Source organism: Kitasatospora sp. NPDC051984 (assembly GCF_044593455.1).
Taxonomy (GTDB): Bacteria; Actinomycetota; Actinomycetes; order Streptomycetales; family Streptomycetaceae; genus Kitasatospora.
In genome coordinates, this window is the sequence record NZ_JBIUCB010000001.1 from 212,911 (window position 1) to 269,129 (window position 56,219).

50 protein-coding genes and 1 tRNA gene are annotated in these 56,219 nt (G+C 73.5%); 27 read left to right on the plus strand and 24 right to left on the minus strand.

Features of this window, described 5'->3' with window-relative positions:
* Positions 1–154 precede the first annotated feature (154 nt).
* Positions 155–877 (minus strand): GPP34 family phosphoprotein, encoded by a 723-nt coding sequence (locus ACIHEI_RS00985; RefSeq protein ID WP_380479496.1) that lies wholly within the window; start codon positions 875–877, stop codon positions 155–157.
* 302 nt (positions 878–1,179) lie between these two features.
* Between ACIHEI_RS00985 and ACIHEI_RS00990 the strand changes: the two genes are divergently transcribed.
* Positions 1,180–3,372 (plus strand): serine hydrolase, encoded by a 2,193-nt coding sequence (locus tag ACIHEI_RS00990; RefSeq protein WP_396605172.1) that lies wholly within the window; start codon positions 1,180–1,182, stop codon positions 3,370–3,372.
* Positions 3,373–3,455: 83 nt separating this feature from the next.
* Here ACIHEI_RS00990 and ACIHEI_RS00995 read toward each other — a convergent pair whose 3' ends face one another.
* Positions 3,456–4,223 carry a polyprenol monophosphomannose synthase gene (locus tag ACIHEI_RS00995; RefSeq protein WP_396605173.1) on the minus strand — a complete coding sequence of 256 codons (768 nt, stop codon included), beginning with the start codon at positions 4,221–4,223 and terminating at the stop codon, positions 3,456–3,458.
* A gap of 157 nt (positions 4,224–4,380) precedes the next feature.
* On the opposite strand from ACIHEI_RS00995, the gene ACIHEI_RS01000 reads away from it, so the two are divergent.
* Positions 4,381–4,453: transfer RNA gene (locus ACIHEI_RS01000), tRNA-Arg, on the plus strand.
* 69 nt (positions 4,454–4,522) lie between these two features.
* Here ACIHEI_RS01000 and ACIHEI_RS01005 read toward each other — a convergent pair.
* The 4 genes from ACIHEI_RS01005 to ACIHEI_RS01020 form a co-directional block, all read right to left on the minus strand.
* Positions 4,523–5,167, minus strand: a complete 645-nt coding sequence (locus ACIHEI_RS01005) for a hypothetical protein (protein WP_396605174.1) — start codon at positions 5,165–5,167, stop codon at positions 4,523–4,525.
* A 47-nt stretch (positions 5,168–5,214) separates the two neighbouring features.
* Entirely contained in the window at positions 5,215–5,379 is a 165-nt protein-coding gene (fxlA, locus tag ACIHEI_RS01010) for an FxLD family lanthipeptide (protein ID WP_387638363.1), read from the minus strand.
* A gap of 44 nt (positions 5,380–5,423) precedes the next feature.
* Complete coding sequence (gene fxlM / locus ACIHEI_RS01015; RefSeq protein ID WP_396605175.1) at positions 5,424–6,647, minus strand: methyltransferase, FxLD system; 1,224 nt, start codon at positions 6,645–6,647, stop codon at positions 5,424–5,426.
* 277 nt (positions 6,648–6,924) lie between these two features.
* Positions 6,925–7,404, minus strand: a complete 480-nt coding sequence (locus ACIHEI_RS01020; RefSeq protein ID WP_396605176.1) for an ATP-binding protein — start codon at positions 7,402–7,404, stop codon at positions 6,925–6,927.
* Between the two features lie 500 nt (positions 7,405–7,904).
* On the opposite strand from ACIHEI_RS01020, the gene ACIHEI_RS01025 reads away from it, so the two are divergent.
* From ACIHEI_RS01025 to ACIHEI_RS01045, 5 genes are all read left to right on the plus strand, one after another.
* Entirely contained in the window at positions 7,905–8,882 is a 978-nt protein-coding gene (locus tag ACIHEI_RS01025) for a hypothetical protein (protein ID WP_396605177.1), read from the plus strand.
* Positions 8,879–9,394, plus strand: a complete 516-nt coding sequence (locus ACIHEI_RS01030) for a GNAT family N-acetyltransferase (RefSeq protein ID WP_396605178.1) — start codon at positions 8,879–8,881, stop codon at positions 9,392–9,394. The genes ACIHEI_RS01025 and ACIHEI_RS01030 overlap by 4 nt, the downstream gene beginning before the upstream one ends.
* A gap of 429 nt (positions 9,395–9,823) precedes the next feature.
* Positions 9,824–10,753: a hypothetical protein gene (locus ACIHEI_RS01035; RefSeq protein ID WP_396605179.1), complete on the plus strand. Its 930-nt coding sequence runs from the start codon at positions 9,824–9,826 to the stop codon at positions 10,751–10,753.
* A gap of 264 nt (positions 10,754–11,017) precedes the next feature.
* Positions 11,018–11,554: an RNA polymerase sigma factor gene (locus tag ACIHEI_RS01040; protein ID WP_396605180.1), complete on the plus strand. Its 537-nt coding sequence runs from the start codon at positions 11,018–11,020 to the stop codon at positions 11,552–11,554.
* Positions 11,541–12,494: a CU044_5270 family protein gene (locus tag ACIHEI_RS01045; RefSeq protein ID WP_396605181.1), complete on the plus strand. Its 954-nt coding sequence runs from the start codon at positions 11,541–11,543 to the stop codon at positions 12,492–12,494. Before ACIHEI_RS01040 ends, ACIHEI_RS01045 begins: the two co-directional genes overlap by 14 nt.
* A gap of 59 nt (positions 12,495–12,553) precedes the next feature.
* Here ACIHEI_RS01045 and ACIHEI_RS01050 read toward each other — a convergent pair whose 3' ends face one another.
* Together ACIHEI_RS01050 and ACIHEI_RS01055 are read right to left on the minus strand one after the other, a co-directional pair.
* Positions 12,554–13,294 carry an isocitrate lyase/phosphoenolpyruvate mutase family protein gene (locus ACIHEI_RS01050; RefSeq protein ID WP_396605182.1) on the minus strand — a complete coding sequence of 247 codons (741 nt, stop codon included), beginning with the start codon at positions 13,292–13,294 and terminating at the stop codon, positions 12,554–12,556.
* A gap of 41 nt (positions 13,295–13,335) precedes the next feature.
* Positions 13,336–13,956 carry a DsbA family protein gene (locus tag ACIHEI_RS01055; RefSeq protein WP_396605485.1) on the minus strand — a complete coding sequence of 207 codons (621 nt, stop codon included), beginning with the start codon at positions 13,954–13,956 and terminating at the stop codon, positions 13,336–13,338.
* A gap of 338 nt (positions 13,957–14,294) precedes the next feature.
* Here ACIHEI_RS01055 and ACIHEI_RS01060 point away from each other — a divergent pair, with 338 nt between their 5' ends.
* A complete protein-coding gene (locus ACIHEI_RS01060) occupies positions 14,295–15,542 on the plus strand; it encodes an IS701 family transposase (protein ID WP_396605183.1) in 1,248 nt (415 codons plus the stop codon).
* Between the two features lie 7 nt (positions 15,543–15,549).
* On the opposite strand, the gene ACIHEI_RS01065 is transcribed toward ACIHEI_RS01060, so the two are convergent.
* Positions 15,550–17,466: a helix-turn-helix domain-containing protein gene (locus ACIHEI_RS01065; RefSeq protein ID WP_396605184.1), complete on the minus strand. Its 1,917-nt coding sequence runs from the start codon at positions 17,464–17,466 to the stop codon at positions 15,550–15,552.
* 283 nt (positions 17,467–17,749) lie between these two features.
* Between ACIHEI_RS01065 and ACIHEI_RS01070 the strand changes: the two genes are divergently transcribed.
* Both ACIHEI_RS01070 and pabB read left to right on the plus strand, forming a co-directional pair.
* Positions 17,750–18,496 carry a methyltransferase domain-containing protein gene (locus ACIHEI_RS01070; RefSeq protein WP_396605185.1) on the plus strand — a complete coding sequence of 249 codons (747 nt, stop codon included), beginning with the start codon at positions 17,750–17,752 and terminating at the stop codon, positions 18,494–18,496.
* A gap of 17 nt (positions 18,497–18,513) precedes the next feature.
* Positions 18,514–20,667, plus strand: a complete 2,154-nt coding sequence (gene pabB / locus ACIHEI_RS01075; RefSeq protein ID WP_396605186.1) for an aminodeoxychorismate synthase component I — start codon at positions 18,514–18,516, stop codon at positions 20,665–20,667.
* On the opposite strand, the gene ACIHEI_RS01080 is transcribed toward pabB, so the two are convergent.
* The 3 genes from ACIHEI_RS01080 to ACIHEI_RS01090 form a co-directional block, all read right to left on the minus strand.
* The gene (locus ACIHEI_RS01080; RefSeq protein ID WP_396605187.1) at positions 20,576–21,739 is read right to left on the minus strand and encodes a transaldolase family protein; all 1,164 of its coding nucleotides are present in this window, start codon (positions 21,737–21,739) and stop codon (positions 20,576–20,578) included. The genes pabB and ACIHEI_RS01080 overlap by 92 nt on opposite strands.
* Before the next feature lie 199 nt (positions 21,740–21,938).
* Positions 21,939–22,148, minus strand: a complete 210-nt coding sequence (locus tag ACIHEI_RS01085; RefSeq protein WP_387638326.1) for an acyl-CoA carboxylase epsilon subunit — start codon at positions 22,146–22,148, stop codon at positions 21,939–21,941.
* 3 nt (positions 22,149–22,151) lie between these two features.
* Complete coding sequence (locus tag ACIHEI_RS01090; protein WP_387865161.1) at positions 22,152–22,634, minus strand: ester cyclase; 483 nt, start codon at positions 22,632–22,634, stop codon at positions 22,152–22,154.
* Positions 22,635–22,791: 157 nt separating this feature from the next.
* Between ACIHEI_RS01090 and ACIHEI_RS01095 the strand changes: the two genes are divergently transcribed.
* From ACIHEI_RS01095 to ACIHEI_RS01125, 7 genes are all read left to right on the plus strand, one after another.
* Positions 22,792–23,814 carry a ketoacyl-ACP synthase III family protein gene (locus ACIHEI_RS01095; RefSeq protein WP_387865163.1) on the plus strand — a complete coding sequence of 341 codons (1,023 nt, stop codon included), beginning with the start codon at positions 22,792–22,794 and terminating at the stop codon, positions 23,812–23,814.
* 118 nt (positions 23,815–23,932) lie between these two features.
* Positions 23,933–24,415: a nuclear transport factor 2 family protein gene (locus ACIHEI_RS01100; protein WP_392952381.1), complete on the plus strand. Its 483-nt coding sequence runs from the start codon at positions 23,933–23,935 to the stop codon at positions 24,413–24,415.
* Complete coding sequence (locus ACIHEI_RS01105; RefSeq protein WP_396605188.1) at positions 24,412–24,858, plus strand: hypothetical protein; 447 nt, start codon at positions 24,412–24,414, stop codon at positions 24,856–24,858. The genes ACIHEI_RS01100 and ACIHEI_RS01105 overlap by 4 nt, the downstream gene beginning before the upstream one ends.
* Before the next feature lie 34 nt (positions 24,859–24,892).
* Positions 24,893–26,347: an MFS transporter gene (locus tag ACIHEI_RS01110; protein WP_396605189.1), complete on the plus strand. Its 1,455-nt coding sequence runs from the start codon at positions 24,893–24,895 to the stop codon at positions 26,345–26,347.
* Positions 26,348–26,534: 187 nt separating this feature from the next.
* The gene (locus tag ACIHEI_RS01115) at positions 26,535–27,572 is read left to right on the plus strand and encodes a ketoacyl-ACP synthase III family protein (protein ID WP_387638313.1); all 1,038 of its coding nucleotides are present in this window, start codon (positions 26,535–26,537) and stop codon (positions 27,570–27,572) included.
* 217 nt (positions 27,573–27,789) lie between these two features.
* On the plus strand, positions 27,790–28,437 hold the full coding sequence (locus tag ACIHEI_RS01120; RefSeq protein WP_387638310.1) for a UbiX family flavin prenyltransferase: 648 nt from the start codon (positions 27,790–27,792) through the stop codon (positions 28,435–28,437).
* Entirely contained in the window at positions 28,434–29,909 is a 1,476-nt protein-coding gene (locus ACIHEI_RS01125) for a UbiD family decarboxylase (protein ID WP_396605190.1), read from the plus strand. Before ACIHEI_RS01120 ends, ACIHEI_RS01125 begins: the two co-directional genes overlap by 4 nt.
* Before the next feature lie 61 nt (positions 29,910–29,970).
* Here ACIHEI_RS01125 and ACIHEI_RS01130 read toward each other — a convergent pair whose 3' ends face one another.
* The gene (locus tag ACIHEI_RS01130) at positions 29,971–30,417 is read right to left on the minus strand and encodes a nuclear transport factor 2 family protein (RefSeq protein WP_396605191.1); all 447 of its coding nucleotides are present in this window, start codon (positions 30,415–30,417) and stop codon (positions 29,971–29,973) included.
* Between the two features lie 128 nt (positions 30,418–30,545).
* Between ACIHEI_RS01130 and fabG the strand changes: the two genes are divergently transcribed.
* Positions 30,546–31,292, plus strand: coding sequence for a 3-oxoacyl-[acyl-carrier-protein] reductase (gene fabG / locus ACIHEI_RS01135; protein WP_392952364.1), 747 nt, complete (start codon positions 30,546–30,548; stop codon positions 31,290–31,292).
* The gene (locus ACIHEI_RS01140; protein WP_387638301.1) at positions 31,289–32,044 is read left to right on the plus strand and encodes a 4'-phosphopantetheinyl transferase family protein; all 756 of its coding nucleotides are present in this window, start codon (positions 31,289–31,291) and stop codon (positions 32,042–32,044) included. The genes fabG and ACIHEI_RS01140 overlap by 4 nt, the downstream gene beginning before the upstream one ends.
* Before the next feature lie 212 nt (positions 32,045–32,256).
* On the opposite strand, the gene ACIHEI_RS01145 is transcribed toward ACIHEI_RS01140, so the two are convergent.
* From ACIHEI_RS01145 to ACIHEI_RS01180, 8 genes are all read right to left on the minus strand, one after another.
* On the minus strand, positions 32,257–32,856 hold the full coding sequence (locus ACIHEI_RS01145) for an RNA polymerase sigma factor (protein ID WP_392952359.1): 600 nt from the start codon (positions 32,854–32,856) through the stop codon (positions 32,257–32,259).
* Between the two features lie 107 nt (positions 32,857–32,963).
* On the minus strand, positions 32,964–34,094 hold the full coding sequence (locus ACIHEI_RS01150; RefSeq protein ID WP_396605192.1) for a beta-ketoacyl synthase N-terminal-like domain-containing protein: 1,131 nt from the start codon (positions 34,092–34,094) through the stop codon (positions 32,964–32,966).
* Complete coding sequence (locus tag ACIHEI_RS01155; RefSeq protein ID WP_396605193.1) at positions 34,091–35,362, minus strand: beta-ketoacyl-[acyl-carrier-protein] synthase family protein; 1,272 nt, start codon at positions 35,360–35,362, stop codon at positions 34,091–34,093. Before ACIHEI_RS01155 ends, ACIHEI_RS01150 begins: the two co-directional genes overlap by 4 nt.
* Positions 35,355–35,630, minus strand: a complete 276-nt coding sequence (locus tag ACIHEI_RS01160; protein WP_387638291.1) for an acyl carrier protein — start codon at positions 35,628–35,630, stop codon at positions 35,355–35,357. The genes ACIHEI_RS01155 and ACIHEI_RS01160 overlap by 8 nt, the downstream gene beginning before the upstream one ends.
* A gap of 53 nt (positions 35,631–35,683) precedes the next feature.
* Complete coding sequence (locus tag ACIHEI_RS01165; RefSeq protein WP_396605194.1) at positions 35,684–36,982, minus strand: FAD-dependent oxidoreductase; 1,299 nt, start codon at positions 36,980–36,982, stop codon at positions 35,684–35,686.
* Positions 36,979–37,887, minus strand: a complete 909-nt coding sequence (locus ACIHEI_RS01170) for an alpha/beta fold hydrolase (RefSeq protein ID WP_392952349.1) — start codon at positions 37,885–37,887, stop codon at positions 36,979–36,981. The genes ACIHEI_RS01165 and ACIHEI_RS01170 overlap by 4 nt, the downstream gene beginning before the upstream one ends.
* 409 nt (positions 37,888–38,296) lie before the next feature.
* Positions 38,297–39,106, minus strand: a complete 810-nt coding sequence (locus ACIHEI_RS01175) for an ABC transporter permease (protein ID WP_387638284.1) — start codon at positions 39,104–39,106, stop codon at positions 38,297–38,299.
* Positions 39,103–40,092 carry an ABC transporter ATP-binding protein gene (locus ACIHEI_RS01180; RefSeq protein WP_396605195.1) on the minus strand — a complete coding sequence of 330 codons (990 nt, stop codon included), beginning with the start codon at positions 40,090–40,092 and terminating at the stop codon, positions 39,103–39,105. Before ACIHEI_RS01180 ends, ACIHEI_RS01175 begins: the two co-directional genes overlap by 4 nt.
* A 273-nt stretch (positions 40,093–40,365) precedes the next feature.
* On the opposite strand from ACIHEI_RS01180, the gene ACIHEI_RS01185 reads away from it, so the two are divergent.
* From ACIHEI_RS01185 to ACIHEI_RS01220, 8 genes are all read left to right on the plus strand, one after another.
* On the plus strand, positions 40,366–40,512 hold the full coding sequence (locus ACIHEI_RS01185) for a hypothetical protein (RefSeq protein ID WP_387638279.1): 147 nt from the start codon (positions 40,366–40,368) through the stop codon (positions 40,510–40,512).
* Between the two features lie 99 nt (positions 40,513–40,611).
* Complete coding sequence (locus ACIHEI_RS01190) at positions 40,612–41,850, plus strand: cytochrome P450 (protein ID WP_396605196.1); 1,239 nt, start codon at positions 40,612–40,614, stop codon at positions 41,848–41,850.
* Positions 41,847–42,644: an HlyD family efflux transporter periplasmic adaptor subunit gene (locus ACIHEI_RS01195; RefSeq protein ID WP_396605197.1), complete on the plus strand. Its 798-nt coding sequence runs from the start codon at positions 41,847–41,849 to the stop codon at positions 42,642–42,644. Before ACIHEI_RS01190 ends, ACIHEI_RS01195 begins: the two co-directional genes overlap by 4 nt.
* Complete coding sequence (locus ACIHEI_RS01200; protein ID WP_396605198.1) at positions 42,641–45,001, plus strand: ATP-binding cassette domain-containing protein; 2,361 nt, start codon at positions 42,641–42,643, stop codon at positions 44,999–45,001. The genes ACIHEI_RS01195 and ACIHEI_RS01200 overlap by 4 nt, the downstream gene beginning before the upstream one ends.
* Positions 44,998–47,247, plus strand: coding sequence for an ATP-binding cassette domain-containing protein (locus ACIHEI_RS01205; protein WP_396605199.1), 2,250 nt, complete (start codon positions 44,998–45,000; stop codon positions 47,245–47,247). The genes ACIHEI_RS01200 and ACIHEI_RS01205 overlap by 4 nt, the downstream gene beginning before the upstream one ends.
* Position 47,248: 1 nt before the next feature.
* Complete coding sequence (gene lanM, locus ACIHEI_RS01210; RefSeq protein WP_396605200.1) at positions 47,249–50,530, plus strand: type 2 lanthipeptide synthetase LanM; 3,282 nt, start codon at positions 47,249–47,251, stop codon at positions 50,528–50,530.
* 29 nt (positions 50,531–50,559) lie between these two features.
* Complete coding sequence (locus tag ACIHEI_RS01215) at positions 50,560–52,836, plus strand: TOMM precursor leader peptide-binding protein (RefSeq protein ID WP_396605201.1); 2,277 nt, start codon at positions 50,560–50,562, stop codon at positions 52,834–52,836.
* 53 nt (positions 52,837–52,889) lie between these two features.
* On the plus strand, positions 52,890–54,407 hold the full coding sequence (locus tag ACIHEI_RS01220; RefSeq protein ID WP_396605202.1) for a SagB family peptide dehydrogenase: 1,518 nt from the start codon (positions 52,890–52,892) through the stop codon (positions 54,405–54,407).
* A 75-nt stretch (positions 54,408–54,482) separates the two neighbouring features.
* On the opposite strand, the gene ACIHEI_RS01225 is transcribed toward ACIHEI_RS01220, so the two are convergent.
* The 3 genes from ACIHEI_RS01225 to ACIHEI_RS01235 all read right to left on the minus strand — a co-directional run bounded on the left by ACIHEI_RS01225 (position 54,483) and on the right by ACIHEI_RS01235 (position 56,036).
* The gene (locus ACIHEI_RS01225) at positions 54,483–55,178 is read right to left on the minus strand and encodes a LuxR C-terminal-related transcriptional regulator (RefSeq protein ID WP_396605203.1); all 696 of its coding nucleotides are present in this window, start codon (positions 55,176–55,178) and stop codon (positions 54,483–54,485) included.
* Positions 55,179–55,212: 34 nt separating this feature from the next.
* Entirely contained in the window at positions 55,213–55,473 is a 261-nt protein-coding gene (locus ACIHEI_RS01230) for a hypothetical protein (protein WP_396605204.1), read from the minus strand.
* Between the two features lie 236 nt (positions 55,474–55,709).
* Positions 55,710–56,036, minus strand: a complete 327-nt coding sequence (locus ACIHEI_RS01235; protein WP_392952325.1) for a hypothetical protein — start codon at positions 56,034–56,036, stop codon at positions 55,710–55,712.
* Between the last annotated feature and the right edge of the window lie 183 nt (positions 56,037–56,219).

Here is a 56,219-nt window from a genome sequence, read left to right on the forward strand (position 1 = left end):
CCGTCCGGGGGTGGCCGCCGCCCCCCCCCCCCCCGGCGCCCCCCCGCCCCGCCCCGCGCCGGCCCCCCCCCCCCCCCGGGGGGGGGGGGCCGGCGCCCCCCCCCCCCCCCCCCACCGCCCTCGAACCGCATCGAACGCTAACGGCGTACGCCGCTCATCGCGCGCCCACCCGGCTGGCCACACCCCGCCCCGCGGCGGCGGGCCGACCGGCCGGACCCCGCGAACCCGCGGGCGCCGACCTGCCCTGCTGGGCCGGCAGACCGTTCTGCACGTCCATCACCGCATGGGCCACCATTCCGCCCAGCGGGTCGTACCTGATCAGATCCCGCAGCCGGGAGCGTGAGGACCGCCCCTCGTTGCCCGGGTACAGGTGCTTGCCCAGACCCACCGCGTGCGCCAGCGCCGCCAGTGCCGCCGTCCGCGGGTCCGGCGGAACGCCGGTGCGGATCGCGGTGTCCAGCCGCTGCTTGATCGCCGCGTTGGTGCAGTCGTCCGACGCCTGGTAACGGGTCGTCGGCAGCACACCGCACACCTGACCCGGCACCGCCGTCACCATGCCGCACCGCTCCAGGTGCGCCAGGTACGTCTGCCTCAGGCCCAGACGCGGCCCGCCGATCCAGTGCGCGGCGCGCACCGGACTGCCACGCCTGCGCAACAGTTCCAACGCATGGTCCAACGTCGGGTCACCGGTCGGCCGTGGCACCACCACGGCGATCCGGTCCCCGTCCGGGACTATCCTTCCGGCCAGGGACAGCTCGACAAGCTGCGCCCCGGCAAGTCCGAGGTCGAGGGTCTGCGGCTGCGCGGTGGTACCCGTGGCCGGGTCCAGTGCGAGCAGCAACAGCTCCTCGGGAATAGTTCTGCGGCTCCTGCCCATCCAAGCCTCCCCGCGTGGATGAATGACAGGGTGACGCCTCTCACACAGCCTTGTCGAGTACGCCTCCGAATCGTGACCTTGCTCGGGCAGGCTGGAACCACCGTTCGACGCCCCCGCGTCTGATCCGGCAGAGGGCTTCACCGGCAGGAAAAACCGCCGGTGGGGCGGGGTGCGGCAGGCCATCGCGGCCACGGTGCCGGAGACTGTACAGGTACCCGGGCGGGTCGAGAACCCGCCCGAAAAAAACCAGCTTGTGTGATCGGACCGGCAACCGCCGGGGCGGACGAGGAGGAGTGGGTTACGTGGGCGAGTCCCCGCAGAGCGAGCCGCGCGACGACAGGACGCGGCCGGCCGAGGCCGAGGAGCGAGCTCCTCGCGAGGGCGGCTCCACTGTGCACCTCCGCGCCCGCGAGACCGACGCCGCGAGCAAGTCCGAGCCCGGCACCGACCTCGACCTGCCCGAAGCCGGCGCCGCGCTCACCGTCGAGGCTCCGGCCGTACGACTCGGGCGGGTGACTGCTGCTGAGCCGAAGGAGGCGGAGGCGGGGGAGGAGAAGGAAGAGGAGACCGCTTCCGAGGAGGAGGGCGAGGCCGAGGCCGAAGTCGCTTCCGAGGACGAGGTTGAGGCCGAAGCTGATGACGCTTCCGAGGGCGAGGAGTCCGTTCCGGTCGGGCCCGAGCCGACGATGACGTTGCGTATGGCGAAGGTTGAGGAGCCGGAGGTTCCCGAGGAGGAGTCGGCTCCGGTCGGGTCCGAGCTCACCATGACGCTGCGCATGGAGAAGGCGGCGGAGCCGGAGACCGAGGACGAGGAGTCCGTTCCGGTCGGGCCCGAGCCGACGATGACGCTGCGTATGGCGAAGGTCGAGGAGCCGAAGGTCGAGGAGGAGGCTCCCGAGGAGGAGTCCGCTCCGGCCGGGCCCGAGCTCACCATGACGCTGCGCATCGGGAAGGCCGAGGAGCCGGAGGGCGACACTCCGGCGAAGCCCGACCCGACCATGAACCTGCGGGCGGAGAAGGACAGTCCCGAGCGGACCGTCATGCTGCGGCTGCCCAAGGACGAGACCGCCGCCCCCAAGCCGGCTCCGGCCCCGAAGCCCGCGCCCGCGCCGAAGCCCGCGCCCGCCCCGAAGGTCGCGCCCGTTGCCGCCCCCGCGCCGGTGCCGGTCGCGCCTGCGCCCGTCGCGCCCGTCGTGGTCGCCGAGCCCGTTCCGGCCGGGCCGGAGAGCACCGTCGAGGCGCTGGAGGTGCTGAAGGCACTGAGCGCCCGGCCGGTGAGCCCGTTGCGGCGGGCGATGAAGCGGGTGCTGATCTGGGGCGTCTTCCTGGCCGTGGTGCTGGGTGTGCTGTCGGCCGCGCAGCTGTTGCGTCCGCTGCCCGCGCCGAAGGCGAAGCTCGGGCTGGCGGACTCGTTCACGTTCCAGGGCGAGCAGCTGAACATCCCGTGGCCGACCACGGGGCAGGCCGCCGCCGAGGTGATCGGGGTGGGCGATCTCGGCGCGTCCGGCGAGGAGAAGGCGGTGCCGATCGCGTCCGTCACCAAGGTGATGAACGCGTACCTGATCCTGCAGGCGCACCCGTTGAAGAAGGGCCAGACCGGCCCGATGCTCACGGTCGACAAGCAGGCCGCGGCGGAGTCGACGAACGGCGACGAGTCGCGGGTGTCCCTGACCGAGGGTCAGCAGCTCAGCCAGTACGAGGCGCTGGAGATGCTGATGCTGCCGTCCGCGAACAACGTGGCGCGGCTGCTGGCTCGTTGGGACTCCGGCAGCGAGGAGGCGTTCGTCAAGAAGATGAACGACACCGCCAAGCAGCTCGGCATGACCAACACCACGTACGCCGACCCGGCCGGGTACAGCAACGACACCAAGTCGACCGCCAAGGACCAGCTGAAGCTGGCCGAGGTGGTGATCAAGGACGAGGTCTTCCGGCAGGTCATCGCCGAGCCCGACACCAAGTTCAACAACCAGCGGATCTACAACACCAACAAGCTGCTCGGGAAGAACGGCATGATCGGCGGCAAGACCGGTTCGTCCTCCCCCGCGCAGTCCTGCTTCATGTGGGCGGCGGTCAAGGAGGTCGGCGGCGTCAAGCGGACCCTGGTCGGCGTCACCCTCGGCCAGCCGGTGACCCCCGGGTACGACATCGTGACCGCGGCCCAGCCGGTCAGCCAGAAGATCAACGTGGCCGCGCAGTCCGTGCTGACCGGGCAGACCCTGGCCAAGCAGGGTGACGTGGTCGGTTACGTCGACGACGGCATCGGCGGCAAGGTCCCGGTGGTCGCCGCCAAGGACCTGACGGTGGCGGGCTGGTCCGGCATCACCGCGCACCTGACGCTCACCCCGATCGGCAAGATCGCCCACACCCTGTCGGCCGGCACCCAGGTCGGCACGCTGTCGGCGGGCGACGGCGCCGACCGGACCGAGATCCCGGTCACCCTCCAGAAGGACCTGGCCCCGCCGTCCATCACCTCCCGGCTGACGCGCCTCGGCTGAGCGCGCAAGGCCTCCGCAAAGGCCTCCGCGGGCCGGCGATACGTGCTGTCGCCGGCCCGCGGAGGCCTTTTTCGTGGGCGAGGTCAGTGCTTCCGGGTGAGCCGGGCCACCCGGTCGGAGACGCCCCAGGCGGTGACCCGCCAGAGGGCCTCCGCCACGATGCTGCGGCTCATCTTCGACGCGCCGTGCTCACGCTCCACGAAGGTGATCGGCACCTCGGCGACCTTGAACCCGGCCTTGACGGCCCGCCAGGCCAGGTCGACCTGGAAGCAGTAGCCCTGCGAGGCGACCTGGTCCATCCCGAGACCCAGCAGGGTCTCCTTGCGGAACGCCCGGTAGCCGCCGGTGACGTCGCGGATCGGCACGTTCAGCATCAACCGGGAGTACGTCGAGCCGCCCTTCGACAGCAGCAGCCGCGACTTCGGCCAGTTCACCACCGCACCGCCCGGCACCCAGCGCGAGCCCAGCACCAGGTCCGCGCTGTGCAGCGCGGTGAGAAGCCGCGGCAGCTCCTCCGGCTGGTGCGAACCGTCCGCGTCCATCTCGACCAGGACGTCGTACCCGTTCTCGATCCCCCACCGGAACCCGGCCAGGTAGGCCGCACCGAGGCCCTCCTTGCCCTGCCGGTGCAGCACCTGCACCTGCTCGTCGCCCGCCGCCAGCCCGTCCGCGAGCTTGCCCGTCCCGTCCGGGCTGTTGTCGTCGGCGACGAGCACGTGGGCCTCCGGCACGGCGGTCCGGACCCGGGAGACGATCCGTTCGACGTTCTCCGCCTCGTTGTAGGTCGGAATGATCACCAGGATCCGGCCGAGGCCACCGAACGGAGTCTGAGGCTCAGAAGAGGAGGTCACGGGTCGGCGCCTTCCGGGGGAGGTCGAATCTGACACAAGAACGAACAAATCCACCGTAAGCCCACACCGCGCACCCGTCCCCCGCCATCGGCAGCGGCGGCAAACGGCGGGCCATGGGGTGGGGGCGATCCGCTACGCTGTGGGGGACGCATGGCCCGCCTCAGTAGCTCAGGGGATAGAGCACGGCTCTCCTAAAGCCGGTGTCGCAGGTTCGATTCCTGTCTGGGGCACGAGCGTGACCGCAGGCCACAGGCCCTCCACCCCTCGGGGCGGGGGGCCTGCGACGTCCCGGTACACATTCAGTACACATGCCAGGGTGGGACTGTCCGCGACGGCGAGAGGGACTTGGCGGCGGCGTTGGTGATGACGGCGGCGGCCGGGGCGAGGGCAGCGGTGATCCGGTCGTCGGGGTCGGTCGTCAGGGTGTCCGGGCCGCCGACGCCGGAGTCGGCGGCGATGGCTGCCAGTTGGCGGCGCTGCTCGGCAGGGAGGCCGTCTGCGAGGCGGTGGCGTTCGAGGTCGCGGGCGCTGTAGCCCTCGGGTTCGGCGAGCGTCTGGGCGACGGCGGTGATGTAGACGCGGGCGGCGTGCGGGAGTTGGCCGGCGGCGGTGGCGAGGTCGGCGACCGTCAGGGCGAGCCGGGTGTCGAACACCGCGCTGCCCTCCCGCGGGGTGACGGCGGCGTGGGTACGGAGCAGGGCCTCGGTCTGCTCGGCGGCCGGGTCGCCGTCGAGCAGCGTGCACGCGGTGGTCAGAGCGGCGGCGACGGCGTGTTCCCATGGCTCTTCGGCGGCGGTGTCGCGGGCCAGAGCGCGGGCCAGTGCGGTGCGGCCTTCGAGGGCCATGGCGACGGCGGCGACTTGGCGGGCCTCGAAGAGGCGGTCGCCGAGGGCGGTGGACTGCTTGAGGTGGAGGTGGGCGTCGGCCCAGCGCCCGGCGCGCACCAGGGCGCCGCACGCCGGGCCCAGGTCACACGGGGAGAGGGGTGCGGTCAGACGTTGCCGCTGCCCGAGGCGCAGGCGCTGCCGCCGCAGGTGCTGCCGCAGTTGTCGTCGGTGTCGCGCAGCAGCGCGGCCACCGGGTCGGCGCCCTCGACGATGGTCACGTCGAGGTCGAAGTCGCCCGCGGCGACGGCGCCGGTGAGGGAAGTGGTCATGGTGCTTCCTCCGTGGAGTCGGTGGTGCAGGACCTGACCGCGGGTTACGGCCAGGAGATCGTGAGCCGGACGTGGGTCTTGTCGATGACCAGCCCGTCCGGGAGCCGGTCGTCGGGCGTGCCCGCCGGGTGGGCGGTGAAGATCGGGCCGTCGCCAGCGCGGTGCTCGCGTTCCCACCTCCGCACCTGGTCGGTGATCAGTCCAGCCAGGAATCCGGCCTCGGGGCCGAAGCCGTGCGCGCCGAACTCGTACGTCGCTGGTTCCTCGCTGATCTTGCGCAGCGCGAGGTAGGCAAGGCTGCCGCCGTCCACGATCACCGGGCATGCCATGCGGTTCGCCGGAGCGACCGTCCCGGTGTCCAGCTTCGGGTCGACGGACAGCAGGCCGAATCCGGGCAGCACGCTGGCCAGCCACAGGTACAGGGAGTCGAAGGGCTCCTGGTTTCCGACCGTCACCCGGGTCCACCACTCCGCGCGGCGCGTCTCCAGCACGCCTCCCAGACGGCTGGTGTCCGGGCGCTCCAACTCATCGAAGCGCAGTCCGATCTCCTTGGTGCCGCGCGGCAGCACCAGGAACTCGTCGTGCGCATCGGAGCCCTGCATCTTGACGAAGCCGCAGACCTCGGCGGACACGCTCACCAGCCGCTCGCCCTCCCGGCGGAAGGTGATCGAGCGGGTCAGCCCGCGCATCCGCAGCGGCACGGTGATCGTGCCGCCCTCGGCGAGAGCGCCGGTCCACGCCGGCGGCAGGTCCCACGCCCCGACCGTGACGATGATTCGGTCGAACGGGCCGCCCTCCACCGGCTCGGAGCCATCCGCCAGGACCACCCGCACCCGCTCGTACTCAGCCTCGGCGAGGTACTTCTCCGCGCGCTCGGTGACGAACGGGTCGATGTCGACCGTCACCACCTCGCCTTTCGGGCCGACGAGTTCGGCCAGCAGCGCCGCGTTGTAGCCGCCCGAGCCGATCTCCAGCGCTCGCATCCCCGGCTGCACGTCCGCCTGCTCCAGCATCTGCGCCTGGATCCGCGCGGCCGACACCGAACTGAGCGCGAGCCCGTACTCGTCCCGCTTGGTCACCAGCGCCCGCTCGGGCTCGTAGGCCTCCGCGATCGGCACCTCGGGCGCGAACAAGTGCCGGGGCACGGCCAGCAGGGCGTCCGCCACCCGGTCCGTACGGATCGTGCCGCCGGAGCGCAGCGCCTCAACCATGGCCGTGCGCAGCTGTTCGGGAGAGGACTGGCCGGTCGTTTCCGTCGTGGCGGTCATCGCAACTCCTAATTCGTCGGCCGCGGCGAGCGCGGCGCTTCTGTACCAGGGACGCCGGGCGTCCCTACTCCAGGCCGGTCCGCCGTCGGCGGGCGGCCCGCCAGATCGTGTGCCGTGTCAGACGGCCACGGTGGGTCGCAGTCGGCCCGGCAGGCGGGGCTCCGCCCCGGTGCTGGCCCCTGCCGAGAACACGTAGACCGTCTTGTCCACGAGCAGCGTCAACGCGAAGACCTCGACATGCTGAGTGCACGCTTCGCCAACGTCCACCAGCGTGCCGTCACGCCGCCACCCCGAACGGTCCCTGGGGGTGCACCTCGGCCCACACGACCTTGTCCCCTCCCGATCTCTCCACGCCCATGTCCGCCGACAGGCCCCGCACCAGAAGAAGGCCCCGGCCCCTCTCCTCGGACGGATGGAGGTCCGTCGGCGGCAGCAGGTCCGGTCGCCCGTCCAGCACCTCGATCCGGCAGCGGTCCTCGACCCGTCGCAGACGCACCAGCACGTCCTTGCCGGGCACCGATGCGTGCAGCACCACGTTGGTGACCAGCTCGGACACGATCACCACGAGGTCGTCCACCGCCGGGGTGGCAGCCGTCCAGCTGTGCTCCTCAAGAACCCCCCTCACCCAATGCCGAGCGAGCCCTGCGGACTGCAGCTCAGCCACGAACTCCCTCTGCGACACGGAGAAGCAGCTGTTCGCGGGAGTGCGCGGGAGACCACCGTCCTGGGCGGTGCTCTGTGGTTTGTCGGCGAGCATGGGGACTCTCCTTGAGGTGCCGGAACCGGTAGGCCATGCCTTCGCGCCGATCACCGGTGGCACTCCGTAGGCGTGGTACTTCCGCTGTCTGACAGTTAGTCAACTCCCATGCTGGATGGGAGGGGAGTGAAAAACAGCCACCCTCCCGTGTTGCCGAGAGGGAAATTTTGGCGCCCCCTTTACCCTTCGCCATGCGCGCAAAGTATCCGCCGCGCTACTTTGAGCGCATGGGGGACAACGCCGAACTACGCGCTCTCATGGCCGATCGAGGCATCACCCGGCCCGATCTCGCCCGCCTGGTCAACCAAGAGCTCGTGGCACTCGGATGCCCTGGCACCGTGACGGTCAGGACTGTGGCCAACTGGCTGTCCGGCAAGAGCCGGTGGCCTCAAGGCAGAATCCGAGTTGCTCTCACCCGTGCCCTCGACCGCACACCCGAGCAGCTCGGCTTCATCCCGCCCCTTGGCGCTGAAGCGCGCCAAGCACCATCGGAGGACCCCGTGCTCCGCCGCAACTTCCTCGCCGCCTCCGCCGCTCTCCCGATCGCGGCCTCCGCCCCTCCGCGCCTCGTCGGCCACTCCGACGTCGACCGGCTCCGCGTCAGCCTCGACACTCTGACCGCCCTGGACGATCACCGCGGAGGACACGGCTCCCTCGAATCGGCCTCACTGGCCGGTGCCGAGCAGGCTCTGCACCTGCAGCGAAGCGCCGTCGGCCAGTCGGTCCGCAAGCGCCTGTACGGACTCGCAGCGGAGTACACGGCAACCGCGGCCTTCTCCGCCATCGACTCCCGGTCCTTCGGCCACGCCGAGCAACTCCTTGATCGGACTCTGCGCCTGGCCGGGCTCGCCGGCGACCCCGTGACGACCTTCCGCGCCTTCAACCTCCTGGCCATGATCGGCTACCAGCGGAACAACCCGGCCAACTCCCTGGCCGCCGCACAGGCCGCACAGTCCACCCAGGCCACCCGCCGAGACCCGTTCCTCGCCTCCCTCGCGCACGCCCGATCCGCCATCGCGCTCTCCGCCGCCGGCGACCGGCAAGCCGCGGTCCGCGCCCTCGGCCACGCGAACGACTCCCTCCACCGGGCCGACGACCGCCCCCGCCCGTCATGGATCACCTTCTACGGGCCGGCCGAACTCGCCGCCCTGAGCGCCGTCGTCCACCAGCAACTCGGCGACAACCCCGAGTCCGAACGGTCCTCGCACCACGCCATCGCGGGCATCCCGCCCCAGTTCCGCCGCAACCGCAGCCTGGCCACCGCCCGGCTCGCCCTCGCACAGCTCGGGCAGGACGACCTCGACCAGGCGTGCACGACCGCCTCTCAGGTCTACGCCTTGATGGGCACCGACCCGCTTCCCCCGCGGCTGCGCAGCCTTCTCGGTGACTTCCACCGGGGGCTGATCACCCTGGCGCCGGACGCGGCGGTTACGCGAGAGTGGACCGACCGCGTACGCGCCCAGGGAGAGAAGCAGTGACGATAGCCCTCCGCCACTTCCGCGCCGGAGCACTGCCGGACGACCATCGGCAGACCCTCATCGCCGTTCACAGCGACGCCTACCAGGACCAGGCCGACGACCCATTCGTCCAGCGCTTCCCGTGGTTCGCCCAGCACTGGACCAACCTGCCCGGCTACAGCTGCGTGATGGCCTTCGACGGCGCCGAGCCCGTCGGCTTCTCCTACGGCGCCCCGACGGAACCCGGCCGCGAGTGGTGGCGTCAGCATCTGGTTCCGGAGCCTGCCGAGACATCGACGTTCGCTGTCTCCGAAGTCATGGTGCGCCCCGCTTGGCGGAAGCAGGGGATCGCGGAACAGACGCACGAAGCTCTGCTGACGAATCGCCCGGAGGCCCTGGCCGTGCTCTACGTCGATGTGACGCACCCCCGCGTACAGGCCATGTACGAGCAGTGGAAGTACGAGAAGGTCGGCGAGCACCGACCCTTCGAGGACGCCCCGCTCTATGCCGTCATGGTGCGTTCTCTGCGCTGACGGGCACCTCGTCAGCCGGTACATCCGGCCTCAGCCCGGAGTCTTTGCAGGTCAAGGCGGGTGCGGCCTGCATCGTTGCAGGTCAGGGCGCTGTCTTGGAAGATTTCTTAAAGCCGGTGTCGCAGGTCCGATTCCTGTCTGGGGCACAGCAGATCCACAGGTCGCAGGCCCTCCGCCCGTTTTGGGTGGGGGGCCTGTGGCGTTTTCCGGGGCTTGTGCGCGGATCGGTCCAAATGGGCCTCGAATACGGCCTGTTTGAGGCTCTTGTCGAGCGGAATGCGACTGTTTCAGGCGGGAGGGTGATCGGTTGCCGATCACGTCGATCCGCGGTTGCGCGCTGTGCTACGTTCCGTGCTCGAACCGACAAATAGGTGACCCCGGCGGTGCTACCAACACCCCGGGGTACGGCACCAGGAGCAACACCTCCCAATGCGAGTCCATCGTAGCGCGCACGCGCGCAACTTCACCGTGCTGCCCAACGACATGTTGCAGTTCCGGATGCTGTCCTACACGGCCAAGGGCCTCCTCGTGGACCTGCTGTCCCGGCCCGACGGCTGGCGCGAGGACAGCCGGCAGATGGCCGACACCAGCCCGCAGGGGCGCGGCGCGATCCGCAAAGCCCTGAAGGAGCTGACCGCCGCCGGCTTCTACCGGGTCGAGAAGATCCAGCTGCCCAACGGCACGATCATCAGCGAGGCCCACGTCTACGACACCCCGCAGCTCGCGTGGCAGCCGAGTGTCACCCGTCCGGAACCCGGTGAGGCGAATACCGGCGGCGCTGACACCCTTCTAAAGAACCGGGACCAAGAACCCACCCTCCCGGCCGCGGCGACAGCCGTCGAAGCGACAGCCGTGGAAGCGGCGGCCGAGCCGCCCGGGGAAACCCCGCTGGTGCCGGACGAACAGATCCGCGCGGCGGTCGCCATGCTGTACCGGGTCATCCGGCCCGAACCACGCCTGCGCCTCGGCGAATCCGAAGCTCGCGCCCTCGCCCCGCTGGTTGCCCAGTGGCTGGACCGCGGCGCCACGTACGCCGACCTCGCTTATGCCCTGCTGCCCGGACTCCCCGTCCCGCTGCACTCCCCAATCGGCGTGCTCCGCAATCGACTTGAACGCAAACTCCCCCCGCTCCAGCCCGCAGCCCCCTCAGTCGCCCGCCGCCCCGAGTGCACCAAGTGCAACGACCCCGTCCCCGAACCGGGCATCTGCCGCCCCTGCGCAGGCCTCGCCACCCGCCGCGCCCCGGCCGTCGGCGGTGGCGCGGGAGTCACCCGCGCAGGCGCCGCGCGGGTACGGGAGGCGGTGCGGGCGGCGAGGGACGCGTTGCAGCTCGGCGCGAACGGGGTGACCGTCGGCTGAGGCGGCGGGCAGGCCGCGCAGCCGTCGGACTGTCCCGCTTCCTCTCCTCGATGCGCTCTTGCCGCCCGTCCTGGCCGTGCAGGCGTACTTGGACGAGGCCCTGAAGTCAGGCGGGACCGGGAGTCACGGCTGAGCCGGCCCGGGTTCGGTTCGGTGGGGGCGGGTGACTGCTCGTCGGCGGAGAATTCTCCGGCCCTGGCGTAAGAACCGGCGCGGTGCCGGACACAGACAGGACGGAGGCCGAGGACAGGGGGAGCGGTGGGTGTGACCGAGGAGTTCGGCGCGCTGTTCAACGAGCACCATACGGCGGTGCTGCGCTACGTCCGGCGGCGGGCGGGTGTTGACAGCGCGGACGATCTGGCGGCCGAGGTGTTCGTCGTCGCGTGGCGGCGCTGGGCGGAGGTGCCGGCCGACCCGCTGCCGTGGCTGTACGGGGTTGCGCGGAACGTGGTGGCCAATCACCTTCGTGGGCGGGGCCGGGCCGAGCGGCTGGCCGCGCGGTGGAAGGCCGAGCCCCTGCCGCCCGCGCCCGACGTCGCCGAGGAGGTGGCCGCTCGGGACGGGGCGCATGCCGCGTGGGCGCGTCTGGGGGAGCGGGATCGCGAAGTGCTGGCGCTGATCGCCTGGGAGTGCCTCGGTGTCCGGCAGGCGGCCAGGTCTCTCGGCTGTAACCCGGCAACGTTCTCGGTGCAGTTGCTGCGGGCCCGGCGCCGGCTTCGCGCGGCACTCAATGAGTCCGTGTCACCCGACTTCGACTCCGCGAGGCCGACCGTCCTGGAGGTGAACCGTGCGAACGGTTGACAGCGTGAAAGCCCTGCTCGCCGACAGCGATCCTGCCGCCGACCTGGTGGGGAACCCAGCTCGACGGCAGCGGGACCTGGAGAAGATCGTCCTGGCCGACTGGACGGACGCCGCCGTGCCCCGGCCCGCCGTCCCGGTTCTGCGGCGCAAGCGGCTGCTCGTCCCGCTCGGGGCGCTGGCGGCGGGCGCCGCGGCCGCACTCGTCTTCGGGCTCTTGCCGGGCGGCACCGCCAGCACCGCCCATGCCGTCACTCCGCCGCTGCTGAGCTACCAGGCGCCGGCGACGACAACTCCCGCACCCCAGCTGCTCGAAGAGATCGCGCAGCGGACGGCAGCGCTGTCCGAGCCGGATGGCCCGGACGCCGTCCTGGAGTGGAAGGAGTGGAGCCTGGTCACCCGGATCGACGGCAACAGGGTGTCCTCCCGGGTGATGGCCGAGGACCGCAAGGTCGTGATTCATGCCGACGGTTCCGGCACCCTGACCCGAGCCTTCGAAGGGGAGAAAGGAAAGACCGAGCCCCACGAACGGGGGCTCTTTCCCGATCCCGTCCCGGCGGACCCGGATGCCCTGCGAGCCGTGCTCCGCCGGTCCACTCCCGGTGTCGACGACCCCGCCGGCGCGGCCGAGGCGCTCCGCGGACTACTCCGCGCTCAGGCGTTGAGCCCGGGGCAGCGTGCGGCGGTGCTCCGGCTGATCGCCGCACTGCCCGGCCTGCGCCACGACGGGACGGTGGTCGATCGGGCAGGCCGGCCGGGCGAGGCGGTCTCCGCGGAATCGGCCCGCAGCGGCCTGCCGTCGCGGTACACGTTCATCATCGACCCGGCCACCGGCAGGATCCTCGGCGACGAGGACATGCTGACCGAGTCGGCCGGCGCGCTGAATGTCCCGGTGCCGTCGGTGATCAGCTACACCTCCTACCTGGTCGCGTACCGGCGCTGACGCGGCTCCCACAGGCCACTGGCCCTCCGTCCCGAACGAGGCGGAGGGCCAGTGGGGGATCACTGCTGCGGGGCGAGGCGCTGGGCCAGGGTGGTGATGGTGGTGGCGGAGTGTTGTTGGAGGGAGCCGCCGTAGGTGACGCGGGAGGCGCCGAGGGTGCCGAGGTGGGTGGGGGTGGTGGTGTCGAGGTGGCAGAGGGCGTTGAGGGGAGCGGGGATGGCGGCGGCGAGGGCGGGGAGGGCGGATTCGGGGGCGAGGATGGGGTAGATGACGTCGGCGCCCGCGTCGATGTAGAGGGCGGCGCGGGCGGCGGCGGATTCGACCTCGTGGTCGCCGAACAGGAAGGTGTCGACCCGGGCGTTCAGGACCAGGCGGTCGCCGGCGGCGGAGCGGACCTCGGCGAGCCAACTGGCGTGCTGGGAGGGGTCCTTGAGTTGGCGGGTGGCGGCGGTGGAGTCCTCCAGGTTGCAGCCGATCACCCCGGCCTCCAGCAGGCGTTCGACGATCTCGGCGGGGGCGAGGCCGTAGCCGGCCTCGATGTCGGCGGTGACGGGGACGTCGACCGAGCGGGTGATCCGCTTGAGCGCGGCGAACATCTCGTCGGCGGGGGTGTCCTCGCCGTCCCGGTAGCCGAGTGCGGCGGCGACGGCCGAGCTGGAGGTGGCCAGCGCGGTGAAGCCGGCGTCCGCGAACGCCCGTGCGCTGATGGCGTCCCAGACGTTGGGGAGGACCAGCGGGTCCGCGGGCTCGGTGCGGGTGTGCAGGGCCAGGAACTCCCCGGCGGTCATGGTGGCGGTCATCGGGCGGTCTCCTTCTGCTGGTGGGTACGAAAGGCTGCGGGTCAGTCGAAGCTGAGCGATCCGGTGCGGGTGCGCTTCAGTTCGAAGAAGTCCGGGAAGTTGGCGAGGGCCCGGGCGCCGTCGAAGATGGCGGCGGCCTGCTCGCCGCGGGGGATCGAGTTCAGGACCGGCCCGAAGAAGGCCACCCCGTCGATGTGGATGGTGGGGGTGCCGACGTCCTCGCCGACCGGGTCCATGCCCTCGTGGTGGCTCTTGCGCAGGGCCTCGTCCCACCGGTCGGTCTCGGCGGCGGCGAGCAGTTCAATGGGCAGGCCGAGCTCGGCGAGGGCCTGGCCGGCGACGACCGCGAAGTCCTTGGTGCCCTGGTTGTGGATGCGGGTGCCCAGGGCCGTGTACAGGGGTGCGAGCACCTCCTCGCCGTGCTGTGCCGCGGCGGCGGTGCAGATCCGGGTGAGGGAGAGCGAGTTGTCCACCAACTCGCGGTACCAGTCCGGGAGTTCGCGGTTCTCGTTCAGCACGTACAGGCTCATCACGCGGAACCTGAGGTCCAGGTCGCGGAGCTGCTGGACCTCGAGGATCCAGCGGGAGGTGATCCAGGCGAAGGGGCAGGCCGGGTCGAAGTAGAAGTCGACCTTCGCGGTGGGGGTGGTGCTGGGCTTCAACGCGGTGCCTCCGGTCTCGGCTGCGGCGGAGGCTTGTCCTGCGCCGGCAGGCGGTGGGGTGCTCAACCAGCGAAGCGTATGCCGGGGGGAGTTGACTCATCATCACGTTTTGCGGGTGTCATCGGTGGTGCGGGCACGGTCGGATGGTGCGGATGGTGCCCGGGCCACCGGATGGGGAGTGCCGGAGGGGTGTTCCACCGGGTCGTGCGGCGGGTGGCGGTGGCCGGACCACCATCGGGTGCGGCAGGCCGGTGCGCCGGACACCTACGCGCAGGCGCTTCGGGTGCCTAGCGTTCGATGAGACACGTACCAGTCATCCGTCCGGTCGAGGGGGTTCCATGAGCGGTCTCGCCCTGCACGTGCGGGATGCCCTGAGCGGGGGCGACGCGCCGATTGCCGGCACCGTCGGCGCGCCGGCTGCCGGCACCGTCGGCCGGGCCCTGCTCGACGAGTTGGGCCCGGTCCTGTTCGCGTCCCTGCGCCGCAGCGACCAGCGGGACAAGGGTGCGCAGTACGTGCGCGGCCTGATCGACGCCCGCGGCCGCAAGACGATCCGCAACATCGCGGCGGTGGTCGGCGGCGCCGGGGCCGAGCAGAGCCTGCACCACTTCGTCGCGGGCTCCACCTGGGACTGGGTGCCCGTCCGGCAGGCGCTCGCCCAGTACCTGGCCCGGGTCGCGCCGCCGCAGGCGTACGTGGTGCGCCCGATGGTGGTCCCCCGGGCCGGGCAGCACCTGGTCGGAGTGGACCGGCGGTTCGTGCCCGCCCTCGGCCAGGTGTGCAACGTCCAGCAGGCGGTGGGGGTTTGGGCCGCATCCGGGGATCTGACCTGCCCGGTCAACTGGCGGCTGCACCTGCCGCAGGCCTGGTTGGACAACGAGCCCCGGCGCAGCCGGGCGCTGATCCCGGACGGGGTGGACGCCGAGACCCTCGGCGACTGCGCGCTGGAGGCGGTGCTCGGCCTGCCGGGCCGCTGGGGTCTGCCGGTGCGGCCGGTGGTGCTGGACGCCCGGGACGCGGACGGGCTGCGGACCGTCCGCCGGCTGCGGGCCGCCCGGATGCCGGTGCTGGCGAGAATCGACGGGGGCCTCCCGCTCGTCCCGGCCGAGGCCGCGGCGTCCGTTCCGGGAGCCGGGCGGGTGTCTGCGGATCGGCTGGTTACCGCCGTGCGGGAGAACTGGCGTCCGGTGGTGTGGTCGGGCCACAGCGGTGGGACGCGGGCCGTCCCGGTCTGGTCGCTGCGGGTCCGGGTGCCCGCCTGGGCCGGGCGGCTGGTGCTCGGGCCGCCCGGCGAGGACCTGCTGCTGCTGGCCTTCGGCGGGCCGGCGCGGGGCCGGCCGGTCGAGCTGTGGCTCACCGACCTGGTGGACCTGCCGCCGGCCGCGCTGTTCCGGCTGACCCGGCTGACGCACCGGGTGGAGCGGGACTTCGAGCGGATCTCCGACCGGGTCGGCATCCGCGACTTCGCGGGCCGCTCGTTCGACGGCTGGCACCGGCACATCACGCTGGCCTCGGCCGCGCACGCGGTCACCGCGCTGGCGGCAGGGGCCGTGGTGGGGCCCTGCCCGCGGCAACGGGCGGGGTGACGCGGTGTCAGGAACCGTTGTCCGGGGCCTCGTCGGCGGCGCGGTCGAGCAGCAGCCGGCGGATCCGGGAGAGCTTCAGGGCGAGCTGGATCTCGAACGCGCGGTCGGGCTTCTGCCAGTTCGGGCCGAGCAGTTCGGAGATCCGCTCCAGCCGCCGGGCCACCGTGTTGGTGTGCACGTGCAGCCGTTGCGCGGCGTAGGTCGGGCTGTTGCCGGTCTCGAAGTAGGCGTACAGCGTGCGGGCGAGCTCGGTGAAGCGCTGCTGGTCGTAGTCGAGGACCGGGCCGATGGTCGAGTCGATGAAGCCCTCGACGTCGTGGTTGTCGGCCAACAGGACGCCGAGGAAGCCGAGTTCGCGGGCCGAGGCGGCCTTGCCGACCGCGCCGAGCGAGGTCATCGCGTCCAGGCAGCGCAGGGCCTCCTGGTAGCCGTGGAACACCGAGGTCGGGTCGGTCACCGGGCCGGCCGCGCTGACCGTCACCGGATTGCCGAGCAGCGGGGCGAGTTCCTCCAGGACGGAGCGGGCGGCCGTCCCCGGGTCGGTGCCGGGCAGCAGCAGTACCGCGCGGCCGTTGTGCACCCGTTTCAGGCCGCTCATCCGGTGCGCGTACAGGTTGGCCCAGGTCGCGGCCTTGCCCTGGGCCTCGCACTCCGGCCGGGCGATCACCAGGACGTGCGGGGTGGACAGGTCGATGCCCAACCTCCGGGCGCGCAGGGCGAGTTGCTGCGGCGGCCGCTGCGGGCTGGCGAGAAGTTCGTCCAGCAGTTCGTCGCGGACGTGGCCTACGGCGGTCGCGGCCCGGCTGCTGTCCAGCAGCAGCGGCACGGCCACCGCCTGGGCAACCAGTCGGCAGATCTGCTCGGCGTACTCGCCGCGGTCGGACGACGGCCGGACCACCAGGGTGCCCAGGTTGGAGGCACCGGCGGTCACCGGTGCGGCCCACAGCCCGTCCGGCAGCCGGACCGGGTGGCGGGCCGCGTGGGTGTCCATCGCGGTGGCGGTCGCCGTGGTCTCGGACAGTTCCGGCAGCTCGCCGGTGAAGCTCAGCACGGTGCCGTCGGTCGCGTACAGCCGCAGTTCCAGGCCGAGTTGACGGCCGGCCTCGCGGATCAGGGCGTGCACGTCGCCGCCGGAGAGGGCCAGTTCCAGCAGCTCCTGGTGCACCTCGGTGATCCTGCGGGTCTGCTGGAGGCCGGCCTCGGTGCGCAGGCTCTGCAGCTCCAGGGCGGAGACGGCGGCGGTGGACTGGCCGAGCAGCCGGGCCTTCTCGATCGCGACGCCGCCCAGGTCGCCGAGCGAGGTCATCAGCGCGATCTCGTCGATGGTGAAGTAGCGGACGTTGCGGTCCGCCACGTACAGCACGCCGAACGGGGTGGTGCGGTGGCTCAACGGCACGCCCATGATGGCGTGCAGGCCCTCGGCGCGAACCACCTCGTCCAGCTCCGGGTGGTGCTCGATCCGCTCGTCGGCGAGGTAGTCGGGCGTCCAGAACGGCCCGGGGTTGGCGAGCACGTTGCTGCCCAGGCCGGAGTCGTCCGGCAGCCGCAGGCCGACGCTGAGCATCGAGGTGTGGCCGTCGGACGTCCGGACGTAGATGTAGCCCTCCTCGTCGTCCGGGAAGCTGATGTACGACATGTCGACGTTGAGCAGCAGCCGGGCCCGACGGGTGATCACCTTCAGCAGGCCGTCCAGGTCGTACGGCATCGCCAGGTCGCGGGCGGTGTCCACCAGGGCGGCCAGGCCGGCCTCGCGCTGCTGGCGGCGTCTCGACTGCGCGTGGATGCTCAGCCCGAGCTGTCTGAGACGGCGGATCGACTCCAGGTCCTGCGCCGACTCGCAGCCGCGGAACGCCTCTTCGACCAGGGTGTCGAGTTGGGCGATCGGCGCCTCGGCGGCGAGCAGTTCGAGAACGCTTAGGGCCACGGATTCCGCCGGCCGATGCGCCATGACAGTCCCTCCCCCGGACCCCCTGAAGCCGACCAGACTACGGTAAGGCCTCGGCCACGGACCGTATGCGGAACCGAACAACCCGTCAAGATTTGGTCAAGTCCTGTGGTCCGGCCACCGGTGCCCGGACCACCGTTCCCCGAGGCGCGGTGTGTTGCCTCCTCACCTTCCGGCGGAGCGCCGCCGTGCGTTTGGGTTGCCCCAACGGAACGCAGGCGGCGACAGCCGGTGAGCCAGGGGGGCTTTGATGCAGGACGTCATGGACTACAGACGGTCGCTGGAGCGCAGCAGTCTTTCCCGCAAGCGCCGGGAGGGCGCGTCGACCTTCACGATGCAGGGCCGCGAATGGGACTTACTGCCAGGGGTGTTCGCGCCGGCCGACTCCCCGTCCACCGCGACCGCCCTCGGCCTGCTCGGGCTGGCCGGGCCCGCGGCCGCCGCCCGCGGCTCGCTGCTGGAGATCGGCTGCGGGACCGGCCTGATCGCGGTGAGCGGCGCGGTGGCCGGCTGCGAGCGGGTGGTCGCCTCCGACATCAACCCGGCCGCGGTGGAGAACGCGCAGCTGAACGCGGGCCGGCACGGCGTCGCGCACAAGGTCCGCACCGTGCACAGCGACCTGTTCGACGGGCTGGACCCGGACGAGCGCTTCGACACCGTGTTCTGGAGCTCCAACTACGTGATGGCGCCTGAGAGTTACCGCTACCAGCACATGCACGAACGGGCCTACGTGGACGCCGGCTACGCCGCGCACCGCCGCTTCCTGGCCGAGGCGTGGCGGCGGACCACCCCGAACGGCTCGGTGCTGCTGCACTTCTCCACCCGCGGCGATCTGATGGCGCTGATGGGGATCGCGTACGAGTGCGGCCGGGCGCTGCGGATCCTGCGGACCGTCCCGGTGCAGGAGGGCGAGCACCTGGTGCAGCACATGCTGCTGGAGGTGGTCGAGCGGCGGCGGTCCGGCGGGCGGGCCGACGCGGTGCCCGCGCAGGCCGGCCGGCGCGGCTGAACGGGGGAGGGCATCCGATGCGAACGCTGCTGGTCGACAATCACGATTCCTTCACCTACAACCTCTTCCACTACCTCGCCGAGGTCAACGGCGAGGAGCCCGAGGTGGTCCTCAACGACGACCCCGGCTGGCGCCCCGGCCACCTGGCGGGCTTCGACCAGGTGGTTCTCTCGCCCGGGCCCGGCGACCCGCGCCGCGCCGCCGACTTCGGCATCTGCCGGGAGATCCTGCTCGGCGGCGACCTGCCCACGCTCGGGGTGTGCCTCGGCCACCAGGGCATGGCGGCGCTGCACGGCGGCCGGGTCTCCCGGGTCGAACCGGTCCACGGGCGGGTGTCCGCGGTGGAGCACGACGGCTCGGAGCTGTTCGCCGGACTGCCCTCGCCGTTCGACGTGGTGCGCTACCACTCGCTGGCGGTGGACCGGCTCGCACCCGGACTGGAGGCCACCGCGTGGACCGCGGACGGCGTGCTGATGGGCCTGCGGCACCGCGAACGGCCCTACTGGGGGCTCCAGTTCCACCCCGAGTCGATCGGCGGCCGGTACGGGCACCGGCTGCTGGAGAACTTCCGCGACCTCACCGAACGGCACCACCGGCAGGCCGGCCGGACGCTCCGGCCGGCGCGCCGCACACAGCCCGCCGAAGCCCCGGCCCCGGGAACGGCAGTGCGCCGGTACACGGTGCTCAGCCGGGCCCTGCCCACCGGCTGGGACGACGAGGTCGCCTACGACCGGCTGTTCCGCGCCGGGGTGAACCCGTTCTGGCTGGACAGCAGCCGGCCCGACGCGGAACTCGGACGGTTCTCGATCATGGGCGACTCCGCCGGGCCGCTCGGCCGGACCGTCACCGCCGACGCCTGGCGGCGCACCGTCCGCGTCACCGGCCCGGCCGGTGAGCGGACCACCGACGGCGCCCTGCTCGACTGGCTGGACCGCGACCTGCGCGGAACGAGCACCCAACTGCCCGACCTGCCCTGCGACTTCGCGCTCGGCTGGGTCGGCTGGCTCGGGTACGAGCTGAAGGCCGAGTGCGGCGGCGACCGCGCCCACCGATCCGAACTCCCGGACGCCGCGCTGGTGTTCGCCACCCGCGCGGCGGTGCTCGACCACGCCACCGGCACCACCCACCTGCTCGCACTCGCCGAAGAAGGCCAACAGGCCGACGCCACCGCCTGGTTGGACACCGCGGCCGGACAGCTGGCCGACGCGGCGGGAGCCCTGCCACGCCCGGCCGAACGGCCCGCGGCGCTCGGCCGGATCCGGGCCCGGCACGGCCACCGCCGCTACCTCGACCTGATCGGCGAGTGCCACCGCCAGATCGCCGCCGGCGAGACCTACGAGGTCTGCCTGACCAACATGCTGGAGACCGGCGGCACCCTGGACCCCTGGGAGGGCTACCGCCACCTGCGACGGGTCAGCCCGGCGCCGTTCGCCGCGCTGCTCCGCTTCGACGGGGTGTCCGTGCTCAGCAGCTCACCCGAACGCTTCCTGCGGATCGACCGGGAACGGCGCGCCGAGTCCCGGCCGATCAAGGGCACCCGGCCGCGCGGCGCCACCCCGGAGGAGGACCGGACGCTCGCCGAGGACCTGCGGACCAGCGAGAAGGACCGGGCCGAGAACCTGATGATCGTCGACCTGGTCCGCAACGACCTCGGCCGCTGCGCCGAGGTGGGCAGCGTCGAGGCGGACGAGGTGTTCCGGGTGGAGACCTACGCCCGGGCGCACCAGCTGGTCTCCACCGTCCGGGCCACCCTGCGCGCCGACCGCAGCGCGGTGGACTGCGTGCGCGCGGCCTTCCCGCCCGGCTCGATGACCGGCGCACCCAAACAGCGCACCATGCAGATCATCGACCGGCTGGAGGCCGGCCCGCGCGGGGTGTACTCCGGCGCGATCGGCTACTTCTCGCTGAACGGCGCGGCCGACCTGAGCGTGGTCATCCGCACCGCCGTGCTCACCGGGGGACGGGTCCGGTACGGCGTCGGCGGGGCGGTCATCGCCCTGTCGGACGCCGAGGCGGAGTGGCAGGAGACGGCGGTCAAGGCCGCGCCGCTGGTCGCGCTGACCGGCGCCGAGTTCCCGCTCACCGACCGTCCCGAGGTGCGCCGGCCTTCCCGCCCAGCCGGGCCTCCATCGCGGCATGCAGCCGCATCCAGGAGTCGACCAGTCCGGTGATGTTCTCCGACTCCAGCCGCCGCACCACCGCCCGGTACGGGATGCCGAGCCGGCCCAGCCGGTCGTGCACGGTCAGGGCCGCCTCGTGCTGGCCCATCAGGGTGTCGCCGCGCAGGCGCAGCGCCCGGGCCGCCTCGTCCAGCAGCGGCCGGGTCATCGCGTGCACGGTGCCCCAGGAGACCAGCCCCTCGACGTACCAGGAGCGGGCGGCGGCGGTGTCGGCGAGTTCGGCGGTGGACCAGAGCAGCCGCTGCGGGCGGGCGCCGTGGGCGCGCAGGGCCCGCCAGCGGGCGCTGCCCAGCTGCTCCTCGTACACCTGGTAGAGCAGCCGGGCGGTGGCGACGGCGCCGGTGCCGCGCAGTTCCAGTGCGGGGCCGGTGCCGATCGCGGTGAGCCGGCGGTCGATCTCCCGGTCCACCGGGCCGACCGGCAGCGACGCCACCGAGGCGATCCGGGACACCGTCCGGCCGGCGCGCAGCGCCCGCTCCAGGCCGCCGAACCAGGCGTCCACCACCTCCCGGTAGCGCTGGACCGAGAACACCCCGGTCGCGTGCACGCCGATGCCGAGGGCCACGCAGTCGCGCAGGGCGGTCAGGCCCTCCGGGGTGGCCGGGATCTTCACCAGCAGGTTGGGCCGGTCCACCGCGCGGACCAGTTCGATCGCCTCGGCAGTGGTGGCGGCGGGATTGTGGGCCATCCGCGGGTCCATGTCGGCGGAGACCAGGCCGTCGTAGCCCTGGGTGGCGCGGAACACCGGCAGCAGTTCGTCGGCTGCCATCCGCAGGTCCTGCACGGAGATCGCCCAGACCGCGCCCTCCACCGACACGCCGTGCTCGGCGAGCCGGGCCAACTGCTGGGCGTAGGACGGTTCGTCGGCCAGCCGGGCGGCCAGCAGGGCGGGATTGGAGGTGGCGCCGCGCAGTCCGGCGGGTTCGGTCAGCCGGGCCGGCCGGTCCGGTCCGAACAGGCCCCGGTGGAATCCGTCCAGCCAGGGTGAGACGCCTTCGGCGACCAGGGGGCGCAGGTCTCCGCGGTGCGTCGGGGCGACCGGGGCTTCCTTCACCTGGATCACTGCTCCTCGGTTCTGCGTCGATCCGAAACCGGCGCCGGGGCACGAGGATAGGCAGTCGATTCGTGCCCGGAAAACTCGTGGTCCGCGTCAATGTCAGGTCGAAGGGTCGTATGGGATCGGTCAATTGGGGCCGGGCCGCCGGAACCCCGCCGTCCGGTCGTGCGGGCTCCATGACGGCGGAGCCCGTACGACCGGTCGGTCACCGCCAGCTGACGGGGTTGCGGTAGGAGACCAGCCGCTCCGGGCGCAGCCAGCGCGCCCGGGGGCGGTGGCTGCCGTGGGCGAAGCGCGGGGCGGCCGGGGGACGGGCGGCCAGGGCGGCCAGGACGGCGGTCAGGACGGCGAGTTCCTCCGGCCCGGGGTTGCCGCGGACGATCCGGAAGGCCGGGTGGTCCGCCGCGGGCGTCACCGCTCAGCCTTTCCGCGGCGTCTCGGCGCCGAGCTGGGCGTACATGTCCAGCAGGTCGTCGGAGAGCCAGTACTCGGCGATCCGGCCCTGCGCGTCGAGGCGCACGATGTCCGCGCCGCGCAGCGTTATCCCGGTGCCGGGGGGTGCAGTGGCCGTGGCCGGGCGGCCGCCGGTCCAGACGCCGCGGTACTCCCAGCGGGCCATCAGGTAATCGCCGCAGGAGAACGGGCCGAGGGTGGTGCGGATCCGGGCGTCCTCCCGGAACGAACCGCGGAACAGCGCGATCCAGTTCACGAAGTCCTCCGGGGTGCGGATGCTCGCGGCGGGCGGCATGCCGACCTCGGGCAGGTGGAGCGTCAGCTCCGGCGCGAGGATCCGCCGGCCGATCTCCCGGTCGCCGTTCCACAGGTCCATCCAGCGCGACCAAAGGACGGCGCGGCTCGCCTCCGCCGGCTCGGAACGCGGGTCGAGTGCCAGGTCAGTCATCAGGGCCTCCCGTTCGGCGTCCGCCGGCCGGGCGGTCGGCGGTCGGTGAGGACAGAGCGGAACCGGGCGGCGGCGGATACAGCGGCGGGCCGTACCCGGCGCGGCCGGGCGGGGCTCTGTCAGGACGAGCCCACGCCGTCCGAGCCGAGGAGACCCGATGCGTTTCACCGAGCTGACCGTCCGCGCCGCGCGGACCTGGCTGCCGCCCCGCCGGAGCGCCGCCGACGCGGTGCTGGCCGGCGAGGTGGACGCCGCCGTCGCCGAGGCCTCCGGGGCGGTCGAAGTACCGGTGTCCGCGGACGCGTCCGGCCCCGAACTCGCCGTCCGGGCCGGTCAATCGGCCCTGGCGGCGGCCGGGCTGCCGGCCGGACGGCTGGACCTGCTGGTGCACGGCTGGATCTATCACCAGGGCCACGACTTCTGGTCCCCCGCGCACTACGTCGCCGACCGGCTGGGCGCCGGGCAGGCCGTCCCGTTCGGCGTCCAGCAGATGTGCCACGCCGGGGCGATGGCCCTGCACACCGCCGCCGGACTGCTGGAGGCCGACCCGGCGCTGAACACCGCACTGGTCACCACCGGGGACCGCTTCACCCGGCCCGGCTTCGACCGCTGGCGCAGCGACTACGACGCGGTCTTCGGGGACGCCGGCACCGCCGTCGTGCTCGGCCGCGGCGGCCCCGGACTGCGGCTGGTCGCCAGCCGGGTGGTCGCCGCCCCCGAACTCGAGTCGATGTACCGCGGCGAGGACGCGTTCTCGCCCGCCCCGCTCACCCACCGCGCCCCGATCGACGCCCGCCGCACCAAGAAGGAGTTCCTGGCCGCCGGCGGCATGGAACTGCTCCGCAAGGCCGCCCCGCCGAAGGTCCGCGAAGCCCTGACCGGCGCACTGGAGGACGCCGGACTCGCCGCCCGCGACCCGCGGATCCGCGCCGTGCTGCTCTCCCGGCTCGGCCCCAAGACCATCGACCTGCTCTACCGGCCGGTGATGACCGAACTGCTCGACGCCGAACTCGTCCACCTCGGCGCGCGCACCGGCCACCTCGGCGGCGGCGACGCCCTCGCCAACCTCGCCGACCTGGACCGGCTGGAGCTGCTGGCCCCCGGCGAGCTGGCGCTCTGCTTCGCCGGCGGCGGCGGCTTCACCTGGTCCTGCATGGTCGTCGAACGCCCCGCCCGCTGACCGTCCGGAACTTTCCCCGCGTCAGGTGTATCCGCGGCCCCGGCACCCCGCTCTGTCCTGGTGAGCCCGGGGGAGCAGCACCCCCGGCCACCGGACGGGCGACACAGGAGGACAAGCGATGTCCGTGCTGGACGAGGCGACGACGGGAACCGTCCCGCTGACGCCGCAAGAGGCCGAGCGGATCTGGAACGGCTGGCTGCGCATGTGGAACGAGGACCCGTCCCACGCGCGCACGATCATCGCCCCGACGTACCGGCTCCACCTGCCGACCGTCGGCGCGACCATCGACCCCGCGGACATCACCGACCCGGCCGCCATGGAGAACTGGGTCCGCGGCTTCGCCGGAAAGTTCGGCGAGCTGACCTACCGCACCGATGTCGGCCCGGTGGTCGACGGCGATCTGCTGGTCGTCCGCTGGTACGGCACCGCGATCTGCAAGGGCCTGACCGGCTGGCCCCGCGACGTCGCCGGCCGCCCGATCCGCTGGGTCGGCGTGGACATCCTGCGGGTCGCCGACGGCGTGATCACCGAGGCCTGGACGCAGGGCGCCGAGACCACCGAGGGCGCCGGGCCGGCTGTTCGGGAAAGCAGCGCCGCGTGAGCGCCGACACCCGCGAGAGCGGCATCGAACTGTTCCGGCAGTGGACCGGGATGTGGAACGGCGAGCTGACGATCGCCGACCGCATCCTCGCCCCCGCCCTGCGCGTCCGGTTCGGCAACGCGCTGCCCACCGTCGACAGCGACGCCTTCGGCACCCCCGAGGACATCAAGGGCTTCGTCAAGCTGTTCCGCGACTCCCACACCGACCTGCGCTACTTCGTCGAGGGCACCCCCGTGGTCGAACTGGCCTCCCCGGGCGGCCCCGGCACCCACCAGGTGGTCAGCCGCTGGTACAGCGCCTACCGCGGCCCGGGCGGCAAGCCCGTCGCCAACAGCGGCATCGACCAACTGGCCTTCCGCGACGGCCTGATCACCGAAGTCTGGTCGGTCACCGGAAACCGCACGTTCGCCACCGTCGGCGCTGTCGGCGCCCTCAACGGCTGATCCCGCACCCACGCTCCCGAGAGGATCCACGCTCATGGCCCAGTCGGTGGAGGAACTCCCCACGACAAAGGTGGCGGCGCCCGTCGCGCCGCCCGAAGACCGGTCGGTGGCCCGCCGCCGGATGCTCACCTTCCTGGTGCTGTGCGCCGGGTTCGTGATGACCCAGCTCGACATGATGATCGTCAACGTGGCCTTCCCGGCCCTGGAACACGAGTTCCGCGGCTCCACCGTGGCCGGCCTGTCCTGGACGCTGAACGCCTACACCATCGTCTTCGCCGCCCTGCTGGTGCCGGCCGGACGGCTCTCCGACCGCTCCAGCCGCAAGGGCGGCTTCCTGATCGGCCTCGGCCTGTTCACCGTCGCCTCCGCGCTGTGCGCGATCGCCCAGAACGTGCCGGAGCTGGTCGCCGCCCGCGTTCTGCAGGCGGCCGGCGCAGCGGCCATGGTGCCCACCGCGCTCGGCCTGCTGCTGGCCGCCTACCCGGCGGAGAAGCGCGGCGGCGCGATCCGCGCCTGGACCGCCGTCGGCGGCATCGCCGCGGCCATCGCCCCCATCCTCGGCGGCTCGCTGGTGAACCTGGACTGGCGCTGGATCTTCCTGGTGAACCTGCCGTTCGGCATCGCCGCGCTGCTCGTCGGCCGCCGCGTGCTGCCCGCCAACCAGGAGCCCGCCACCGGCCCGGTGCCGGACCTGTTCGGCGCGGTCTTCCTGATCCTCGGCATCGCCTCGCTGGCCCTCGGCCTGGTCAAGGCCCCCGAGTGGGGCTGGGGTTCGGTGAACTTCGTCGGCGCGATCGCCGTCGCGGTGGCGTCCTTCGCCGCCTTCTTCGTCCGCTCCGCCCGCCACGCGCACCCGGTGCTGCCGCTCGGCCTGCTGAGGCTCCGCTCGTTCAGCATCGCCAACGTGCTGGCGCTGACCTTCAACATCGCGTTCGCCGCGATGCTGTTCTCCTTCATGCTGTGGGCCGAGACGGTCTGGGGCTACTCCGCCCTGAAGACCGGCCTGGCGCTGGCCCCCGGCACCTTCCTGATGCCGCCGCTGGCCTTCTCGGTCGGCAAGCTGGTCAAGCGCTTCGGGGTCACCGCGGTGATCACCACCGGCTGCGTGCTGCTGACCGGCGCGCTCGCCTGGTGGGCGGCGCTGGCCGCGGCCGACGCCTCGTACTGGTCGATGCTGCTGCCCGGCGCGGTGCTCGCCCCGGTCGGCACCATCCTGGTGATCACCGCGCTGGTCGGCGTGGTCACCCGGGACCTGCCGGCGCCGTCCTACGCGACCGGATCGGCCGTCAACATGATGGTCCGGCAGATCGGCCTGACCGTCGGTGTGTCGGTGTTCATCGCGGCCTTCGGCACCCCGCACGGCGTCGCCGAGACGGTCAAGGCGTTCCAGCACGGCTGGGTGGTCACCGCGGCGCTCGCCGGGGCCGCGGCCCTGGTCGCCCTGCTGCTGGCCGCCCTGCCCAAGGAGACCGCCGCGGCCAAGGGCTGAACCGACCGCTCCCGCCACCTCCGCAGAGCCGCCGCGCCCCGCCCGGGCGCGGCGGCTCCGGCACGTTCCGGACTCCGTACGAACGGGTCGAACGGGTGGGCGACGGGCTGTATCCGGGCGGCCGGGCGCGGATCTGTACGGGTGTAGAGGGCACCACCGCCACCGCACCCGCAAGGAGTCGCACACCATGAGGTTCACCAACAAGATCGGCATCAAGTCGGCCGCCACCTGGCTTCCGGAGACCGTCGAGACGATCGAGGAGCGGATCGCGGCGGGCCTCTGCGACGCCGAACGCGGCGAGGCCATGGGCATCACCGAGGTGCCCGTCAGCGCCGACCTGGCCGGCCCCGAGATGGCCGTGCTGGCCGGCCGCAAGGCCCTCGCGGCGGCCGACTGGGACCCGGCGAAGATCGGCTTCCTGGCCCACGCCAGAGTATTCCACCAGGGCCACGAGAAGTGGTCCTACGGCCACTTCGTCGCCAACGGGGTGGGCATATCCGACCGGGCCTTCCCGTTCGGCATCGAGCAGCTGTGCAACGGCGGGGCCGCCGCCCTGCACCTGGCCGCCGCCCACCTGATCGCCGACCCGGACCTCGAGTCCGCCATGACCACCACCGGCGAGCGCTTCTTCGCGCCGGTCTGGGACCGCTGGGCGCAGCACCCCTGCATCGGCTACGGCGACGGCGGCACCGCCGTCCTGCTCGGCCGCGAGGCCCGCCCGGACGACGCGCTGCACCTGCTGGCGCTCACCCACTCCACCGCGCACGAGATGGAGAGCATGGAGCGCGGCGACAACCCGTTCAGCCAGTACCCGATGCAGCACTCCAAGACCTGGCCGACCAACGCGCAGCGCGGCGAGTTCAACGACCGCATGGGCGAGAACCACTTCCCGGACGCCGCCCGGCGGCACACCCAGATCTCCCTCGACCGGGGCCTCGCGGAGGCCGGCCTGGAGCACGACGACCCGCGGATCAAGTACATCACCATCTCCCGGGTCGGCCCCGGGCTCCAGGAGATGATGTACGGCCCGGCGCTCAGCACCGTGAAGGCCCAGCAGATCAACCTGGGCACGAAGACCGGCCACATGGGCGCCGGCGACCTGCCCGCCAACCTGGCCGACCTGATCTCCCAGGACCTGCTGGCCCCGGGCGAGTTCGCCATCATGTGCAGCGCCGGCGGCGGGTTCACCTGGACCACCTCGATCGTCCAGCGCCCGGAGCGCTGAGCCGCCTCCGCCCCGGGGCCGGCCCCCACTCCGGCCCCGCCCCCGCCCCTTCCTCCGCCCCTTCCGGACCCCCACCCGGATCCTGGCCCGGACCCCCACCCGGGCCCCGGAACGGCCGTCCCACCGGCCGCCCGCGCGCCGCCCCGCCCGGTCCTCCCCCCTCGGACCGGGCGGGGGCGGCGCCCGTCCGTTCGCCCCCGTCAGCTGAGGAGAAGTCATGAGTCGGACCCCCGCCCCGGAACGCGTCGTGGTCGGGATCAGCGGCGCCACCGGAGTGGTCTACGGCATCCGGATGCTGCAGGCGCTGCGGGTCCTCGGCGTGGAGAGCCACCTGGTGATGTCCCGGGCGGCCAGACTCACCCTCTCCTACGAGACCGAGCTGACCGTCAAGGAGGTGCAGGCCCTCGCGGACGTCCACTACGGCCCCGAGGACGTCGGCGCGGCCGTCTCCAGCGGCTCCTTCCGCACCGCCGGAATGGTGGTCGCGCCCTGCTCGGTGAAGTCGCTCGCGCAGATCGCCACCGGCTCCTGCGACACCCTGCTGGCCCGGGCCGCCGACGTCACGCTCAAGGAGCGCCGCCGGCTGGTGCTGATGGTCCGGGAGACCCCGCTGACCCTCACCCACCTGCGCAACATGGCCACCGTCACCGAGAACGGCGGCATCATCGCGCCCCCCGTGCCCGCCTTCTACACCCGCCCCGACAGCCTGGACGACGTGGTCGACCAGACCGTCGGACGGGTGCTGGACCTGTTCGGCCTGGACACGTCCGGATTCCCGCGCTGGGGCGAGTTCCCCCGGAACGCCCGGCACCAGACCATCGAGACCGCCTGCCCGGCGGAGTGGGAAGCGAGCGTGACCCGGTGACCCGGAAGCACCTGAAGAGCCTGCGCGAGTACCTGGACGCGCTCGCCGAACTCGGCGACCTCCGCGAGGTCGCCGAACCCGTCGACACCGAGCTGGAGATCGGTGCCGTCATCCGGCGCGCCGTCGAACGCAACGACCCGGCACCGCTGTTCACCGCCGTCACCGGACACGCCCCCGGCTTCCGGGTGCTCGGCAACCCCGGCGCGCTCAGCTCCCTGCCCGGCGCCCGCTGGGCCCGCGCCGCGCTCTCCCTCGGCCTGCCCGTCGACAGCCACCCGCTGGAGATCGTCGAGGAGCTGGCCGGCGCCCAGCAGCTCACCCCGATCGCCCCGGTGATCGTCGAGGACGCGCCCTGCCAGCAGAACGTGCTGCTCGGCGAGGACGCCACCCTGGACGCCTTCCCGGTGCCGCTGATCCACGACGGCGACGGCGGACGCTACGTCAACACCTGGGGCGCGATCGTGGTGCGCACCCCCGACGGCACCTGGACCAACTGGTCGATCGCCCGGATCATGAAGGTCGACGGCCGCACCATGGCCGGCATGATCAACCCGCCGCAGGACCTCGGCAAGATCTTCAAGCTCTGGCAGGAGCGCGGCGAACCGATGCCGTACGCGCTGGTCCAGGGCTGCGAGCCGGCCGTCCCGTTCGTCTGCGGCATGGGCCTGCCGTCCGGCGTGGACGAGGCCGGCTACCTCGGCGCCTTCTTCGGCGAAGCGCTGGAGACGGTCCGCTGCAAGACCGTCGATCTGGAGGTCCCGGCCAGTGCGGAGATCGTCATCGAGGGCCACGTGTCCCTCGACGAGACCGTGCCGGAGGGGCCGATGGGCGAATTCCTCGGCTACGTCTCCGGGCAGCCCCGGCAGCGCAACGTCTTCCGGATCAGCGCCATCACCCACCGGGACGACCCGGTCCTGCCGGTGGTCTCGGCCGGCAAGCCCGTCGAGGAGGACCACACCGGCGTCGGACTGACCTACTCCGCCGTCGCCCTGACCAACCTGCGGGAGTCCGGGCTGCCCGTCACCGCCGCCTGGATGGTCCCCGAATCCGCCGTCAACCTGCTCGCCATCACCGTCCCGCGGGACTGGCGCGAACGCTCCGCCGGCGCCTTCACCACCACCCGGATGCTGACCCGCGCCCTCGCCCGGGTCGGCCTCAGGGCCAAGGTCGGGTTCTGGCTCAGCCGGGTCCTGGTGCTCGACGACGACATCGACCCGACCGACCTGCGCGACCTGCTCTGGGGCTTCGCCACCCGCTGCCACCCCGGCCGCGGCGAACTGCGCCTGGAGGACGAGCGGGTGACACCGCTGCACATCTTCTACAGCCAGGAGGAGATCCTGTCCGGCAGCGGACCGAAGACCGCCTACGACTGCCTGCTGCCCTGGGAGCCGGAGAAGCGGCCGCGCTCCACCGCGTTCAAGGACAACTTCACCGAGCCGGTGCGCCGCCGCGCGCTGGAGCTCTGGCCCTGAACCGGGCACCGGCGACGCGAAGGGCCCCACGGAGTCTTCCGTGGGGCCCTGCGCTGTGCGGTCAGGTCCAGGCCGGCACCGGGGCCTCCAGCCGGCTGAACACGCCCAACTGGTCGTCGGACAGCCAGTACCCGTCGAACCGGCCGTCCGGCCCGATCCGCAGCACGTCCGTGCCGCTGTACGCCACCCGCGTGCCGGGCGCGGCCCGCGCGCCCTGCGCCGTGCCGCCGTCCCAGACGCCCTCGCAGCGCCAGCGGGCCACCAGGTAGCGGCGGCCGTCCGGGCCGGAGACGGCGAACGGGCCCAGTTCGGTGCTGAATCGGGCGTCCCGGAAGGCCGAGCGGAAGTCCACGATCCACGCCGCCAGCGCCGCGCCGTCGGTCAGCGTGCCCTCCTCGGGCATCCCGACCCGCGGCAGCCGGGCCTCCAGCCGCTCGCCCACCAGGTCGGCGGCGGCGGCGAAGTCGCCGTTCCACAGGTCGACCCAGCGTTCCCACAGTCGCTCCATCGGTCCCTCCCTCGATTCGTCTCTTTCGAACAGAGCGGCCCGGCAAGCCCGTTGGGACAGGTATCCAGGGGCCGGTCCGGAGGCTCTGTACAGGTGTCGGGACCACAGCGAACAAGGAGAGAAGACCCATGACCGAGTCGGCACCCCGGACCGCGATCGTCACCGGTGGCAGCCGCGGCATAGGCCGGGCCGTCGCACTCCAACTGGCCGCGGAGGGCTACCACATCGCGTTCTGCGGCCGCCGGGAGTCCGCCGAGGCCGAGGAGACCGCCGAACTGATCCGCGCGCAGGGCGTGCAGTGCCTGCCGGCCGCCCTCGACGTCGCCGACTACCAGGCCGTCGACACCTTCGTGAAACGCGCCGAGGAGGAACTCGGGCCGGTCCACGCCCTGATCAACTCGGCCGGCATCGTCAAGGACAACGCCCTGGTGATGATGCCGCTGGCCGACTGGCACGCGGTGATCGACACCAACCTGACCGGCACCTTCAACTTCTGCCGCGCGGTGGGCTTCCACATGCTCAAGCGCCGCACCGGCACGGTCGTCAACATCTCCTCGGTGGCCGGCGTCTACGGCCACGCCACCCAGGCCAACTACGCCGCCTCCAAGGCCGGCGTGCACGGCCTGAGCCGCACCTTCGCCAAGGAGATGGCCCGCTACGGGATCCGGGTCAACGTGGTGGCGCCCGGCTTCATCGAGACCGACATGACCGACGCGCTCTCCGACCGGGCCCGCGCGCAGGCGCTGTCCATCGTCCCGATGAAGCGCTTCGGCAGCGCCCAGGAGGTCGCCGAACTCACCGCCTTCCTGGTCTCCGAACGCGCCGGGTACATCACCGGCCAGGTGTTCCAGGTGGACGGCGGCGTCGCGCTGTGAGACCCGACCCCCGCCCCCAGCCGCAGCAGTGGGACGGCGTCGACGTCTGGTGGATGGCCGTCCCGTCCCGGCCGGACGGGGACGCCGGGCGCCGCACCGAGGCCTGGGCCCTCGACCTGCTCGACCGGCAGCAACTGGCCCGCGCCGCCCGGCTCAAACAGGCCGAACGCCGGCACCGGTTCGTCTCCGCGCACGCCGGACTGCGCGTCCTGCTGGCCCGCTACCTGGACCGCGAACCCGACGCGGTGGCCTTGCACCGCGCCGCCTGCGGCCGCTGCGGCGGCGCGCACGGCAAGCCCTACGCGGAGGACGGCACCCTGCACTTCTCGATGTCGCACTCGGCGGACGGCGTGCTGTACGCCTTCGCCCGCCGACCGGTCGGCGTGGACCTGGAGACCGCGCCCGTCCGGCCCGGCACCGAGGAACGGCTGGCCGGCTACCTCCACCCGCTCGAACAGCACGACCTCGCCGCCCTGCCCGCCCACGAACGGGCCGCGGCGTTCCTGCGCTGCTGGGTGCGCAAGGAGGCGTACCTGAAAGGCATCGGCGTGGGCATCGCGCACGGCGTCGACGGCGTCCGGGTCGGGCTCGGCGCCCGGCCCGGCCGGCCCGGCGCCCGCTCCGAGGGCGAGGACGGCTGGCACCTGCTCGACCTGAACGTTCCGACCGGCTTCGTGGCGGCGGTGGCGTTCCCGGGAGCGGCCCCGCGGGTCCGCAGCCGGGTACTGCCACTGCTGCGGGCCCTGGCGTGACCACTGTGCACAACGACCAGGGCCGGTTACGGTGCGGAGGAGATCCGCGCCGTGACCGGCCCGTTCTGGCAGAGGAGGCGGTTTTCCCGTGGACGACGAGATCCTGGCGATCCTGGTGCGCGAGGCGCTGGCGGACGAACCCCCGGCCGCCCTGGTCGACCTGGTGGCCTCCTGGCCCCCGCCGGTCGCCCCGGCCGAGGCGGACTGACGGCTCAGCGGCGTTCCGCCCTGCGGGCGGCCTCCAGCTCCTCGGCGAGGCGGCGCAGGGCCCGGCCGCGCAGCGGGCCGACCGAGCCCCGGGCCACGCCCAGCACCCGGCTGATCTCGTCGTACCCCGGCGCCGGGTCGGCGCTCAGCAGGGTCAGCAGGGCCTGGTCGCGGGCCGGGAGCCGGCGCAGCGCGGTCAGCACCTCGGTGCGGCGTTCGTCGAGGAGCAGCGCGTGGTCCGGCGCTTCGGACTGGTCCGCGGCGGCGGCGCCGCGTTCGAACTCGGTGCTGTCGCCGATCGGCAGGTAGCGGCCGGTCCGGGAGACCTGCTTGAGGCTCTCGCGGCGGGCGCAGGTGGTCAGCCAGTCGGGGAACCGGTGGGGTTCGCGCAGGTTCGCCAGGTGCTGGTACACCCTCAGCCAGGTGAGCTGGTAGACCTCCTCGCAGTCCGCCGAGGACAGGCGGTGCGAACGGGCGATCTTCCAGACCAGCGCGGAGTACCGCTCGACCAGCGCCCGCCAGGCCGGCTGCGCGCCGGCCAGGCAGTCGCGCACGAGCTCGGCCGTACCGAGGTCGGCGGTCACGGTGGGCTGTCCGACGGACATGGGTCTCGCCTCCTGTTCCGGTGAGTTGGGGAGAAGAAGTCATCGGCGGCACCCCGGGGCCGCCGTCGCCTGCCGGGGTGCGGCGGCGGCGGCCCCGGGCCGTACGGTCAGCGCCGCAGCACCAGGCAGCCGACCTGGCCGTCGGGGGACAGCGAGGTGACCAGCGCGACGCTGCCCGCCGGGGCCTGCTCGCGCTCCCAGACCGCGAGCACCGCGGCGATCTGCACCGCGCCGCCGGCGCTGAAGCTCTCGCCCAGCACCCGCTTGGCCCGCAGCACCCGCTCCGGCAGGGCGCCGAGGACGCGGGCCACGGCCCGTTCCTCGATCCGCTCCAGGCCGCTCTGGCCGCTCGCGCCCAGCGAGAGCGCGCCGACCTCGGCCGGGGTGACGCCGCTGCGCTCCAGGGCCGCCCCGACCACCCGGGCGAGGGCCGCCGACAGGCCGCCGGAGGCCACGTCCGTCCCGCCGAAGCCGACCTCGCAGGCCAGTGCCTCGGCCAGCGTGCGGCGGCCGGACTCCCGTGCGGCGTCCGCCGGTTCGAGCAGCAGCAGGGCCGCCGCCTCGCCGACCGCGGCCCCCGGGGCGAGGGCCCCGGAGCGGTGCCAGCCCCAGGCGCTCTGCGCGCAGAACTCCTCGACGCCGCCGACCAGCAGCCGGTCCGCGTGGCCCTGGCGCAGCGCGTTGCGGGCGTACTTGACGGCCTGCAGGCCCGACAGGTGCCCGCCGGCCAGGGTGGCGTTCACCCCGTGCAGGCCGTGCCGGATGGCGACCTGCCCGGCGGCGCAGTTCATCACCGTGTTCGGGAACAGGCCCGGGTTCACCAGGTAGGGCTTCTCCAGTTCGAGCGTCTCCCGCGAGTACTCGCTGGAGCTGCGGATCGAACCGGTGCTGGTGCCGAGCACCACGCCGCTGCGGACGGTGGTGACCGGGCCGGATTCCGGGGTGCCCGCCGCGGCGACGTCCAGGGCGAGCCGGGTGGCGATCAGCGCCAGCTTGGTGGTGCGGTCGAGCTGGCGGTTGCCCTTCTTGCCGAGGAGTTCGGCGACCGGCAGTTCCGGCGCCACCCGGACCGGCCGCGGCGGCAGCGTCTCGGCGGTCACGTCCGCCGGGTCGCCGCCCGCCACCGGGGCGCCCGCCAGGGCCGCGCCGAGCGCGTCCAGGCCGAGCCCGGCGGGGGTGACCACACCGGCCGCGGTGATCGCCAGCGGTTCGACGGCGACAGCCGTTGCCGTGGTCATGCGACCCTCCCGAAGACGGTGATGGCGTTGTTGCCGCCGAAGGCGAAGCCGTGGTTCTGTACGATCCGCGGCGAGGCCGGCCGGGCGGTGTTCGGGACGGGGTCGACGCCGGGGCCGAGGGCCGGGTCCACCCGCCGCAGGTTCGCGGTCGGCGGCAGGAAGCCCTCGTGCACCGCCATGCAGCAGATCAGCGCGCCGAAGCCGCTGGCCGCGCCCATGGTGTGGCCGATCATCGACTTCAGGGAGCTGATCGGCGGCAGCCGGTCGCCGAACACCTCGCGGACGGCGGCCACCTCGGTGGAGTCGTTGGTGCGGGTGCCGGTGCCGTGGGCGCAGACGTAGTCGACCTCCTCGGGGGTGACGCCCGCGCTGCGCTGCGCGGCCCGGATGCAGGCGGCGATGCTGGTCGGGTCCGGGTGCACCATGTGCTCGGCGTCGCAGTTGACGCTGTAGCCGAGCATCTCGGCGTAGATCCGGGCGCCGCGGGCCACCGCGTGGTCGTAGCGCTCCAGCAGCAGCGCGACGCCGCCCTCGGCGGTGAGGATGCCGGCCCGGTCCGCGTCGAACGGCCGGGACACCTCCTCGGCGAGCGCGCCGAGCCGGTAGAAACCGGCGTGCGCCCAGCGGTTCACCGAGTCGGCGCCGCCCGCGATCATGTAGTCGGCCTCGCCCGAGGAGACCTGGTCGAAGGCGTAGCCGAGCGCGTAGTTGCTGGCCGAGCAGGCCGTCGCCAGGGTCAACGCCTCGCCGGTCAGGCCGAGTTCGGTGTTGACGGCGGCGGCGATCCGCTGGGCCGGGGCGGCGGCGACGGTGCCCGGGGTGAGCGACTTCAGCTCGCCGGACACCCACTCGCCGACCAGCTGCTCGATCACCGCGGACTCGCCGCTGGTGGTGCCGATCACCGAGCCGGCCCGCGCGGCGGCGAGCTGCTCGGCGGTCAATCCGGCGTCCTCGACCGCCATCCGGGCCGCCGAGGCGGCGAACTGGCCGCTGCGGCCCCAGACTTCGGGGTCGATTCGGCGCAGCCACTGCTTCGGGTCGAAGTCGTGCACCTCACCGGCGTGGACGTGCGGGAAGCCGGTGGTGTCGAAGCTGCGGATCTCCGAGGTGGTGCGGCGTCCGGCCCGGACCGACTCGGTGAAGGCGGTGACGCCCAGGCCGGCGCTGCTGACCGCGCCGAGCCCGGTGACCACGACCCGTTGGTGGTCGGGGCGGTTGCGGGTGGGCTGCGTGCGGGTGGGCTGCTTGCGGGTGGTCTGCTCAGGCATCGCCGCCGCCGACCTGGTGACGGGCGACGATCACGTAGACGTTCTCCAGGCTGGTCAGCTCGACCAGGTCGTCCTGCGGGATGGCCACGCCGAGGTCGCGCTCGATCCGGGCGAGGATCTCGATGGCGAGCAGCGAGTCGGCGCCGTGGTCGTCCACGAAGTGGCTGGAGAGGGTCAGTTCCTCGGGCTCCAGCTCCAGGACGTCGAGGACGATCTCGCGGATCAGCTCGGCCTGGGCGTCGGTCAGGGTGGTGGTGGGCGTGCTCATGACGGTGTCCTCTTCCGGGTTCGTGGCGGTGGGTTCGGGGTGGGGCGGGGCCGTCAGGCCGTCGGGGTGAGCCGGGCCGGGTCCGGCCGGCGGTTCGCCGGGGCGGGGGGCTTCTCGCCCAGGTGCCGCAGATTGACCAGCAGGGCGCGGAACATCGCCGGGACGGACAGGAACTTCAGCGGGCCGATCAGCCGGGACGCGAACAGGTGCATGTGCCGGGCGGTCACCGCGTCCCGGGCCGCGCCCGCGAACATCAGCCGCTCGAACGGGTTGAACGCCCGGCCGCTCGCGTAGTCCGAGATCAGGTGCCGGTGACCGCCGAGCTGCTTGCGGTGCCGCTTGCCGTACGCCGCGACGGCCCGGTCCACGTCGCCGCCGGCGGCCAGCACCGGGCCGACCGCGTCGGCCAGCCAGGACGCCGACTCCAGCGCCCAGCCGCAGCCGACGCCCCACAGCGGGTCGCTGGCCATCGCCGCGTCACCGATCAGCGCCAGGCCCGGCGAGGCCGGACGGCGGCTGAGCAGCGGGTAGTTGACGGTGCCGATGATCTTCGAGATGCGGGTGGCCCGGTCCACGTCGGGGGCGTCCGGCAGGTTCCGGACGAAGTCCAGGTAGGCGCCCTCCAGGTCCTTCTTGAACTCCGGCAGCTTCTTCCGGTCCGGGATCACCGCGACGACCGTCACGCCGTCGTCGTTCGGCATCGCGTACGCCACGTCCGGCTCCAGGAACCAGCACTGGGTGATGCCGCCGGCCAGCTCCAGGTTCTCGAAGTGCGCGAAGTAGCTGAACCGCTGGTTCTCCACGGTCTTCACCGGGATCCCGGCCAGCCGCGCGGTCGCCGAGTCCTTGCCGTCCGCGCCGACCACCAGCCGGGCCCGCAGCTCGAACTCCCGCTTGCCGTCGCTGACCCGGACGCCCGCGGTCCGGCCGCCCTCGTCCAGCACGCCGACCAGGGTGTGGCCCAGCAGCAGGTCCACGCCCGGGGTGTCCGCCGCCGCCCTGCGGATCAGCGGGTCCAGGGTCTGCCGGCGCATGTTGTACGCGTACGGCAGCTCCTTGCCGTCCGGGCCCGGGCTCGGGTGGATCCAGCCCCAACGGGTCCACCAGCGCGCCTCGTTGCGTATCGCACCGGCCGACTTCAGGGTCTCGATCAGGCCCAGCCGCTCCAGCACCGGGAAGGCGTTGGGCTGCAGGTAGTGGGTGCAGAGCACCTTGTACGCCGACATGTCGGAACGCCGTTCCAGCAGCGCCACCCGGGCGCCCTGCCGGGCCAGCAGCACCGCCGCCGCACAGCCGGCGACGCTGGCGCCGCTGATCACCACGTCGTACTTCTGCTCGGTCGCGAGTGTCATGCGCTGATCGCCTCCTCGATGCGGATCCGTTCGGTGGTGGGGTCGGTGAGCCGGTCGCCCTCGAAGCCGATGCCGAGACAGCCCAGGAAGGTCAGCACCTCGGCGGCGACCTCCTCGGCCTGCTCGACCTGGCAGAAGTGGCTCAGCCGATTGCTCTGATGGACCGTCAGATCACTGATCCGGGACCGGAGTTCACGGACCGCGGCGGGGGGCGCCGACATGTCCTTGGTGCCGCTGATCAACTGCACCGGCACGGTGATCCGGTCCAGCGTGAGGCCGGGGATGCGGGCGAGCATCGCGTAGAACTGCAGGAAGCCGTGCGGCTCGACCCGGTCCCGGATCCTGCGCTGCATCAGCTCCAGCAGCTCCGCGTCCAGCCGCTGCGCCCGCGGGCCCAGCTGCACCGACATGCCCTCGGTCAGCACCCGGCGGAAACGGGTCACCGCCTCGGTGAAGTACTCCGGGTCCACCGCGCGGTCGTGCGGCCGGTAGACCGGCGCGACCAGCACCGCCGGCGCCTTCACCGCCGGGACGTCCCGGGCCAGCAGCTCCAGCAGCGAACTGGCGCCGAACGAGTGCGCCACCAGCGCGGTGGCCGGCTCCTCCAGCAGCTCCAGCGCCCGCTCCAGCCAGACCGCGGAACTGCCGTGCTCGGTCCACGCGTAGCTGGAACCGGCCCGCCAGGGCAGGTCCAGCGCGCTGAGCCGCAGGCCCGGCGGGATCAGCGCGGCGAGCCGCAGCCAGGTGTCCCAGTTCTCCTCGAAACCGTGCGCCAGCACCACGTGCGGGGCGTCGTCGGGGGCGCCGGGGCGCTCCCAGATCCGCAGCGTCTCGCCGCCGATGATGTGGTCGGCCGACAGTGCCCAAGGTCTGTGGCGGGGGGATCCCCGCCGCGTTGCATACACGTCCCATCACTCCTCGGCATCGTGATGATGAAGGTCCGCCGGGAGTCGGGCGGGGGACCCGGCCTCCCGGCGCCTCCACTGTCTGCCGAGGGGCCCGGGGCTGAGGAGGTGCTCCGGCCACCGTTTCCCGGCGGCGCGCGGTAGGGGGCGCACACCGGGGGCAGGCCGGCGCAGGGCAGGGCCCGGGGTGGGCCCTTGTGCGCGGGGCGGGGGCGGGTGTGGTCCGGCCACCGGCCCGCGGTTGCGCGGGTACGCCGACGGCCCGCCGCGTCCGGAACTCCCGCACGGCGGCGGGCAGTTCGCGGCGGGGCGGGCCATCGGGCCGGTCGGGCCGGTCGGGTCGGTCGGGTTGGTCGGTTGGTCGGGCCGGTCGGGCGGCTCGGGTTGGTCGGGTCGGGGAGGGGCGGGGTCAGCCGCGGCGGGGCTCCCAGCGCAGCAGGCGGCGGGAGAGCGCGAACGACGCGGCCAGCCAGGCGGCCAGCAGCAGCAGCGACGGGGCGGCGGACGTCCAGCCGTGCAGCAGGTCCAGTTCGCGCAGCGGGCCGCCGGACCAGCTCTCCGCGCCGAACTCGCGGCCGAACCAGGCGGTGCGCAGCCCGCGGACCACCGGCGACAGCGGCAGCGCGCCCGCCGGGCCGTGCAGCCAGTCGGGCAGCGCGGAGATCGGGGTGAACACGCCCGCCCCGAACATGCACAGCACCAGCACGGGGGTGGCCACCAGTGGCGCAGTCTCGGTGGTCGGGGTCAGCCCGGACAGCGCCACCGCCAGCACCGAGAACAGCAGGTAGCCGCCGAGCAGGGTGAGCAGCAGCAGCGCCGGATCGGCCGGCAGCGGCGCACCGAACCAGCCCACCGCGACGCCCCCCAGCACCAGCGCCTGGATCAGCACCACCACCGCGCCCGCGCCCAACTGCCCGGCGAGGACGGCACTCGGCGGGCACTCGGTGCCGCGCAGCCGCTTGAGCACCAGCTCCTCGCGGCGCGCCACCACGCTGCTCAGCAGGTTGACGAACGAGGTGACCAGCGCCAGCCCGAGCAGCCCGACCGCCACGTACCCGGCGGCGTTCACCCCGCCGATCCACTTGCCGCGCAGCGGCGCCGCGATCAGCAGGTTGAGCAGCACCGGCAGCAGGAACCCGATGAAGGTGGAGCGCCGGTTGCGCCAGAACACCTTCCAGGACAGGCCGAACTGGCCCTTGGCGTACGCGAACCAGCTCATCGGGACGCTCCCTCGGCGACGGCGTGGTGGTCGGCGGCGTGGTGCTGGCCGGCGTGGTGGCGGTCGGCGCGGTGGTGGTCGGCCATGGCGAGGAAGACGTCCTCCAGCGAGCTGGAGCGCACCTCCAGGCCGTCGAGCTCGATGCCCTGGGCGGCCGACCAGGCGTGCAGCGCGGCCAGCGCGGGCGCCGAGCGAGGCACCCGGTACACCGCCCGTCCGTCCGTCAACGACGGTGCGGAGCCGAGCAGTTCGGGGAGCGCGGCGAGCGGGCGGCCGGGCGGCAGCGGCAGGGTGATCAGGTCGCCGCGGCCGGACAGCACCTCGTCGACGGTGCCCGCGGCGGCGATCACGCCGCCGTCCATGATGGCCACCCGGTCGGCCAACTGCTGGGCCTCCTCCAGGTAGTGGGTGGTCAGCACCACGGTGGTGCCGGCCGCCCGCAGTTCCTCGACCAGCTGCCAGGTGGTGCGGCGGGCCTCCGGGTCCATGCCGGTGGTCGGCTCGTCCAGGAACAGCAGCTCGGGGTCGTTCAGCACCGCCAGCGCCAGGTCCAGCCGGCGGCGCTCGCCGCCGGACAGCTGGCCGACCCGGGTGCCGGCCTTCGGCTCCAGCGCCACCCGGGCCAGCACCTCGGCGGTGGGCCGGGCCCGGCTGGTGAAGGTGCGCCAGCAGTCGACGGTCTCCTTGACCGTCAACTCCTTGAAGAAACCGCCCTCCTGGAGCATCGTGCCGGTCCGCCGGCGCACCCGGGCGCCCGCCGTGAACGGGTCCAGGCCGAACACCCGGACGGTCCCGGAGGTCGGCGGGTGGTAGCCCTCCAGCACCTCCAGGGTGGTGGTCTTGCCCGCGCCGTTGGTGCCGAGCAGGGCGAACAGCTCGCCGCGGGCGATGGTGAAGGAAATGCCGCGCACCGCCTGGTATTCGCCGTAGCTGCGCCGCAGATCCACCACCTCCACGGCCGGGGAATTCTCGGAAAGAGGTGTCATGACTGCAGCGTGACGGGTGCGTGCGAGTATCTGCAAGTAGCGCATCGTCGCAGGTCGGAGTATGTGCAAAATGTCATCCAGGGCGGTGACATTTACGCCCCGGGGAATCTGACATCTCCTACTGCACAGGCCTTCGCGGCCCGGTCATAGTTGAGACATCGCCGAGAGCGGAACCGGGGAAAAGCGAAACCGGGAAAGCGAATGGCGGCAAAAGAAAACCGAGGCGACCGACCCGGAAAGCGGGCCGGCGCCGCGAAACAGAAGGAGATTCCCATGGCGCAGAACGAGATCGAGAAGGACGAGCAGTTCGACATCGAGGTCGAGGAGCTGGACACGGTCAGCGGCGGCGCCGCCTCCTCGCTGATGTGCATGGCCTGCCCGGTGTCCTGCTTCAGCTCGGTGGTGCTCGAGTCCGAGTAATTCGGGATCTGTGCGGGGGTGGTCCGCCCCGGCGGCCCACCCCCGCACCCACCCGGCCCAACCCCGTTGCCCCACCGTCGGATTGAAGGAGAGCCGGGCATGGACAGCCTCCGGCACGAGCTGATGCGGTTCATCCAGGAGCCCGCCGCTCAGCAGGACCCACCCGCGCTCTACCGCAGGCTGCTGGCCGAGGCGCCCGTCCTGGACCTCGGCCCGGCGTACGTGGTCTCCGGGCACCAGGAGATCCTCGCCGTCCTGATGAACCCCGGCACCAACGTCGACCCGACCAGCGTCGGACTGCCCCGGGCGGGCAACACCGCGCTGATCAAGGTGATCGACCGGATGCTGCCGATGCGCGACGGCGCCGACCACACCCGGCTCAAGCGGCTCGCCACCGCCGCGTTCAGCCACCGCCGGCTGGAGCAGATCCGCGAGCGGATCGAGACCACCGCCGCCCGGCTGCTCGCCCCGCTGATCGACGCCGGCTCCTTCGACCTGGTCGCCGACCTCGCCGTACCGCTGCCGGTGGCGGTCTCCTGCGCCATCCTGGACATCCCCGACTCCGAGCACGACCGGATCACCGGCTGGGCCGCGCTGATCACCCGCTCCTTCCTCGACCCGTTCGGGGCCGGGCCGGGGGCCGCCGAGCTGGATGCCGAGTTCGCCGAATTCCGCGCCTACGTCGAGGAGTTGTGCGCCGAGCGGGCCGCCAGGCCCGGGGACGACCTGATCTCCCGGCTGACCGTCGCCCGCGATCAGGGCCGGCTCGACACCGAGGAACTGCTCGCCTTCGTGGTGATGCTGCTGGCCAACGGCCTGGAGACGCTCACCGCCGGACTGGCCGTCGCCGCCTGGGAGTTGATCCGCACCCCCGGCCTGGCGGAGCGCGTCCGCACCGAACCCGCCTTCGCCGCCGCCGTGTTCGACGAGGCTCAGCGCCTCGGCAGCCCCGTCCGGGCCAGCGCCCGGGCGCTGACCCGCGAGATCGCACTCGGCGGCAGCGTGATCCCGGCCGGCCGGGTCGCCGTGCTGCTGTACGCCGCCGCCAACCGCGACCCGCGGCGCTTCACCGACCCCGACCGCTTCGACCCCGACCGCGCCGAGCGCCAGCACCTCGCGTTCGGCCACGGACCGCACCACTGCCTCGGCGCCCCGCTCTCCCTGATCGCCGGCGCGGCCGTTCTGCGCGGACTCGCCGAGGCCGACCTGGCAAGGGAGTTGAGCACCCCGCTGACCGACGCCACCGCCCGCCGCCATGAACAGTTCGCCTTCGGCGGCATCCGCGAACTGCCGGTCGAATGCCCGCTGCGCGAGCCCGCGCTGGGGGTGGCGGCATGAGCACCGTGATGGAACCCCAGGACGCCGCGGCCACCGAGCGCTCGCAGGCCGCCGTCGCCGCCGCGCGGGCCGCCGCCGTGCTGGAACCCGGACTCGACCAGCCGGTGCGGCTGGTCGGCGCGCGGCTCCGGCTGGCCGGCATCGCGCTGGCGCTGGCCGTCGGCGCGGGCGCGGGCTGGGCGGTGTGGGGCAGCCTGCCGAACGCCATGACGGTGCACGCCGTCCTCGCGCACGGCACCGCGCCGGTGCGGGTCTCCGCGCCGCACGACGGCAGCGTGGCCGCGTTCCTGGTCCGCCCGGGCCAGCCGGTGACGGCCGGCCAGGCGCTGGCGCGGCTGGCCGGCCCGGACGGCACCACCGAACTGACGGCCCCCGCCGCCGGCACGGTCAGCGCCCTGCTCGCCGCGCCCGGCGCCCAACTCGCCACCGGCGCACCGGTACTGGCCCTGGATCCGGCCGACGCGCCGGCCACCGTCCGGCTGCTGTTCGACAACCCGAAGGACGCCGCGAAGCTCACCCCCGGCCGGCCCGTCCTGGTGCCGGTGCCCGGCGGGGGAGCGGTGCAGGCGGTCGTCGACCGGATCGACCCGCTGCCCGTCCGCGCCGACACCCTCGACGGCACCCTGCCCGTCGCCGTCCCCGGCCTGCCCACCGGCTCCGCCCCCGTCTGGCTGGCGTACGCCCGCCTGCCCCAGGACGTCCCGCTGGCCGGCCCGCTGGCCGTGGACGTCCGGGTCGACCTCGGCAGTCGCCACCCGTACCAGGCCGTGTTCGGGAAGGAGGCCACCCGATGAAGCCCACCGCGGTCAGGACCGTGGAGCCGCCCGCGGCGGCCGAACGCGAGACCGCCAGCGGCCCCGCGCCCGCACCGAAGCCCGGTCGGACGTCAACCGCCAAGCGGCGCAAGCACATTCGCACACCCGTGGTCCCGCAGATGGAGGAACAGGACTGCGGCCCCGCATGCCTGGCAGTGGTGCTGGGCGCGTTCGGGCGACGGGTGACGCTGCACGAGGCGTCGCGCGCCTGCGGGGTCAGCCGGGACGGGGTGAGCGCGGCATCGGTGGCGCGCGCCGCCGGACGGTACGGGCTGACGACCCGGGGACGCCGGGTGGTGCGCGGGGACGACCGGCTGGCGGGGCTCGGCGCGGTGCCGGTGCCGTCGATGGTGCTGATGACCGGCCCGCACTACGCGGTGTTCGAGGGCATCAAGCGCGGCCGGGTGTACGTCAACGACCCGTCGCTGGGCTCCTACTCGGCCACCCCGGCGGAGTTCTGGGCCACCTTCGCGGGCATCGCCGTCGGCTTCGAACCCGGCCCGGACTTCGAACCCGGCGGACGCCGCTTCCCGCTGCTGCGCGCCCTCGCCGCCCGCATGCGGCCGTACGCCTGGCCGCTGCTGGTCGCGGTGCTGGTCGGCATGGTGACGACGGTGCCGGGCGTGGGCGGCGCGTTCCTGCTGCGCACCTACCTGGCCGCCGTGGTCAACGGCGGCGCGGATGGCTGGGCGGTGCCGCTGACCGCGGCGGGCCTGTCCGTCGCGGGGCTGGTGCTGGCCGGGAACTGGCTGCGCTCGGCGATGGTCAACCGGGTGCTGGAGGCGATGGCCGCCAGCTCGTCCGCCGCCTTCCTGTGGCGGATGCTGCGGCTGCCCGGCGCGTTCTTCCACCGGCGGCAGCTCGGCGGACTGGTCACCCGGGTGCAGCTCAACGACGGCCTGGCGAACCTGCTGTCCTACCGGCTCGCCGGCGCCGCGTCCTCGCTGGCCTCCGCTGCCGTGCACCTGACGGCACTGGTCTGGCTGGCCCCGAGACTCGCCGCGATCCCGGTCGCCGTCGCGGTGCTGGACACCCTCGCGCTGCGCTCCGCCGACCGGCGGCGCGGCGGCCTGATCCACCGGCTGCACGGCGAGAACCACAAGCGCGACGGGGTGGCGTTCGCCGGGGTGTCGGCGATCGAGACGGTCAAGGCGGAGGGTGCCGAGGACGCGCTGTTCCGCTCCTGGGCGGGCTGGCAGGCCCGCGCCGCGCACACCGGCCAGCGGGTCTCCGACGCCGTCCTGGTGCCGCTCTCGCTGCCCGGCGCGCTCAACTCGGCCGCCGCCGCCGTCACACTCGTCGCCGGCACGGTGCTGCTGTTGGCCGGCTCGCTCTCCTTCGGCACCCTGCTGGCGTTCCTGCTGCTGCTCAACGGCTTCCTCCTGCCGGTCTCCCAACTGGTCGGCACCGGAGCCGAGTTCACCATCGCCAGGGCGCAGAACGCACTGCTGGAGGACATCTCGACCAGCGAGGTCGACCCGTACCTCGAGCCGGTGCTCGACAGCCCCGCCGAACCCGTCCGGCTGTGCGGCGAACTCGAGCTGCGCGACCTGGAGTTCGGCTACGACCCGAACCGGCCGCCCGCACTCTCCGGCATCTCGCTGCGGATCACCCCCGGCGAGTGGGTCGCCGTGGTCGGCGCCTCCGGCAGCGGCAAGTCCACGCTGGCCCGGCTGGCGGCGGGCGTACTGCGCCCCTGGAAGGGCGCGGTGCTGCTCGACGGGCGCCCCCGCGACGACTGGCACCGGGGCATCGTCACCGGCCAGATCGCCTACGTGGAACAGCAGTTGAGGCTCTTCGAAGGCACCGTCCGGGAGAACCTGACGCTCTGGGACCCGGCCGCCGACGAGGACGCCCTGCACCGGGCCCTCGCCGACGCCGAGGCCGCCGACCTGGTCCGCCGCCGCGGCGGACTGGACGCCCCGATCGACGAGGACGCCCGCAACTGGTCCGGCGGCGAACGCCAACGCCTGGAGCTGGCCCGCGCGTTGGCCCTCGACCCGGCCCTGGTGGTGCTCGACGAGGCGACCAGCGCACTCGACGCGCACACCGAGGCAGCCGTCAACGAGCACCTGCGCCGGCGCGGCGTCAGCTGCCTGGTGCTGGCCCACCGGATCAGCACCATCCAGGCCGCCGACCGCGTCGTGGTGCTTGCCGGGGGCCGCATCGTCCAGCAGGGACCGCCCGCAGAACTCGCCGAAGAAGATGGCCCGTACCGGGAGTTGCTGCGCGAGGCCGAAGCGAACGACACCGCCGACACCGCCGACACCACCGAGATCGCCGAGACCACCGACACCACCGAGAACCGCCCCGCCCGAACGGAGGAGCAGGCATGAGCACCGCCACCGCCGCCCCCCGGGGCGGGACACAGACCGCCGCGGCGGACACCGAGCGCGACCCGGCGACCCGGGCCGACGCCACCGCGGCCGCCAACCGGACCGCACTCGCGGACGCGTTGGCCGCACTGGGAACCGCCGCCACCACCCGTCCGCACACCGTCCCGCGCCGCGGCGAGAGTTCGCCGTTCGCGCCGCGCCACCGCGCGGACCAGGCGCGGGACGTGCTGCGGGCGCTGGGGGTGGACGTTCCCGAGGAGATCCCCGCCGCCGTGCGGGACGCCGCCGATCCGGTCACCGCGCTGCTGCGCCGGGCCGGGGTGCGCTGGCGTCCCGTCACGCTGGACGGCGGGGACGAACGCGGCACGGCCGGTCCGATGGTGGCGTTCGCCGCCGAGGACGGCCGGCCGATCGCCCTGATTCCCCGGGCCGGACGGCACCGCCGTCTCGACCCGGCCTCCGAACGCCCCGAGAAGCGTCCGGAGTTGAGCCGCCAGGCGCTGCTGCTGTACCCGCCGCTGCCACCGGGGCGCCCGACCCCGGCAGTCCTGCTGCGCTTCGTGCTCGCCGTGCCCGGTGCCCGCCGGGACGTGGCGGTGCTGGGCGTGGCGGGGCTGGTGTCGGCGCTGCTCGGCCTGCTCGTCCCGCTGTCCACCGGAGTGCTGCTGCCCGGCCTGCTGCTGGCCGATCGGCACCCGGTGCGCTGGCTGGCCGTGCTGCTGGGCTCCGCGGTGGTGGCGTCCTGGCTGCTCACGCTGGTCCGCAACACCGCGGCCGTCCGGCTCACCAGCCGGGTGCAGAACGCGCTCGAACCCGCCGTCTGGGACCGGCTGCTGGCCCAGGACGCGCGGTTCTTCCGCGACTTCACCACGGGTGATCTGGTGCACCGGGCGAACGCGGTGGCGCAGGCCCGGCAGGTGCTCTCGGAGGGGCTGGTGGGCGCCGTGCTGGGCGCGGTGTTCGCCGTCACCGGCCTGACGGTGCTGCTGCTGGTGGACTGGCGGCTCGGCGGGCTGCTGCTGCTCGCCGTGCTGGCGGTGACGGCCGGGCTGCTGCTGCTCGGCCGTCACCGCCAGGAGCACGAGGCGCAGGTGTTCGCGGCCCACGGGCAGCTCCAAGGGGTGCTGTACGGGCTGCTGTTGGGCATCGACAAGATCCAGACCGCGGGCCGGGAGATCCAGGCGTTCGCTCGCTGGGCGGCCCCGTTCGCCGGGCAGAAGCGCGCCGACGCCGCCGCGATGCGCTCCGACGCGGTGGCCGGCGCGCTGACCACCGCCCTGCAACCGCTGCTGCTGGCCGTGCTGCTGGCGGGGGCGACGTTCGGCCCGGGCGCCACGGCCGGGCACCTGATGGCGTCGGGTGTGGCGATCGGCCAGGTCGCGCTGGCGCTCGGCCAGGTCACCCACGCGGCGACCAGCGCGTACGGCATCGCCCCGGTGCTGGAGCGGCTGCGGCCGATCCTCGCCGAGCCAGCCGGCGCGGCCGCCGACCGGTCCGGCCGGCTCGCCGACCCGGGCCGCCTGAAGGGGCAACTCGCCCTGGAAGACGTCACGTTCCGCTATCCGGGCCATGCCGCGCCGGCTCTCGACGGGGTGTCGCTGCGGGCCGAGCCGGGCGAGTTCGTCGCCGTGGTCGGCCCGTCCGGGGCGGGCAAGTCCACCCTGATCCGGCTGCTGCTCGGCTTCGAGCAGCCCGAGTCCGGGGCGGTCCGCTACGACGGCCGCGAACTCGCCACGCTGGACGCCCGGTTGGTGCGCCAGCAGCTCGGCTCGGTGCTCCAGCACGGCCGGATGCTGCGCGGCTCGCTGCTGGACAACCTGGCCGGCGCCGACCCCGACATCGACCGGGACCGGATCTGGCAGGCCGCCGAACTGGCGGGAATCGCCGAGGAGTTGCGGGCCCTGCCGATGGGCCTGGGCACCCGCGTCGGCGAGGACGCGCAGGGCTTCTCCGGCGGCCAGGTGCAGCGCCTGCTGCTGGCCCGCGCCCTGGTCCGCGACCCCGCCGTGCTGCTGCTCGACGAGGCCACCTCGGCCCTCGACAACACCACCCAGCAGCGGGTCGCCGACGCCGTCGCCGGACTCGACCGCACCCGCCTGGTGATCGCCCACCGACTGAGCACCATCCGCACCGCCGACCGGATCTACGTGCTGGACGGGGGGCGGGTGTCCGCCGAGGGCACCTACCGCGAACTGCTCGGCACCGACCCGCTGTTCACCCGCCTCGCCCGTTTCCAGGAGATGTGAGATGTCGCTCGAACTGCAGACCTGGCTCCGCACCGCCGGAAGTCCGGGCCCCGACACCCCCGTTGACGCCCTGCTGCCCGAACTCCGTGGCGCCGACGCCAGGTTGAGGGAGGTGATCGCCGCCGCGGCGAGCTTCGACGAACGTGCCGCCGCCCGCGACGACGGGCAAGCGCTGTTCACCCCCGACCCGGCCGAGGACCGCCGCAGCCGCGCCGCCGCCGTCGAGACCTGGCTGAGCCGCGCGGCCGGCGACCGGCGCTCCGCCGGCGTGCTGCTGGAACACCTCGCCGAGACCGGCCGCCCGCTCGGCGAGGGCCTGCGCCGGGTCCGCCTCGCCGACCCGGAGAAGCTGCCCTCCTGGGCGCACGCGCTGGGCGCCTTCCTCCGCGCCCAGCCTGCCCAACCCGCCACCGCCCCGGGCGCGTTGACCGCCGGTTTCGCCGCCGCCGCCGACGCCCTGCTGCCCACCGGCCCCGGCGGCATCCTCGGCGTCCCGGTCACCGGCGCGGCCCGCGCCGATCTGGCGAAGACCCTGACCCGGCGGCTCACCGAAGCCTGCCACCTGACGTTCTGCCACGAGTTCCAGCTCGCCACCGGCCGCCCGCGCGCCACCGACTGGGACACCGAGGGCGGCCTCGACGCCTCCGCCACCGGCTGGCTGGCCCGCCTGGAGCGGCTGCCCGCCCTCGCCCACCTGGTGGGCACGGTCTGCCGGCAGTGGCAGGAGATGTACACCGAGCTGTTCGCCCGGCTCGCCGCCGACCGCGAGGAACTCGTCGAGAGGATGTGGCACGGCACCGACCCGGGCGCCCTGACCGCCGTCCGCGGCGACGCCGGCGACCGGCACGCCCAGGGCCGCTCGGTGGCGCTGCTGCACTTCGAGCACGGCGCCGGCGTGGTCTACAAGCCCAAGGACATGCGGCACGCCACCGCCTTCCTCGGCCTGGTCGAGCGCCTCAACTCCGAACTGTCGCTGGACCTTCCGCTGCGTACCGTGGTGCTCCGCTCGGACCGCGGCGACGACGGCCACGGAGCCTCGCTGAGCACCGACTGCTCCGGCGACTACGGCTGGGAGCAGCTGGTCCCGGCCCGCCCGTGCGCCGACCGGGAGGGCTTCGCCCGGTTCTACCGCCGGCTCGGCATGACGATCCGCCTGGTCCAGCTGCTGGAGGGCCGCGACCTGTGGGCGGACAACCTGCTCGCCGACGGCGAGCACCCGGTCCTGGTCGACCTGGAGTGCCTGCTGTACCCGCGGGTGCAGGACCCGCCGGCGCTGTCGGCCGCCCAGCACAGCCTGCTGGACGAGCTGGAGACCACCGTGGTGCGCACCTCGATGGCCTTCCTGTCCTGGACGCCCCCCGGCCACACCGACGCCGTCGACATCGGCTGCCTGTCCCGGGTCGGCAGCCAGGAGAGCGCCCCCGGCGTGCCCGTCCTGCCGCTGCCCCCGTACCGCCCGGTGCACGACGGGCGGCCCGCCGACCCGTGGCAGTACACCGGCGAGGTGGTCGACGGCTACCGCGAGATGCACGCCGTCCTGCACCGCCTGCGCGGCGAACTCGCCGACCCCGAGGGTCCGTTGAGCGGCTTCCGGGGGGTCTGGGTGCGCTACATCTGGCGGCACACCTGGGACGGGTACAAGATCCTCCGGGCCTCCACCAGCCCGCTCGCGCTGGACGACGGCGCGACCCGGGAGACCGTGATCGCCGGCGCGCTGCGCGGGGCCGTCGCCGCCCGGGCCGGGAAGGCCGCCCGCGGCGACCTGCTGGAGGTGGTGCTCGCCGAACTCGACTCCTTCCGCTCCTTCGACATCCCGTTCTTCCGCTCGCTGACCACCTCCTCCTCGGTGTTCACCGCCGACGGCCGGGAGATCCCCGGACACTTCCGCTCCACCGGCTGGAAGCGCCTCCAGCAGCGGGTGGCCGAACTCGACGGCTTCGACCTGGACGCGCACGTCGCCATCCTGTCCGGCTGCGTGGACGCCGCCCGGGCCGGCACCGAACAGACCCCCGCCAGGCCCGCCCGCCCGACGCCGCACGCCGATCCGGCAAGATCGGCCGGACAGGCCCGCGCCGCCGAACCGCCCACCCCGGGCGAACTGCTGGCGCAGGCCACCGCGCTCGGCGACCGGATCCTCGCCGACCGGCGGTCCACCGGCTGGCTCGGCCAGAGCTGGTACCCGGGAACCGGCCTGCGGCAGATCGAGGCACTCGGCCCCGACCTGGTGTCCGGCACCCTCGGCATCGCCCTGCTGTTCGCCGAACTCTGGTCCGCCACCGGCGAACCGCGCTTCCACCGGGCCGCGCACGGCCTGCTGTCCGAGGCCGCCGCGGTGATCGACATCGAGGAGCCGCGGGCCTTCGTCTTCGCCTCCGACCCCCGGCTGGCGTCCGGCGCGCCCGTCCCCGGCGGCTTCGCCGGACCCGGCGCGATCATCCACGGCCTGGCCCGCGGCGGACTGCTGCTCGGCGAAGGCGAGTTCCTGGCCGCCGCGCAGGCCCTGGTCCCCGGCGCGCTCGGCGTCGCCGAGTCCGTCTCCGACCGGCCCGGCCGCCCGCGGACGGCCGCGCCCGCCGACGCCTCGCTCGGCACCGCCGGCCTGCTACTCAATCTGCTCCGGCTGCGCCGCGCCGCAGGCAGCGGCCACCCCGACACCGACCGGGCGATCCGCGCGCTGGCCACCCGGGCGACCGGCCAACTCGACGACGAGGCGCCGGCGTTCGACTTCCGGGAGCTGGTCCCCGGCGGCACCGACTCGATCGCCGCCGCACTCGCCCGCACCGTCGCCGAGGCCCCCGCGCTGCTCGCCGACCCCGAGGCCGTCCGGGCCCGGCTGCGCGAGCACCGCTTCGCCACCGGCACCCGGGCCGGCCGCCTGGCCTGCCTGGACGCCGCCGTCTCGCTCGGCGCGGACGCCGTGGACGGCGCCGACCTGGCCGCGCTCGCCCCGCCCGTCACCGGCCCCGAACTGGCCGCGCTCTCCGGCCGGGCCCTGCTGTCCGCCGCCACCGAGGCGCTCACCGCCGCCGAGGCCGGCCTGATCCACACCCTGCCGGAAGGCGCCGAGGCGCTGCTGCCCGGCCCGTTCTACGACGGCCGGGAAGCCGCCGCCCTGATGGCCCGCGAACTGATCACCCGGCACCGCGTGCACGGCACCTGGTTCCCCGACCGGGCCATCGACGACACCGTCAACCTCGGCGCGCTGGACGGCACCGTCGCCGTCGGCCTGCTGCTCCTTCGCGTGCACGACACCTCCGCCGCCCCGCTCGCCACCCTGCGCTGACCGCGCCACCGCTTCGAGGAGTACCCGTCATGTCCGAACTCATCGGATTCAAGCGCCAGTTCACCCCGTACGTGGTCGACGGCGAGGCCGTCTACCTGGTCTCCGAGCGCGGCGTCTCGGTGGTCGACGGCAGGCTCGCCCAGGCTCTCGCCCCGCTGCTGGACGGCACCCGCACCGCCGAACAGATCGGCGCCGCCCTCGACGGCGTCGTCCCCGCCGACAAGGTCGACGCGGGCGTCGGCAAACTGCTGGCCGGCGGCTGGCTCACCGCCGCCGACCCGGACACCGACCGCCCCGGCGCGGCCTTCTTCGAAATGGCCGGGCAGGACGGCGACACCGCGATGGCCGCGCTGCACAGCGCCCGGGTCCGCATCGAGGTCCACGGCGACGTGGACACCGCGCCGTACCTGGCCGCACTGACCGCCGCCGGCGTGACGGTCGACCAGGACGCCGAGTTCACCGTCGCCCTCACCGAGGACTACCTGCACCCCGGCCTCGCCGAGCGCAACCGGCAGGCGCTCGCCGACGGCCGCCCCTGGCTGCTGGCCCGCCCGGTCGGCTCGATCGTCTGGGTCGGCCCGGTCTTCACCCCGGACGTGCCGGGCAGTGAGGGTACGGACGGTTCGGGCTGCTGGGAGTGCCTGGCGCACCGGCTGTCCGCCAACCGGCAGTCGCTCAGCTACCTCCAGCACCGCCTCGGCCAGGACGAGCCGATCTCCACCGCCGGCGCCCACCTGCCCGCCACCCTGGCCCTCGGCACCCAGCTCGCCGCCCTGGAGACCACCAAGTGGCTGGCCGGCGCCCGCCCCGCGCAGGCCGCCGTCACCACCCTGGACACCGTGCTGCTGGAGAGCGAGAAGCACACCCTGGTCCGCCGCCCGCAGTGCACCGCCTGCGGCGACGACGCGACCGTGACCCGACGCCAACTGGAGCCCGTCCGCTTCGAGCCCCGCCCGAAGGCGTTCACCGCGGACGGCGGGCACCGCTCCGCCTCGCCCGAGGACATGCTGGACAAGTACCGCCCCCAGCTCAGCCCGATCACCGGCGTGGTCACCACCCTGGTCCCCGCCGCCCACACCCCCACCGGCCTGCGGGTGTACATGTCCGGGCAGAACCTGTCCCGGCAGGCCGGCAGCCTCCGGCAGCTGCGCAGCGGCCTGCGTTCGAACAGCTGCGGCAAGGGCCGCACCGACGCGCAGGCCCGAGCGTCCGCGCTCGGCGAGGCCATGGAGCGCTTCTCCGGCGTCTTCCAGGGCGACGAGGCCCGCCGCCTCGCCACCTTCGCCGAACTCGGCGACGCCGCGATCCACCCCGAACGCACCCTGCTGTACTCGGCGAAGCAGTACGCCGAACGCGAGCAGTGGAACGCCAAGCGGTCGGCGTTCCACATCGTCCCCGAGCCGTTCCGCACCGACGACCCGATCGAATGGTCCCCGGCCTGGTCGCTGACCGAGCAGCGCCACCGCTGGCTGCCCACCCAGGCGATGTACTACGGCTACCGGCACAGCGGCCGGTTCTACGCCGCCGGCGACTCCAACGGCTGCGCCGCCGGCACCTCCTTCGAGGACGCCGCGCTCCAGGGCTTCCTGGAACTCGTCGAACGCGACGCGGTGGCCCTGTGGTGGTACAACCGCGTGCAGCGCCCCGGCATCGACCTGGACGCCTTCGGCGACCCGTACATCGACCAACTGCGCGAGGTCTACCGCGGACTGCGCCGGGAGATCTGGGCCCTCGACCTGACCGCCGACTTCGGCATCCCCGTGGTCGGCGCGTTCTCCCGCCGGCTCGACGCGAAGCCGGGCTCGGGCCGCAACGAGGACGTGCTGATCGCGTTCGGCGCGCACCTCGACCCGCACATCGCGCTCACCCGCGCGCTCACCGAAATGAACCAGTTCCTCGGCCCCGTCGCCGGCGACGAACACGGCCGGGTCAGCTACGCGGGCGCCGACCGCGACCAGAAGGCCTGGTGGACCACCGCCACCGTCGCCAACCAGCCCTACCTGCTGCCCGACCCGAACGCCCCGCGCTCCACCCCCGCCAGCTGGCTCCCGCTGGCCGGCGCCGACCTCGCCGACGACCTGGCGCTCGTCCAGCGCATCGTCGAGGACCACGGCATGGAGTTCCTGGTCGCCGACCAGACCCGCCCCGACGTCGGCCTGCCCGTCGCCCGGGTGATCGTCCCCGGCATGCGGCACTTCTGGGCCCGCTTCGCGCCGGGCCGGCTCTACGACGTCCCCGTCCGGCTCGGCTGGCTTGACACCCCGACCCCGGAGAGCGCGCTCAACCCGATCCCGATCTTCATCTGACCGAAGCGCGGGGCAGCCGGGCCCGGCTGCCCCGCCCATCCGGGGAGGTACCCATGACCGTCATCGAACACCTGCCACCCGCCCCCACCGCCGGGGACCACCGTCCGCTGCGCCGCCTGCTCCGGCTGCGCCCCGAGGTCGACGTCACCGCCCAGGGAGCCGACGTCGAACTCACCCACCCGTGGGGCCGCCAGCGCATCCACGCCCTCGGCGAGCGCACCGTCGCCGCACTCGCCGAACTCACCCGCACCGACGCCGACCTGGACGAACTCGCCCTCGACCAGGTCCGCCTGCTCAAACTGCTCGAACGCTTCCCGTACCTGGTCAACACCACCGTCACCGACCCGCTCGGCGATCCGCTGGCCACCGCGGTACCCATCGCCCGCTCCGCCGACCTGCCCGGATTCGCCCGCCCCACCGGACAGTTGGTGCTCTCCCGGTTCGCCTACCTGCGCCGGCTGCCGGACGGCCACGGCGAATCCTGCGTCCTCGAATCGCCGATGGCACCGTTCCGGCTGGTCCTGCACCGGGCCGCCGCCGGCGCCTTCGTCACCGCACTCAGCACCTCCCGCACCGCCGAGGACGCCGCACTGCTCGCCGGAATGTCCGCCGGCGAGGGCGAGGCACTCGCCGGACTGCTGGCCGGCGGCGGCTTCCTGGACGCCGGACAGGGCGCCGAAGCCCCGCTCTGGGACTTCCACGACCTGCTGTTCCACGCCCGCAGCCGCCCCGGCCGGCACGACTACCCGTCCGGCGGCGTCTTCGCCCACCAGGACGTCACGCGACTGCCCGTCGTCTCCGGCCCCGGCACCCGCGAGGAGGGCACCGGCATCGAGCTGCCGATCCCCGACTGGGACACCGTGGTCGCCCGCGACCCCGCCCTCAGCGAGGTCCTGGAGGGCCGCCGCTCGGTCCGCGCCTACGCCGAGACCCCGGTGACACTCGATCAACTCGCCGAACTGCTCTACCGGGTGGCCCGGGTCCGCCGCATCATCCCCGGCGACCCCGCCGACCCGCACGGCTACGACGGCGTCGACCGCCCCTACCCGGCCGGCGGCGCCACCGGCGAACTCGAGATCTACCTCTCGGTGGTCCAGTGCGTCGGCCTGGAACCCGGCGTCTACCGCTACGACGCCGCCGCGCACCGGCTGCGCCCGCGCCCGTTCCAGGACCCCGGCGAGAAGGCCGCGTTCAGCGAACTCGTCACCGCCGCCTGGCGGGCCACCGCCTGCATCGTCGAACCCCAGGTACTGCTCACCGTCACCAGCCGGTTCGGCCGGCTGTCCTGGAAGTACAGCCAGATCGCCTACGCACTGACCCTCAAGCACGTCGGCGTGCTCTACCAGACCCTCTACCTGGTGGCCACCGCCATGGGCCTGGCCCCCTGCGGCCTCGGCTCCGGCGACACCGATGCCGCCGCCCGCGCCCTCGGCCTGGACTGGGCCGCCGAATCCTCCGTCGGCGAGTTCCTGATCGGCAGCCGCCCCGCCGACCTGCCGCGCACCGCGCACGGCTTCGCCGACGTGGTCTCCGCCGCCCGGGCCGGGGAGGGCCTCGGCGGAAACTTCTGAACTGCCCGTACACGCGCACGCCTGCGACCCGTCAGCGGAATCTGACGGGTCGTCGGCGGGACCATTCATGGGGTGTTACAGCCAGCCGCACTCGCGGGCGATCCGGATCGCGTCGCACCGGTTGCGCGCCCCGGTCTTGGCGATCGCCGCCGACACGTAGTTGCGCACCGTCCCCGGCGACAGCGACAGCGCCGCCGCGGCCTCCTGCACCGTGCTGCCCTCGGCGATCTCGCCCAGTACCGCGAGCTCCCGGCGGCTGAGCGGACCCGGCTGCCCGGTGGCCCGCACCACCTCCAGCACCAGCCGCGGGTCGTACACCCGCCCGCCGCGGGCCAGTTCACGCACCGCCGCGATCAGCGCCGGCGCCTGCACGTCCTTCAGCAGCACCCCCGCCGCGCCCTCCACCAGCGCCCGCCGCGCCTGCGCCGTCCGCGGCAGGGCCGGCACCAGCAGCAGCACCGCGGTGCCCGGCGCGGCGTGCTGCAGGCGCCGCGCGGCGGCCGTCGGATCCGGCTGCTCCTCGTCCACGCCGAGCACCGCGACCGCCGGGCGCACCCCGGACGCCGCCGCCGCGGCCTCCTCTCCGCCGACCGCCTCGGCGACCACCGCGAGGTCCTCCTCCCGGTCCAGCAGCGCCCCCAGCCCCGAACGGAACAGGTGGTGCCGGTCGGCCAACAGCACCCTGGTCGGGCTCGCCGCCGCTGCCGCGGCGAGCGGGAACTGGTGGGGCAGGGCCCGCTGCACCAGCGGGCGTTCCAGTGCGGTGGTCATCCGGACGCCTCCCCGGCTCTGCCGCCCGGCCCGATCAGCCCCAGCCCCAGGTGTCGTTGTGCGGCGGCTCGGTCGAGGTCGGGCTGCCGGACGGCGCCGGGGTGGGCGTCGGCCCGACCACGATCACCTGCGCACCCGCGTCGGTCGGCGGCTGCGGACCGCCCGCGACGGTGCCGTCCGCCGTGACCACCGCTCCCGGCCGGCTCGGCCCGGCCAACTCCGCGGCGGTGGCGACGCCGCCGACCACCATCGCACCCAGAGCGGCAATCGTGACAAAACGGATGTTCAGCGTCATGGGAGTGCCCGATCCTCTCGCGTTCGGCCGATCCCCGGGCTGCCGCCGGGGCATGTGTGGTGAACCGCCGTCAGGTCTCCGGTGCGATCCGCGGCCCCGCCGGGGGCTGCTCCCGCGGTCTCGCACCGCCGTCCTGCCGACATCACCAAGAGTGGCCCGGACGGCACCCCCGCGTCAGCACCCGGAGCTGGCACCAGAGTGCCGTGACACCGAACGGCCAGCTTCCCGCCGAGAGGTCAACTCCGTGCTCGGGCCTGCAACATGCCGAGCGCGATCCACGGATCCGCCTCGCAGCGCACCACCGCCCAGCCCGGCAACGGCCCGCCCGGCTCCGTCAACGCACCCGCGCCCACCTGCAGCGCCCGCTCCGCGGCCAGCAACGACCCGGCGGTCAGGAAACACACCGCCGCCAACCCGTCCGGTCCGGTCAGCACCCGGGCATGGCAGACCCGGGCCCCGATCAGCGGCAGCCGCAGCAGGGCCAGCCGGACCGGATCGGCCTCCATCGCCGGACCGCCCGGGACGGGCCGCGGCGGGATCAGCTCCAGGCGGATCGCGTACACCCCCCCAGCGTGACGGACCCGAGCCCCCGCCGGAGGGCGTCACGGGTGACAGATATCCGCCTGGCAAGAAAATGACAGTTGCCCGGCACCCTTCACGGGTTGCCCACCCGTCCGCCAGAATCTCCGCAAGTCAGTTCCAGACCTGACTCGGGTGGCAATAACCTGACGCCCGATCAGGACGCT

What these genes read in the sequence shown, in the direction of transcription:
- ACIHEI_RS00985 (WP_380479496.1), bottom strand. Translation starts at nt 877, where the DNA reads ATGGGCAGGAGCCGCAGAACTATTCCCGAGGAGCTGTTGCTGCTCGCA.
- fxlA (WP_387638363.1), bottom strand. Translation starts at nt 5,379, where the DNA reads ATGACCACTTCCCTCACCGGCGCCGTCGCCGCGGGCGACTTCGACCTC.
- fxlM (WP_396605175.1), bottom strand. Translation starts at nt 6,647, where the DNA reads ATGACCGCCACGACGGAAACGACCGGCCAGTCCTCTCCCGAACAGCTG.
- ACIHEI_RS01020 (WP_396605176.1), bottom strand. Translation starts at nt 7,404, where the DNA reads ATGCTCGCCGACAAACCACAGAGCACCGCCCAGGACGGTGGTCTCCCG.
- ACIHEI_RS01035 (WP_396605179.1), top strand. Translation starts at nt 9,824, where the DNA reads ATGCGAGTCCATCGTAGCGCGCACGCGCGCAACTTCACCGTGCTGCCC.
- ACIHEI_RS01050 (WP_396605182.1), bottom strand. Translation starts at nt 13,294, where the DNA reads ATGACCGCCACCATGACCGCCGGGGAGTTCCTGGCCCTGCACACCCGC.
- ACIHEI_RS01060 (WP_396605183.1), top strand. Translation starts at nt 14,295, where the DNA reads ATGAGCGGTCTCGCCCTGCACGTGCGGGATGCCCTGAGCGGGGGCGAC.
- ACIHEI_RS01070 (WP_396605185.1), top strand. Translation starts at nt 17,750, where the DNA reads ATGGACTACAGACGGTCGCTGGAGCGCAGCAGTCTTTCCCGCAAGCGC.
- pabB (WP_396605186.1), top strand. Translation starts at nt 18,514, where the DNA reads ATGCGAACGCTGCTGGTCGACAATCACGATTCCTTCACCTACAACCTC.
- ACIHEI_RS01090 (WP_387865161.1), bottom strand. Translation starts at nt 22,634, where the DNA reads ATGACTGACCTGGCACTCGACCCGCGTTCCGAGCCGGCGGAGGCGAGC.
- ACIHEI_RS01095 (WP_387865163.1), top strand. Translation starts at nt 22,792, where the DNA reads ATGCGTTTCACCGAGCTGACCGTCCGCGCCGCGCGGACCTGGCTGCCG.
- ACIHEI_RS01100 (WP_392952381.1), top strand. Translation starts at nt 23,933, where the DNA reads ATGTCCGTGCTGGACGAGGCGACGACGGGAACCGTCCCGCTGACGCCG.
- ACIHEI_RS01110 (WP_396605189.1), top strand. Translation starts at nt 24,893, where the DNA reads ATGGCCCAGTCGGTGGAGGAACTCCCCACGACAAAGGTGGCGGCGCCC.
- ACIHEI_RS01115 (WP_387638313.1), top strand. Translation starts at nt 26,535, where the DNA reads ATGAGGTTCACCAACAAGATCGGCATCAAGTCGGCCGCCACCTGGCTT.
- ACIHEI_RS01120 (WP_387638310.1), top strand. Translation starts at nt 27,790, where the DNA reads ATGAGTCGGACCCCCGCCCCGGAACGCGTCGTGGTCGGGATCAGCGGC.
- ACIHEI_RS01130 (WP_396605191.1), bottom strand. Translation starts at nt 30,417, where the DNA reads ATGGAGCGACTGTGGGAACGCTGGGTCGACCTGTGGAACGGCGACTTC.
- fabG (WP_392952364.1), top strand. Translation starts at nt 30,546, where the DNA reads ATGACCGAGTCGGCACCCCGGACCGCGATCGTCACCGGTGGCAGCCGC.
- ACIHEI_RS01145 (WP_392952359.1), bottom strand. Translation starts at nt 32,856, where the DNA reads ATGTCCGTCGGACAGCCCACCGTGACCGCCGACCTCGGTACGGCCGAG.
- ACIHEI_RS01150 (WP_396605192.1), bottom strand. Translation starts at nt 34,094, where the DNA reads ATGACCACGGCAACGGCTGTCGCCGTCGAACCGCTGGCGATCACCGCG.
- ACIHEI_RS01155 (WP_396605193.1), bottom strand. Translation starts at nt 35,362, where the DNA reads ATGCCTGAGCAGACCACCCGCAAGCAGCCCACCCGCACGCAGCCCACC.
- ACIHEI_RS01160 (WP_387638291.1), bottom strand. Translation starts at nt 35,630, where the DNA reads ATGAGCACGCCCACCACCACCCTGACCGACGCCCAGGCCGAGCTGATC.
- ACIHEI_RS01165 (WP_396605194.1), bottom strand. Translation starts at nt 36,982, where the DNA reads ATGACACTCGCGACCGAGCAGAAGTACGACGTGGTGATCAGCGGCGCC.
- ACIHEI_RS01175 (WP_387638284.1), bottom strand. Translation starts at nt 39,106, where the DNA reads ATGAGCTGGTTCGCGTACGCCAAGGGCCAGTTCGGCCTGTCCTGGAAG.
- ACIHEI_RS01180 (WP_396605195.1), bottom strand. Translation starts at nt 40,092, where the DNA reads ATGACACCTCTTTCCGAGAATTCCCCGGCCGTGGAGGTGGTGGATCTG.
- ACIHEI_RS01185 (WP_387638279.1), top strand. Translation starts at nt 40,366, where the DNA reads ATGGCGCAGAACGAGATCGAGAAGGACGAGCAGTTCGACATCGAGGTC.
- ACIHEI_RS01190 (WP_396605196.1), top strand. Translation starts at nt 40,612, where the DNA reads ATGGACAGCCTCCGGCACGAGCTGATGCGGTTCATCCAGGAGCCCGCC.
- ACIHEI_RS01195 (WP_396605197.1), top strand. Translation starts at nt 41,847, where the DNA reads ATGAGCACCGTGATGGAACCCCAGGACGCCGCGGCCACCGAGCGCTCG.
- ACIHEI_RS01200 (WP_396605198.1), top strand. Translation starts at nt 42,641, where the DNA reads ATGAAGCCCACCGCGGTCAGGACCGTGGAGCCGCCCGCGGCGGCCGAA.
- ACIHEI_RS01205 (WP_396605199.1), top strand. Translation starts at nt 44,998, where the DNA reads ATGAGCACCGCCACCGCCGCCCCCCGGGGCGGGACACAGACCGCCGCG.
- lanM (WP_396605200.1), top strand. Translation starts at nt 47,249, where the DNA reads ATGTCGCTCGAACTGCAGACCTGGCTCCGCACCGCCGGAAGTCCGGGC.
- ACIHEI_RS01215 (WP_396605201.1), top strand. Translation starts at nt 50,560, where the DNA reads ATGTCCGAACTCATCGGATTCAAGCGCCAGTTCACCCCGTACGTGGTC.
- ACIHEI_RS01220 (WP_396605202.1), top strand. Translation starts at nt 52,890, where the DNA reads ATGACCGTCATCGAACACCTGCCACCCGCCCCCACCGCCGGGGACCAC.
- ACIHEI_RS01225 (WP_396605203.1), bottom strand. Translation starts at nt 55,178, where the DNA reads ATGACCACCGCACTGGAACGCCCGCTGGTGCAGCGGGCCCTGCCCCAC.
- ACIHEI_RS01230 (WP_396605204.1), bottom strand. Translation starts at nt 55,473, where the DNA reads ATGACGCTGAACATCCGTTTTGTCACGATTGCCGCTCTGGGTGCGATG.